Source organism: Paenibacillus sp. Soil724D2 (assembly GCF_001427935.1).
In the GTDB taxonomy this organism is placed as follows: domain Bacteria; phylum Bacillota; class Bacilli; order Paenibacillales; family NBRC-103111; genus Paenibacillus_E.
In genome coordinates, this window is sequence record NZ_LMRY01000045.1 from 634,387 (window position 1) to 692,057 (window position 57,671).

Here is a 57,671-nt window from a genome sequence, read left to right on the forward strand (position 1 = left end):
GTACTCGATACGCCATATTCCAAATATTCAATAATGACCTCGACCTCAATAAATTCACCAAAAAACAAGCGAGTCATCGCATCAGATTTGAACTCATTGGCTTGCATGGGACTATACATGTAGGCTTTGAAATGCTTTTGGCCTTCCTCCGTTATGGAGTAGACATTCTTATTCGGTCTTCCCTCTTGAATCACACTTTCTTTCGTGATGAGACCTTCCTTCTCCATCTTGCTAAGCGTAGGATAAATCGTGCCAAAACTTGCATTGTAAAAATATGAAAATACCGTCTCAAACATATGCTTGATGTCGTATCCCGATAGACTGCGCTTCATTAAAATACCTAAAATGACATCCTGACTAGTCATGCTGTTAGTCCTCCTTTTTTCTTGATTATGCTTCTTAATTAACAATTTACCAGATTACATATATCGAGTCAACATATATATAACCGATATATACTTTTCCGATATATGAACGAGTTCATCGTGGTTGATTATCCCTCATAAACAAGGACTGTATAAGGTGTGGGTTTCTTACCAACCATCAAGAAGCCTAGTGAAAGGGAACAACGATGCCTTATTTCCTCAAAAACTTCATATTTCTCGTTTTCGCGGAACGTGGATCCTCTATTTCCCAGTTTCGAGGTGCAAAAACCGCCAAAACCCCCAAATAGCGCACACACGTTCCACATACTGACCCACACTGACATATTAGCCGAAATAACGGATCCTCGTTCCCTCCAGCCATAGATTAGCAGCAAATTTTGCCGATTCCACTCCTGTACCTCCTTTTGATTCGTCCGTATTCGTTGGCAGTGCATAAATAGGATGCTCCAACCATTAGGCAAATAAAAAACGGATGCCCGCTTTCCAAGGGGGCATCCGTTTTTCTATTTCTTCTTCAAACCAATTTCCAATAGTTCTTTCACAGCCACACTCACCATGATCAGTCCTGCCACAGGCGGAACGAACGCATTACTCGCTGGCGGTTGTTTCGCTTTTCGAATTTCAGGTGCGTTCGCGGGAACGATTTGCTGCGTTACGTCCTCGCGGGGTTTCATCGGCTCTTCGGTCGAAAATACAACCTTCACGCCTTTTTTGATCCCTTCCTTACGCAGTTTTTGACGCACCACACGCGCAATAGGATCCATGCTCGTTTTGGAGATATCCGCTACTTTGAACTGTGACGGATCCATTTTGTTGGCTGCGCCCATGCTGGAAACGATGGGGATCTTCCGCTCCAGACACTGCTTGATCAGATGGATTTTATAGGAAATCGTATCACTTGCGTCCAACATATAATCGATTGGATAGGCGAATACTTCCTCATACGTTTCCTCTGTGTAAAACATCCGGAGAGCGATAACATCGCATTCTGGATTAATTAATTTGATTCGATCACGCATCAGATCTGCCTTTGGCTGACCAACCGTTGTCGTGAGCGCATGAATCTGACGGTTAATATTCGTGATGTCGACAACATCTTTGTCGATCAGAATAAGACGTCCAACCCCTGTGCGTGCTAGTGCTTCAGCAGCGATTGAACCTACACCGCCGATGCCTAGTACAGCAATCGTGCTATTCTTCATGATTTCAAGCCCCTCAGGGCCAATCGCTAGTTCAGTTCGTGAAAATTGGTGAAGCATAGAAACACTTCCTCTTCTATGTTCTTAGGCTTTAGCAGCAGGCTGCTTAAGCGCTAAGCGAATCGACAGTTGTTCAAGCTGTTTGTCGTCTACTGTACCCGGTGCATCGGTCAATAAGTCTGTTGCGCTTGCCGTTTTCGGGAATGCAATCGTTTCTCTGAGGTTCGTGCGGCCTGTGATCAGCATCACTAAACGGTCGAAACCAAAAGCGAATCCGCCATGCGGAGGTGTTCCATATTCAAAGGCTTCAAGAAGGAAGCCGAATTTCTCAGCTGCTTCTTCTTTGGAGAAGCCCAGTGCGCCGAACATTTTCTCCTGAACTTCACGTTGGTAAATACGCATCGAGCCGCCGCCTACTTCATATCCGTTCAAGACAAGATCGTATGCTTGTGCACGAATTTGACCTGGGTCTGTATCGAAGTAATGAACATCCTCTTCATTAGGACGCGTAAACGGATGATGTTCAGCCACATAACGTTTGGCTTCTTCATCGTACCCAAGAAGTGGGAAGTCCACAACCCAAGCATATTTGAACTTCGAGTCATCGATAAGACCAAGCTGACGGCCGATCTTCAGACGAAGGTTACCAAGTACATCAGCAACAACTTTTTTCTTATCAGCGGAGAATAGAAGCAAATCCCCTTCTTCTGCGCCTAAACGCTCTGTTAATGCAGCGATTTCAGCCTCATTGAAGAATTTCACGATAGGCCCTTTGAATTCGCCGTCTTTCACTTGAATCCAAGCTAAGCCTTTGGCGCCATAACGTGCTGCGAACGGTAAGAGGTCATCGATCTCTTTACGACTCCATGTACCGCAACCTTTAGCGTTCAAAGCTTTTACTTGACCGCCGCCTTTAACGACGTTTGCAAATACTTGAACACCTGAAGTTTCAACGATATCAGAAACATCTTCGAGTTCTAGACCAAAACGAAGATCCGGTTTATCCGAACCATATTTCGCCATGGCATCCGCATACGTAATACGTTGGAATGGACGCGGGATTTCAACTTGAGCTGTTTCTTGCATTAATTTGACTACGAGTTCTTCCAAGATTTCAAGCAGTTGATCCTGAGAAATGAAAGAAGTCTCAATGTCGACTTGTGTAAATTCAGGCTGACGGTCTGCACGAAGATCCTCATCGCGGAAACAGCGTGCGATTTGGTAGTAACGCTCCAAACCACTAACCATCAACAATTGTTTAAAGATTTGCGGGGACTGCGGAAGCGCAAAAAATTCGCCCGGATGCACGCGGCTTGGCACCAAGTAATCGCGAGCGCCTTCCGGTGTGCTTTTCGTCAAAATCGGTGTTTCAACTTCAACAAATCCTTGATCATCTAAGAAATTACGGAATACTTTGGACGCTTTGGAGCGAAGCATTAATGTTTTTTGCATTTCCGGACGACGCAGGTCCAAATAACGATATTTTAAACGAACGGCTTCATCCACATCTACACCGTCTTCGATGAAGAACGGAGGTGTTTTGGCTGCATTCATGATTTCGATTTCAGTCACCTGAATCTCGATTTCACCCGTTGTAATATTTTTGTTAACCGTTTCGGCATCACGTTCTACAACTTTCCCCTTAACAGCAAGCACGTACTCATTACGAGCGCGGTCAGCAATGGCAAGCGCATCCCCTGAGAAATCTGGGTTAAATACAGTCTGTACAAGCCCGCTGCGATCGCGCAGATCGATGAATAGAACGCCGCCCAAGTCACGTCTTCTTTGCACCCAACCGTTTAGTGTTACTGTCTGTCCTACCTGAGCTTTAGTAAGCTGCCCACAATGATGTGTTTTGAGCATCATGATTATTTTCCTCCTAATATAGGGATCTTTGAGCGTAGCTCAAAGTCTCTCCTTTGTTGGGATCTTTGAGTTTTAGCTCAAAGTCTCTCCTTTGTTGGGATCTTTGAGTTTAGCTCAAAGTCTCTCCTTTGTTGGGATCTTTGAGTTTAGCTCAAAGTCTCTCCTTTGTTGTCTATCTATTCGAAAAGTGTCTTTGCAGCGTTCGAGGCAAGATCGGCTAAACTCACAGTCAATTGACTGCCTGTATCCATCTTCTTCAAAGTAATTTCGCCACGCACCAATTCGTCATCTCCAAGAATCGCCACATAGGTGGCCTGAAAGCGGTCTGCTGATTTCATTTGAGCTTTCATTTTACGGCCTTGGTAATCCTTCTCCGCCTTCAGCCCTTGAACTCTAAGCTGGTGCAGCAGCTTCGTTACTTCTTTCTCCGCCGCGTCTCCTAGACCGATCAAATATACATCAAGCGGCTCTGGCTTCGGAATTTCGACACCTTGTGCCTGCAATACGAGCAGAATACGCTCAAGGCCAAGCCCCAAACCAACTCCCGGCTGATCGGTGCCACGGCCGCCAATCTGCTCAACTAGACCATTGTACCGTCCGCCTCCGCCAATCGTATCAATCGCGCCGATCCCGGCAGCTTTGTACTCGAATGCAGTATGCGTGTAGTAATCAAGACCGCGAACGAGGCGCGGATTAATCCGATACGGGATTTCCATCGCTGTTAAATGCTCTTGAACTAGAGCGAAATGCGATGTACACTCCTCATCCAAGTAATCTAAAATTTCTGGAGCGCCTTCGCCATACTTTTGATCCACTTTGCAATCAAGAATACGCATCGGATTACGATCAAATCGGGACTGACAATCCTTACAAAGCAAATGCTTCACAGGTTCGAAAAACTCCTGCAGTTTCTCACGGTAAACCGTTCTAACCGCTGGTGTACCAACGGAGTTAATTTCAACGGTTACTTCCTTAAGACCAATTTCTTTATAGAACGTATAACCAAGCGCAATCACTTCAGCATCAATGCTTGGATCAACGGACCCGAAAGCTTCAATACCGAATTGATGGAACTGGCGATATCTCCCAGCTTGCGGCTGCTCATAGCGGAACATGGGTCCTACGTAATAAAGCTTCGTTAAATCGGGAATCCCATAAAGCTTATTCTCTACATAAGCCCTAACAACACCGGCTGTGCCTTCGGGACGAAGCGTCATACTGCGGTCACCTTTGTCGAGAAAGGTGTACATTTCTTTACCCACGATATCTGTCGTTTCACCGACGCCTCTAATGAACAGATCGGTTTCCTCAAATATCGGCGTACGAATCTCTTTGTAATTAAACCTTTGGCACAAGTCTCTCGCTTTGCTCTCTAGGTACTGCCACTTCTCCACCTCACCGGGAAGAAGATCTTGTGTGCCTTTTGGCTTTTGTATGCTCATGCGCTCAACCTCCTATTATCTGTCGTTCCAGTCAAATAACAACAAAAAAATCTCTCACCCCCGACTGACGTCAGGGACGAGAGATTTGATTAACAAATTCACCCGTGGTACCACCCACATTTCAGAAATGCTGCTATCGTTTGCCAGTTGCAACGAAACAGAATTCTGCTCTTTACGGATAACGCCCGCTACGCGCACAGCTGCTACTAGGCAAGTTGACATCAGCCAATATGCATTTCCCAGCCGGTCCTCGGGGAGGTCTTTTCGTTCGCTCATCATAGGAAGCTTGCAGCCTAGACTTCCTTCTCTGCTTATGTGGGGGCGACTTACTTTGTCCCTTCAACGGATCACAAAAGTTCGAATTACATTATTGTTTATTGTAAACATTGGCAGATACAAAGTCAAGAGATAGAAGTACTAATCCTCCTATACCTCCACTATATTAGTTAATGTAAGTCCGCCCATTTTTGCAACTCATCCATAACAGGTTTAAGCCCTTTTCCTTTGGCGGTTAATTCATACTCAATCCGAACCGGTGTTTCTGGGTATACATGACGGATGATGATCTCTGCAGCCTCGAGCTCCTTGAATCTCTCCGAAAGCATGCGATCACTCATACTAGGGATGAGAACTGATATATCTTTAAAGCGCTTCGGTCCAGAAAGCAAGACATGAACAATAAGTCCTGTCCAACGCTTTCCTAGAAGTTCAAAAGCATTCTCGAATTTGGGACACAGTTGATAGTCTTCCATATAAATCATCTCCTTATAAACAATTTTAACATAGTCGCTTGACAAAAGTAAGTGCTTCGTAATAATATACTAACATAAAGTAAGTTATTAAACAAAATATATTAAAAGAGGAGTTGTTAGTAATGGCATTGGGTCTACTTATTATTCGTTTAGTGATCGGTTTATCATTCGCGGCGCACGGTTCACAAAAAGTATTTGGATGGTTCGGTGGCTATGGTCCCAAAGGTACGGGAGGTTTCTTCGATTCTATTGGAATCAAACCAGGTGTGCTCATGGCTGTTCTTGCAGGTTTAGCGGAAATTGTAGGTGGCCTGCTCTTCGCCGCAGGTCTTTGGACACCATTTGGTGCTGCTCTTATCGCACTGATTATGCTTGGTGCTATTATTAAAGTTCATGGCAAAAACGGTTACTGGGTAACTTCCAATGGTTATGAATACAATTTAACGCTGCTCGCAATCGCTGTTGGTGTTGCACTTATCGGAGCCGGTGAATATTCCTTAGATGCTTTGATGTAAAAATGATGTTAAGCCGTCCAGCCCAAGCTGAGACGGTTTTTTTGTGTAAAGAAAATAGCCTGCAGCACAAGGGCTGCAGGCCTCAAGTAAATATATTTTAAAGGGGGTCGACTATTATTATATCCGCTCTTGATTAAAGGGATATGAAAAACAAATTACAATTTCATTACAGCATTTTCTCCGTATTTTCAATCATTTTCATTTATTTTCACCGTATATTCAGACCATTTTCACATATACATGTACAACAAGGCAAATGGCCTTGAATTTATCATCAGGAGGCTGTAACAATGACAATACAAAACGAGTTTCAAGAGGAACGGCAAGATCTAGTGGTGCTCTTCTCTGAAGATTCCGAAACCGAAGCCGAAGTTGAAGATGAAGTAGCTGAAGAAACAGCCGAAGAAGAGGCCATTGAAGAGTCGGACGAAGCTGTCGAAGCGGAAGAAGAAGCATCTGATGAGGAAGAAATAGAAGCTGAGGATGTGTCCGAGGAGGATGCCGAAGCGGAAAGCGAAGAATCAGCCGAAGAAGATTCGGAAGATTCCGTGCAAGCTGAAGAGGATGCTGCAGACGCAGACTGATCCAAGCAAGAATGTAAGCGTAGTCACAAAAACTTCCTTAGCTTCGAAAAGTTAAGAGCCTTAATGCCACATCTACAAGCGGCGCTAAGGCTCTTATTTGTTGTTCTATGGCTTACCTGTAACGCCAACTTTTAAATCTTTAATAAGCAAATATGTGTCGGCATTCGTTAACTTTTGCTTGTCGGCAATAAGTTTAACGGTCGTTTCTGTGAGCAGCTTATTCTCCAACAATTTGGCTTGCGCTTCCGTAGAGGCAGCCTTCAACCCTAACGCTTGAGTGATTGTATAACTAGCCTGTTCTAGTGTCAGCGGTATTTTATCTGCGTTTTGCAGATTCGCAATAGCCTGATTGACATCCCCAGCCCAGGCATCAGGTTTCATCTTCTTCGCGCCGCCGACGAGATTAACCATCCGCTTTGGATTAGCCGCGTCATCCAAGTGAAAGTTATTGTCATAAGCCCCGGATGCCAGTCCCAGCATTAAAGCCGATTTGAGACCTTCATATGCTTTATGCTCCATAAACGGTTCCGGCTTCAGCTCAATCGGTTTAATCTCCATCCCTTGGGCATTCAACTGCTCCTGCAGCTTCCCAATCGCTTCTTTGGAGGCCGACATTTGACGGAACGTCAGCTTCTCTTGCTGGGCCAGCTTCACCGCTGTGCCTGCCGCCTGGCCTACCGCCATGCCGTTCGGGATCACACGCGCACTCCCATGAGGCAACGTATCATAGCTGGCTGCTTTGCTAGCGATCAGCAGACCATCCACTTTGAGCGGCACGATGCTGCGGAACGGAATTGCATACTGCTTCGGATCGCAGACGACGTTGCCGTTATCAGATGGCGATGTCCGCTGAATGTCTACTGGATACGAGCCAAAGCCGATGCGGTCCCACTGATCGCCATTTGTGCATACATCTACGATATTCAGCCGATATTCCCCTTGAATATGCCGCGTTTCGCGGACATACAATTCAGATGCTGTGCCTCCCAGCTCAATCCCAGCAAACTCGGGGAATGTTTGTTTCATGTAAGCGACTATATTCGGCAGCTCTTTATTCGCAATATCAAAAGCTTCCTGCACCGACTTAGGATCGAACGTATCCACATTAAAAATTTGCAATGAATTGACAAGTGCCGTGTTGTCGTTCTGTCTGCCCATATTCAAACCGCGCATCTTTGCACGTTCTTTGTTAACCGGCGGATAGCTGCTCATCTCTCCGTAACCCCAGACGCTGACTTCGTTTACTCCGGTTCCGTCGGAATTATCGTTGTTAAGGCGCTTCGCCATTTTGTCCCATACTTCAGGCGTAACATTCTTGAGTTTGAAAACCAAGGTCACCGCCATACGCGACTTGGGATCGCCCAGATCCTCGCGACCGAATGTGAAAGGAACGCCTGCAGCTGCGGCAAAATCCGCATCCTGTGTAGCGTCAATCACAGCACCAGCCTTCACGGTCTGTTTGCTGCCGTCAGCAAGTGTCAGAACAGCACCCTGCACGGGCACGTTTCCGTTTGCGGGTGGACCGAGTACAGGCTCAATCTTTTGCGTACGTAAAAGAACGTCTATATTTTTCTCGGCGCTGACTAACTGGTTGAACGCATTCGCTGCCGTGTTTACATCGAAGGAATCTCCTTCAATCCGCTTGTACCATTCGGAGAAAAATCCTCTGTTTAACACTTCCTCCTTGCCAAGCGGATTCGTCTTGAGAGCATAGTTCATGTCAATCGTATTCAGACCACCAAGTGTCATTAACCCACCTAACATCTCCCTATTGCGTCCGTCCACAAGCAGCGTGTTAAGCCCGTTGCGCGCCGCCGATACAGCTGCTGCTAGGCCTTCAGGATCTGTCCCTACTACGATGACATCGTATGCTTCCTTCGCTTTTTTGACGGATTTGACCTCTTCTAGCACCTGTTTCGTGGTGCTATGATTGCCTTTTGAAAGGTGTTTATATTGATAATACAGTGATGCCGCAGCTCCCAAAGCTGCAAGCAGAATCAATATCCCCATTAACCAAATCCAGCCTCGGGATGCGGAACGGTTTCGTTTCGAGTTTGCCATTAGTACAAAAGCACCCACCTTATCTCTGCTTTTTGAATACTCTTTTTACCATTTGATAGTTTACCACATTTTACGTATAGAGAGAAATTGTGCGCATAAGACAAAATAAAGCCGCGCAACGCTGAACAATCAGCAAGCACGGCTTTATCGCTACCGGTATGATTTCTTGGGAATACTCTTCATCGTTTCTTGGACGGATGTGAATTCCGAACTCATTTCCACGTCAGCAAGATTAGGCGTTTGACTCATGCGCTCAGCAAGAGTGGTATGGAGCAATTGCTGCTCCGGTGCCGTCATGGCTCTGTGTTTGATCGATTGACGCATCTGGGTGCTCCTAACCGCTAGTATATACACATTAAGTATTACCAGTCAGATAGCTTATTATCCTTCGGAGCAACTTATTTGCTGTCAATAACCAACGTAACAGGTCCCCAATTCGTCAAAGATACATCCATCATTTCTCCAAAAGCACCCGTTTCCACGTGTATGCCTTGAGACCTAAGCAGCTCATTAAACTTATCGTACAGTGGCTCTGCAAGCTCTGGTCTTGCCGCTGACATGAAATTGGGCCGCTTCCCTTTCCGGCAATCGCCATACAAAGTAAACTGCGAAACGGATAAAATTTGTCCTCCCGTATCTAGTACGGAAAGATTCATTTTGCCGGTTTCATCTTCAAATATACGCAGCCCAGCCACTTTATCCGCCAAATACTTCGCATCCTGCTCGGTATCGTCATGGGTAATCCCGACTAGAAGCATCAAGCCCTGTTCAATACGACCAATCGTTGTATCATTAACAGTTACTTCGGCACGTTTACAACGTTGAACAACTACTCTCATTGCCTTTGAATCTCCTTAACTTTATAACATCGCCTAACTTTGCATAATACGCTGAACGGAATAGACATCTTTGACACGTTTAATTTTCTCAACAACGGACTGCAGATGGTCTATATTTTTGATTAAAATGGTCATATGAATCGTAGCCATCTTGTTCTTATCTGATCGCCCAGATACGGCGGAAATCATCGTTTTGCTTTCTGAAACAGCTTGGAGTACTTCGTTTAAGAATCCGCGGCGGTCATGTCCAGTGATTTCAATCTCTACATTGAAATTGGATTCAACAGCTTCAGCCCAATCGACCTCAATGACCCGTTCCTCTTCGCCCATACTCGAAGGAATGTTCGTACAATCAGAACGATGCACGGACACGCCGCGTCCTCTCGTGATGTACCCAATGATCAGATCGCCAGGTACTGGATTACAGCAGCGAGCGAAGCGGACAAGCAGATTGTCAACACCTTTGACACGGACACCGTTGGTTGGACGGCTTTTGCGCTCGGATGAAGTCGGAGCTTTGACTTCCTTGACCTCACTAGTAAGCTTCAGCACTTGCGCTTCTTCAGCTTCCTTACGCAGCTTCTCCGTTAACTTCGTGCATATTTGTGCAGCTGTAATACCGCCAAAACCTACGGCTGACAGCATATCTTCAATATCGCTAAAATTAAACTTCTTCGCGGCTTCAAGCATTTTATCGTCGCTCATCAATGTCGGAGGATCGATCGCCAATCGTTTGAGCTCGCGCTCAATCATGTCTTTCCCTTTTTCGACGTTCTCTTCGCGCTTCTCTTTCTTGAACCACTGCTTAATTTTACTGCGAGCGTGAGAGGATTGTGCGATTTTAATCCAATCCTGACTAGGTCCATAAGAATGCTTTGAAGTCAGAATTTCAATAATATCCCCTGTTTTCAACTTGTGGTCCAAGGGCACGATCCGGGAATTTACTTTAGCACCAATTGTTCGATTACCGACTTCAGTATGAATCCGATAAGCAAAATCCAGAGGTACTGAACCAGCAGGAAGCTCGATAACCTCCCCTTTTGGCGTAAAGACGAAAACAAGGTCTGAGAAGAAATCCATCTTCATGGATTCCATAAATTCGGAGGCGTCATTGGTCTCGTGCTGCAGCTCCAAAATTTCACGGAACCAGCTCATTTTATCCTCGAAAGTGCCCGAAGGTACAACAGAACCGCCTTCTTTGTAGGCCCAATGCGCAGCGATACCAAACTCTGACGTCCTATGCATTTCCCATGTGCGAATCTGTACTTCTAACGGCTCTCCTTTAGGACCAATCACCGTCGTGTGCAAAGACTGATACATATTCGGCTTCGGCATCGCAATATAATCTTTGAAACGTCCGGGCATTGGTTTCCACAAGGTATGAATAATGCCTAAAGAAGCGTAGCAATCCTTGATCCCGTCGACAATAACACGAAGTGCCATGAGATCGTAAATCTCATTGAATTGCTTGCCGCGGGAGCTCATTTTTTTATAAATACTGTAAAGATGCTTAGGTCTTCCGGAAATATCTCCCTGAATGCCCATCTCTTCCAGCTTTTCTTTAATGCTGTGAATAACGTCCTCAATATATTGCTCACGCTCAGTACGCTTCTTCTGCATGAGGTTAACGATCCGGTAATACTGCTGCGGATTCAAATAACGGAGGGCAATATCCTCCATTTCCCACTTAATCGTGGAAATACCGAGTCGATGCGCAATCGGACAGAAGATCTCCAGCGTTTCCTCCGCAATACGGCGCTGGCTCTCTTCGGATTGGTACTTCAATGTCCGCATATTGTGCAAACGGTCCGCCAATTTAATGAGAATAACGCGAATATCCTGCGCCATAGCAACAAACATTTTGCGGTAGTTCTCGTTCTGCTGTTCTTCTTTGGATTTGAACTTGATCCGTTCCAGCTTCGTCAAGCCATCCACTAGCATCGCGCAAGTTTTCCCGAATTTATCTAGAACAGTTTCCAATGAAACTGTTGTATCTTCAACGACATCGTGCAGAAGCGCAGCAATGATGGATGTGACATCCATCTGCATGTTCACCAATATATCTGCAACAGCGAGTGGATGCAGAATATAGGGCTCGCCCGATTTGCGTACTTGGCCATGATGGGCTTCATCCGCGAATTCATAGGCCTCCCGAATCCTCTGCAAATCATTCTCTTTCAGATAGGTGGCGGCCTTCTCCATCAGCTGCTCTATACCCATGCATCTACCCATTCCCTTTAATCGATTTTTATTCATTATGCCTGCAAGGCAGGCCCCACGTCAACTGTTCGCACCATGCATTCGACAAAAAGCAGCATTTTCTCGCAAATCATTGAACGTATTCCTGAAATATTAGCTTCCATTGTATAAAAAAGAATCGAACACTAGCATTCGATTCTCAGCTTTAATTTTAATATTGAACTAAGGAAACCACGTCAATCCCATTAAACTTACTTCTACCGTCTAAGTAGGATAATTCGATTAAGAATGCAGCACCTACAACTTCCCCACCAAGCTGATTAATCAAGTCGATCGATGTTTGAATCGTTCCGCCTGTTGCAAGTAAATCATCCGCAATCAGTACCTTTTGACCTGGTTTAATAGCATCTTTATGCATGGCTAATTTATCCTTGCCATATTCAAGAGCGTAGTCAGCCTCTATCGTCTCGCCAGGCAATTTGCCACTTTTACGAATTGGAATAAAGCCTATTCCAAGTGAATAAGCGAGCGGAGCGCCAATTACAAAGCCACGAGCTTCAGGACCCGCAATTACATCGATTTGTTTCTCTTTAATTAATGCTTTCATCTGATCGATAGCTTCTCTATAAACCGGCCCATTTTGCAATAACGTTGTGATGTCTTTGAAACGAATGCCTGGTTGTGGAAAGTCCGGGATGACGCGAATGTGCTCTTTGAAATTCATATAATTTCCTCCAAAATGTGATTTTCTTTTTTTATTTGATCGGCAATCCATTCCTCCAGCTCTTTGGCTGAGGAGTACATGACAATGGATTCAACTTCCTGGCGATGCAATCTATGCTGATACAAGCGGGATGCTGTGAGATCTCTCTTTGCCGGTGACGCATGAAGTTTAACGAAGCCGCCTTGTATTTCAACAAAACCAAGCTCCTCAAAAACGGATAAAATAAATTGAATCATTGCCGGAGAAAGCCCCGATCGTTTACTAAACGAGGTCATTAATCGCACATCCTGGACATTCAGCGATCCTTCTTTTTGCAAAGTGCCATACAGCATTTTAAACATGTCTCGAGATGGCAGCGTGCTGCCGCTGTCAGGCCCTAGCTCTGCAAATACTGGATAACAGCGCATCATTCCACTGGCTTGATGAAGCACACTCTGCAGGCTAGCAACGCTGCGTGGGATCGTGTACAAGATAATATCCTGCATGTTAGCAAATTCCAATTGCCGGGCTGTTTCGTTACCAGGCCGTAATTGTTCGCTATCTTGAACAATCCAGTAGGGCACAGAGCCGCCTAACTGAAACGCTGTTGAAGTAAACAAGGCTGCATCTGATTCGTCAAACAGAACGATAGCTGGAGTTAGTGTGAGGTTACCATTCCCCGCAGCAATCGTGTTCTGAAGCACGCTAAGCTTAGAGCTTAATTGTCCCGCTCCCCGCCAATCAAACAGCTGCATATGCGTTATACGAAGATCCTGCATCATGATTTGCGGCTTCCGCACACCGTTCCATTCGTTGATCGAAAGCTCTCCTAGCACATCTACCTTTGCGGCAGGCGCGATCAGACCAGCCAAGCTTCCTTTGCCGAAACCGACGGCTTCCACTGAGCAGCTTACTTCTTCCTTCATTTCGGAGAGGGCTAGCTTGAGATGCTGTTTCTCCTTGCCCATCGTCCGGATATCGCCGAGCGATAAATCGGTAAACATGAACCTCGGCGCAGGATTGCCCATACCAAAGGGCGCGAGCTTCTCTAACTGCTCAATACTTGCAATCGGAACATCTGACAAGCTGCACGCCGCATCGGCTTTCAGAAGAGGAATGAAATCCTGTTCCGTAAGTGCTGCTGCTGCTAGTTCGTTCAACTTCTGAGTGAATGCCTCCACATGGCTGCTGTTCAGACTCATACCCGCAGCCGCTTGATGGCCGCCGTAGTGGTCGAGCATCTCATCACAAGCAGTTAGAGCTTTGTGTAAATCAAAGCCGGTAATCGAGCGCGCAGAACCTTTGGCCATACCTGTTTGTGGATCTATGCTTAGCACTAAGGTCGGTCGGTAAAATTTCTCTACGATCTTGGATGCAACAATACCGACAACACCGACGTTCCATTGTTCCTTAGCGACAACAATCACTTTATCTAAACCTTTGGCTTGCTGCTGTTCGGCTAGAACAAAAGCTTCTTGCACCATGTCTTCTACGATAAGTTGACGTTCTTTATTCAGCATATCCAGTTCAAAGGCAATTTGCTCCGCTTCTTTCTCATCCGATGTTGTGAGCAGCTTCACGGCAATATCTGCAGCTTCCAGTCGGCCGCTTGCGTTAATTCTGGGTGCTAACGAGAAGCCAATATGAGTTGCGGTCACTTCCTTGTTTTCAATACCGGATACACCAATGAGTGAACGAAATCCTGCGTAAGTAGAATCCTGCATACGCTGCAGACCCTGCTTAACGATTAAGCGATTCTCCCCCGTAAGAGGCATCAAGTCAGCAACCGTTCCGAGCGCAGCAAACTCCAATAGTTCTTCAGGCAATCGATCAAGTATGGCATGGGCTAACTTAAAAGCAACACCAACCCCTGCAAGATGTTTATAAGGATATGGGCAACCTGGCTTCTTCGGATTAATGACGGCTAAAGCTTGAGGCAGTATCTCAGGAGGCTCATGATGATCCGTTACGATAACATCTAGGCCTAATTCCTGACAATAGGCTACTTCTTGAACGGCACTAATGCCTGTATCAACGGTGATTAATAGCGTGACGCCTTGCGCTTTGGCTAATTCGATCGCCGAACGATTCAGCCCATAGCCTTCTCGAATGCGATGAGGGATATACGTATCGAAACGAGCTCCTAGCCCTTTCAACAAGTGAGCCATCAATGAGGTGCTGCTTACGCCATCTGCATCGTAATCACCATAGACACGTATTAATTCATCATTCTGAAGAGCCTTTCGGATGCGTTCTACAGCTGGGAGCATCCCGTCAAGCAGAAACGGGTCATTATAATAGTGGACTCCGCCATGCAAGAATTGTTCAGCATCTGGCACGGTGCCTATATCTCGAAGAACAAGCAACTTGGCAACGAGCGGGTCTATCTGCAGCTCGCGCGCAAATGTTTCAACGAGCATTTCATCCGCATTTCCTATGCTCCATCTTGCCTTCGGTGCTAGCACTCGGTGTGTCCTCCTTAGAGTTTTGCTGTGCAAAACTTTCTTCGTAAGCTTAGTTTTTAACGCTTATTTAGTGAATAACGGATGGAAACTCACTTAACTCGGTATCCGTATTATTTTTGTAAGGATATCCTGCATCGTAGGGGTTTACCTGAACAAAAACATCGGAAACATGATGGAATCGTTTCATCAACTGTTGTTTGATCTTTTTGGAGACTTCATGTCCTTCCCCTACAGAGACCCTTGGATTTACGCTAATTTTGATATCGACAACGACATAATGGCCATGTTCCCTTGCCTGCAAATCATCAACGGTTATTACACCTTTTATCATCTGTACGGCAGCAATCAGTTCAGCGGCATCTTCCTGCAGCAGGACGTAATCCATTTTCGTATGTAAGGTTTCCTTAAGTAACGAATACCCCATCTTCAACACCATTAGAGATATTAATAATCCCGCAAGTGAATCCAAATAATAAAGAAAAGATAGGTTTAGATAATTGCCCATTAAGGCTCCTAACACACCAATGAGAGCTACAATAGAAGAGTATATATCGGAACGGTGTCCCCAGCTATTAGCAATTAATTCCTGAGATCCTAAACGCTTCCCCATCCGGTATGTATATTGAAACATGATCTCTTTAATTAAGAGCGAAATTCCAATTGCAACAAGCGCATACACCTTAGGAGCATGCTCTACGTCAACCCATATGGATTTAAAGGTAGAGATACCTAATTCAACACCTAAGACTAGAATAACAATCGACAACAGAATGGATGTGATGGAAACCTTCTTATCTTGACGACTGGGGTAAGCATCTTGAGGCACCGCTTCTGCAGTTCTTAGTTTAATTAATGCATCAATAGAACTCACTGCCTCAGATACGGAATGTACCGCGTCAGCGAGAAGTGCTTTACTTTGCGACATAAACCCAACAATTACCTTAAGACAGGCAAGTGCAACATTCCCGGCAATAGCTACCCAGACAGTGACTTCTGTCTTTTGAAAACGCTCGTCATTCACGTGGACACTCCCCCTGAACGGATACAAAGGCCGCGCAACATTCACGCGGCCGGTTATTATGGTTATTACGCTGCAGCTTTCTTTTTAGAACTACGTAAAGTTTTTCTTTTCAATAAGTACCACAGTGAACATGCAATGAAAATAGACGAATAAGCTCCGCTTGTTAAACCGATTAACTTCGCAAGTGCGAAAAGTTTAATGGACTCACTACCGAAAATATACAAACATCCTGCGGCTAACAATACCACTAGTACAGTATTAATATTACGCGCCATCGTCTGCCAGATACTATCGTTGACCAATGCAACGAGATCCTCGTCCGTTTTGAGTTTAGCAAATCGCAGATTTTCACGAATACGGTCAAAAATAACAATTTTATCATTGATGGAATAACCGATTGTGGTCAAAACTGCCGCTAGAAACGGTAAGTTCACTTCAAAGCGGAAAATCGAAAACATAGCGATAACCATAAAAGCATCATGAAGTATGGCAATAATCGCTGCTACGGCAAAGCGCCACTCGAAACGAATACTTACATACAAACAAATCAACACGCTGGAAATGGCGACGGCATATACCGCCTTAAGCAACAATTCCTTCGCTAATTGTGGATCAACTGTGTTGATTTCTTTGGAAACCTCAGTGCCATATGCGGTTGCGAATGCTTTTTGGATCTTATTAACCGCATCATCATTCAACACATCATCGAATCGGATGGAGACACGATCACTGTTATTACCGCCGATTGTTGGATCCGCATAGTTCGATTTTATATCGCCATTCGTTGTAAGAGTATGCAAGATCTCTTCAACCTTGGCCTTGTCTAGTTGTTTGCCAACGACAAGATCAATATTCGTTCCTGCTTTGAAATCAACACCGAAATTCATGCCAGAAAACAGCATAACGGACAGACCAATAACAAGAAGAGCAATCGAAATAATGAAAAACTTATTACGATTTTTTACAAAATCATATTTTTTCTTAAAGCCCACGGATATCTGCCTCCTTCACACCGAAATAACTTGGCTTTTTCAGCAAGTTGCCCCGTATGATAAGATGCAGCAGCCATCTGGAGAACAATACGTTCGTTAAGATACTGATAATAATACTCATCATCGTAATAACCGCGAAACCGCGAATAGCGCCGTTTCCGACGTAGTACAGAACAATACCAGCAATCAAATTCGTAACGTTAGCATCCATAATTGTACGGAAAGAATGTTTGGAGCCTGATTTCAAAGATGAAAGAATGCTCTTGCCGGCACGTATTTCCTCACGGATTCTTTCATAAGTAATAATGTTCGCATCGACCGCCATACCTGCTCCTAAGACGAGGGCCGCAATACCTGGCAGTGTTAGTGTTGCATTCATAAAGTCGAATATAGCCAATAGCACCCATACATAAGTAATCAGTGTAAATGCAGCCACGAGACCTGGTGCACGGTAATACAGTACCATGAAGATGAAGATTAAGATCGAAGCAATTAAACCAGCTCTAGCCGTTTGGTGAAGCGACGCTGTACCTAAAGTGGCATCCACACGCTGAATATATTTCTCTGTTAATTTCAACGGCATCGCACCCAAGTTAATCATCTTAGCTACTTTCGTTGCTTCCGCTACACTCGTTTGTGTAATAATCGCTGAATCACTGTCAATGGGAAAATTAACAGATGCTGTCGACTTCACTTCATCATCCAAGTAAATGGACAAGGTGCTACCAACAAGCTTCGTCGTTACTTCTTTAAATTTCTCCCTGCTTTTCATCTTGATTTCGACAATCGGTTGCTTCGTATTCGGATCGTAGCTTAATTTAGCCGCATTTTCTACGAAATCTGTTCCGTTCATATAGACCGTTCCATCCGGACCTCTAAATGTAAGAACCGAAGGCTTAGACATTAAGCCTCTAACTTCTTCCTCATTTTTCACACCCGCAAGACGTACACGAATGCGATCTGATCCTTCCGGATAAACCTCAGGTTCGGCTACACCAAGGGAGTCAGCTCGTTTTGCAAGACTTTCTGCTGCTTGCGTAAGCGTTTCCTTCGTCAATGGTGCACCTGCTGCCAAAGGCTCTGCGGTGTATAAAATTTCAAACCCGCCCTTTAAATCCAATCCAAGCTTAATTCGTTCTACAAGACTAGGGCTTGTTACTCCGATCGCTCCGAGAACAATAACAACCGTTAGAAAAAAGAACGATATTCTTTTCCAATCCACCATCTCTTGCTTGTCTCCCTTCCATACTCAATATGCCTATTATACTCAGGTCTGAAAATCGAGTCAATTTAAGTCGTTTCATGAAAAATAAGCCCATTCTTAGAATTGGGCTCCTTTATACATACTAATCGTCATCCAGTTCATGAACGCCGTTGATTTGAGCGACAAAATGTCATTTACGATTTGATGAAGCGAAGGGACACCCGTTTTACGATATTTGTCGCTAACGCAATCCCAAATATCTTTACCACTCACATGTTCGTAGCCAAGCATAACAAATTCTTCAACTTTGCTTAAACATAAGCTTTCGATAAGCTCATTAAGTTCTATATCAGTAAGGGAAACCTCTTCTTCTTCCTCTGTATCTATGAATGCTGGTTCGCTAGCCTCTGCCTGTTCATTCTTATTGTCCTCAGGATGATGAGGTACTTGATCGTTATCTTCTCCGTTCATTGGGAGAACCTCCTAAGGTGTGATTTACCTTTACTCATTAGAATAATTCGCTGTTCATCCACCATTTTCCTGCCAAACTGTGACCTGTCCATAAAATGTTAGCATGAGCTTGGCCAGCCCTCGCATAGTCATAGGATATGACACGTATCGGAAGAGGGAATGGCAGTGACCAAGCAGTCGTTTATTAGAGGCACGATGATCCTGTTAGCCGCAGGCATTTTGAACCGTATTCTTGGCTTCATACCTAGAATTACTTTACCGCGTGTCATCGGTGCTGAAGGTATCGGTATTTATCATATGGGTTGGCCATTCTTGTCCGTCATCTTAACCATAATAACAGGCGGGATACCTGTCGCGATTGCCAAGTTGATTGCAGAAGCAGAGGCTGAACACAACGAAACGAGAATCCGCAGCATTCTAAAAATTTCGTTAGCCATTACTCTCTCTCTCAGTGTCGTATTTACGATCGCTTGTGTTCTAGGAGCTTCGTGGATCACATCTCATTTATTAACCGACTCACGAGTTTACTACACATTCCTGTGTATGAGTCCAATGATCCCGATCATCGGAATCTCCGCCGTGTATCGCGGCTATTTTCAGGGAAGACAGAATATGATCCCTACCGCTACTTCTCAAATTATGGAGACACTCATCCGTATTGTCATGGTTCTCGTTTGTTCGTATGTAATGATCCCCTATGGGATCGAATATGCAGCAGCCGGGGCAATGATGGGTGTCCTAGCAGGAGAAATTGGCGGCCTAGTCGTCTTAGCCATCCATTTCAAGTACGACAAGAAAGCATCTCCAAAAGCCCCTATTGCTCAAATTGGTACGAATAAAACGAATGGCAGACTTTCTAATTTTCGTAGGATTATGCGAATTGCGATCCCTATAACAGGCAGTAAATTGATTGGGGCAAGTTCCTACCTGTTCGAATCCATTCTGATTGCACAAAGTCTGGCGATAGCGGGCATTTCAACATCATTGGCTACAGCCCAATACGGCGCCTTACAAGGGATGATTATCCCCATCATACTTCTGCCTAGCGCTCTTACAATGTCATTATCGGTCTCACTCGTTCCCTCATTAAGCGAAGCCCTTGCCCGCAAAGATATCAAAACGATTCACATGCGACTGCATCAATCCTTGAAGCTGGCTTTAGTAACCGGCGCTCCATTCGCAGTCCTCATGTTCGTTCTTGCTGAACCGATCTGTACGTACATGTACAATCAACCCGATGTAGGGGTCATGCTGAAAATGATGGCTCCGATCGCTATATTTATTTATTTTCAAGCTCCGTTACAGTCCGCTTTACAAGCTTTAAACAAGCCAGGAGCCGCTTTAATCAACACCTTGATTGGCTCATCGGTTAAGCTTATTCTCATATATTGGCTGGCCAGCAAGCCGGAAATGGGTATTCACGGAGCTATTTTCGCCATCAATGTGAACATCGTCTTAGTAACGCTGCTGCATTGGAATAGTGTTGTACGCTTGTTGAAATTCCGCATGGAAGGTAGTGATTTCGGTAAAATTGGGGCGGCTATGGCGCTTTCCGGGCTTTGTAGTTACATCGTCATGTATACATCTTGGACTTCAACTGATTGGCTTCGTTTTGTAACCTCTTTTCTAATAGGGTTTATTGTGTACTTATTGTTTATCACTGTATTTCGTCTAATTAGCTTAAAGGACATAAGCCGGCTTATGAACATGGGCAAAAAAATCATACGCTGATGAGCAGCTTATCTTTTACGATCCAGAAACATTCGGCCTCTATGATCAATGGAGCAGTAAAACACTTCTTTAAAATCACGTGCTCCTTTAGCTTGGAGCTGATTTTTCAGCCAAAATCTAGTTTTTCCTATTTTATTCAAATTGTCATCCTGTACTTTACCATCCATAATGAGAGGCAGCGGAAGTCCTTCATAGCGAATCATCCCCTTTATTCCATCATTGACTTTAGCTGTCTCTGTCTCTGCCTCTTTCTCTGTCTCTTTCACTTTTCTCTCCACTACACTTAACTTCCCCGAAGGTTCTAACACTGCGAACTCCACATCTGCCACATTTATAATCTTATTCTGTCTTAGTTGCTGCATCAAATCATCTAAATTATATCGATGCTTCTTCATTTCTTCTCGATTAATCAATCCCTTGTTGATTAAGACGCTCGGCTTTCCGTCAAATAGAACTCGAACCGCTCTACTTTTTAACGTAATAAACGCAATCAAGATTTGGATGAGTACTAGCGTTGCCATCGGGACAAGCCCATCCATGAGTGGTTTGTCAGAATCCTCAATAACAAAAACCGCAATTTCTGCAATCATGATCGAGATTACAAGATCAAACAGCGAAAGTTTACCAATTTCACGTTTCCCCATAATCCTTAACATGAGAAAAACAACAAAGTAGATCAGCACGGTACGTAAAAAAATGGTCAGAATATCCATCGTTAGCCTCCCCTGATCTAAGCTCTTGCTTGCCGGAGTTCAATGGTATTCTGACCGCACATGCACTTCGTCATGCAGAATTTACGTATTCAATTGTTGGCAATTCCTACAGAAATAACTTGAAATAAATTGTAGCTGCTATGAATAAAAGCAGGGAAATCGGAGCGGCCACAATCATATATCCACGATGTGTTAGCCCTCCTCCCTCCTGATCAGAAAGAGCGGCCGCGTACATGCTAGTCATTGAACTCAGAAGAGTTACGCCGCTGCCAATGGCAGTTCCTACGATTAAGGACCACCATAATGAGGAAACTGTTGAGATTCCGGCTGCACTTTGCAGCGTACTGCCCATATGATCTACGACTGGAATCATAGCAGCTGTATAAGGAATGTAGTCCATCATGGCAGAGCCAAAGCCAGTAAGCCATAACAGAAGAATGGATAAGAAGGGGATGTTTCCTTGACTGATTTCTAAACCTCTCACAGCAATAAATCCGGTAATCCCGGCATACGTTAAGCCGCCGATCATGATGAATAATCCAAAGAAAAATAGCAATTGTGTTTCTTTCAAGCCTTGCCATATGGAAAGATAGTCTCTTCGTTTAACCAGTTGGACTAATTCTTTATAGTTTAATGCTAATAGAGCCACCGCCCCACACGCAGCAATATACGAAGCATTCCATCCAAGAACGCCTTGAAGCAATAAAGCTATCAGAGTAAGTAGAGTGATTAAACAACTCCCAGCAAAAAATCCTCGATCTGAAACCAAGTAGGAGGAGGGTTGTAACGTAAGCAGCTCTCTTTTATACGTTTCTGCGACAATCATCTTCTTCCCGTAAATCAGCCATATCACGAGATATACGAGAGCTAGCAGTATGATTACAAGTGGGCCGAGCTTTAGTAGCATCTCCCCAGCGGATATGTTCTCTGCAGCCCCAATCATTCGGTTAGGCATGTTCCCCATGAGCGTTGCAGCTCCACCAATATTCACGGATAAGAGAATACTAATCAGAAAAGGAACTGGAGATAATTTCATCAATTTCGTCGTCTTCAGCAGGATCGGCACCAGTACAGCTATTGCTAGCAAACCATCCAAAAGCGCTGATATTATCGCTGAAAGGACTGACAAACTAAGTAGAATCGTAATTGGCTGTATTCGAAACTTTCGAAGGATATAAGTTGCCGAATAGGCGATAATTCCTGTTTTCTGAAAAACGCCAGAAATAACAAATAAGCTAATGATAAGTAAAAGAACATGCCAGTTCGCGTAACTTGTAACTGCCTTGCTAAGCGGAACAATCCCCATAATGATCATAAGAAGGGCTCCACCTAATGCTGTATACATCCGATCCCATTTCTCAATCAAGATACAAACATAAGCCGCGGCAAAAATGATCAAGGCAGCGATAGCTTGCCATAAAGCAGGACCTTGAGAAAATTCTGTCATAATTATCCCCTTCCCTTTGAACAGTCTGTACTAATTCTATGTGCTTGGCCATACAATGATGTTAATGAAACGAACGAATATACGAAAGGATTGGTGGCCTGTGAACCCTATGAAAACGGTCAGTCAGGTTCGAATAACGTCTCCTTTATTTTCTGGACTTGTTTATTCATTAAGTATGATGACAATTGGAACAATAATGACGTCATTATTTCTTCTTTTAACCAGCACACAAGAAAGCTCTCTGCATATGTTAACTACGATTATTCATGCTGTTTCCCTATTTATTGGCGGCTGGGTTTCAGGCAAAAGAGCTGGAAACCGCGGCTGGTATCACGGGGGAATTGTAGGCTTTGTCTATTTTATCCTCATTTTTTTGGTTGGTTTTCTTGCTTTCGATGCAGGTTTGAATCTTCAATCCCTTCAATTACTTAGCATTCTATTCGTGTCAGGAGCATTGGGCGGAATACTTGGCGTTAACACGCAAAAATAAGACGTTTCCGTGAAGATATCACTTTCCCCCTTAGATTGTGGTATAATATCATAGTTATTGCCGCAAATAATTTCCAATATTAGGGGGAAAACACCATGAGCCCTTTTCATTCGATGACGCATGCAACGGTCTATATAGTTATCACTGTTTTAATTTTTCTGATCGCTGCGACACGTAAAAGTCCATTTAATATTGCCGGAAGCTTTGTTCAAGAAATATTTACTTCTCGTAAGTATCTCCTTCACTTTGCTGCACTGATTACCATCCTATTTTTTAATAAAGTTGAGATGTGGGTTGAAAAAGGGATCGATATCAGAACCGATTTCACCAAGTCGATCTATGGCATTGAAGGCAACTTTGTTTCATCCATTCAGCATTTTTTCCATAATGATACATTGACTTTAGTTAGCAGTTATTTTTATGTGGTCGTATTTCCTGCTGTAATGATAACATCGATTGCGCTTTATACGTACCAGAAAAATTATAGACTCTTTTACGCCATTTGCTACGCACTCATGTTCAACTATATGATCGCTATACCATTCTATTTGTTTTTCCCAGTGAACGAAGTTTGGTCGTTTCATCCTAATGTTAAGCTTCTGATACTGGATGTGTTCCCAACCTTTGAACAAGATTATCGGCCACTTTCCGGACTTGACAATTGTTTTCCAAGCTTACACACATCGATCTCAGTTTCGATGGCTGTAATTGCAGTGAAAAGCCGAAGTACGTTTTGGAAAATATTCGTACCTTGCTCTTCCGCTTTCATCATCTTCACGATTTTTTATCTGGGCATCCACTGGTTATCTGACATGTGTGCCGGTGTTGTGCTTGGTGTCGTAGCAGCCAGAGTGGGCTTACGTATATCCGATGGCCGTCTTGTTCTTGGCGAGCAAGCTTTGCTAAAACGCTTAAAGAATAATGAACTATAATAACTTTTATATCTTTTAGAAAACCAAATAAAAAGCGAGAACCTGATTGAAGGATCTCGCTTTTTTATTTTATTCTTTTGCTGTAGTTTGAGAAACAGCATTGATCGCAGAACGATCAAATGTCATTTTCGTCGCATCGTTGACACGAAGTACACAAATGTCATCTGTGATCTCCATAATTGTTCCGTGAAGCCCGCCAATCGTAACGACCTTATCCCCTTTTTTCAATCCTCCAAGCATTTGATTACGTGTTTTCTGTCTTTTCTGCTGTGGACGAATAAGTAAGAAGTAAAGAACGACAAACATGAGCACTAAAGGTCCGTATGTATACAAATACCCAACTGCACCTGTATTCGTAGTGTCTGCTGATAGTAACATAGGTATCCTCCTTTCTTAAAATCCTCTTTCATTATCATTCAGCCCATAAGCGGCAAAGAATTCATCACGGAAATCAAGTAACCGATCTTCCTGGATGGCTCCTCTTACATCACGCATGAGCTGTAGTAGAAAGTGAAGGTTATGAATCGTAGTCAATCTGATTCCGAAGGTCTCATCCGCTTTAATTAAATGACGAATATAAGCCCGGCTATAGTTTGTACAGGTATAACAGGTACATTTGGGATCCAGCGGACCAAAGTCGGTCGCATGCTTAGCATTACGAATAACAAGCCGGCCTTCGCTAGTCATACATGTCCCATTCCTGGCTATCCTCGTTGGCAGTACGCAATCGAACATATCGATACCGCGGATAGAGCCTTCAATTAGGGCATCAGGTGAACCTACGCCCATCAAATAGCGAGGCTTGTTCGCAGGCATAAGAGGTGTTGTGTAATCAAGTACTTCATACATCAAATGCTTAGGTTCTCCAACACTCAGTCCACCAATAGCATACCCCGGGAAATCCATGGAAGTCAACTGCTCGGCACTCAACCTCCGCAGATCTTCGTGCATGCCTCCTTGAATAATGGCGAACAATCCTTGATCATTTGGTCTGTTATGACTTTGCAAACAGCGCTCAGCCCAGCGCGTCGTACGCTCCAGTGATTTCTTCACATAATCGTACTCTGCCGGGAAAGGCGGACATTCGTCAAAAGCCATCATAATATCAGAACCAAGCGCATTCTGAATCTCCATTGCCTTCTCTGGGGAGAGAAACAGCTTGTCCCCATTCAAGTGGGATTTAAACTGTACGCCTTCTTCTGTAATCTTACGCATGTTACTTAGACTGAATACTTGAAACCCGCCGCTATCTGTCAAAATAGGTCGGTCCCAATTCATGAATTTGTGCAAACCGCCAGCGGCTTTCACTATATCATGACCCGGCCTGATGAAGAGATGATAAGTATTACTTAAAATAATATGAGCATCCATCGTTTTTAATTCTTCAGGGCTCATCGTCTTCACAGTCGCTTGTGTGCCAACTGGCATAAAGGCAGGCGTCTCAATGACACCGTGAGGGGTGTGAACGCGTCCAAGACGTGCTCCGGATTGTTTACATGTTTTGATTGGTTCGTAAGTAACTGCTGCTGCCAATACATCCACTTCCTATTCTAAGCGTCTTTCTGACTACTGATCTTAGTAAATTAACATAGCATCTCCAAAACTAAAAAAGCGATATTGCTCTCGAACAGCTTCTTCATAAGCTTGCAACACATTCGTCCGCCCAGCCATTGCGCTTATGAGCATAAGCAGGGTTGACTTAGGTAAGTGAAAATTAGTTAACAAGGAATCCACCACACCAAACGTATATCCCGGATAGATAAAAATTGAAGTCCAGCCCTGTGAAGGCTGAATAACTAATTTTTCGTTAGCGTCGTTACCTGCGTGCTTACGGCTCAAGCCCGCAGCCGTTTCTAACGTACGTGCAGATGTAGTCCCCACAGCAATCACACGCTTACCATTCATTTTGGTTTCGTTAATTAGTGCTGCCGTTTCAGCTGACAGCATGTAATACTCCTCGTGCATTTGGTGTTCTTCAATGGTGTCCACAGATACAGGACGGAAAGTCCCGAGCCCGACATGCAAGGTGATAAATGCAAGACGGACACCCTTAGCTTGCAGTTTATCCAAGTAGGCTTCGGTAAAGTGCAGTCCTGCCGTTGGTGCTGCAGCTGAGCCTTCATGCTTTGCATATACGGTTTGATAGCGTTCCCGCTCTGATAACTGCTCCTTAATATAAGGAGGAAGCGGCATCTCGCCCAATCGGTCTAGAATCTCATTGAAAATGCCTGTATAACTAAATTGGAGTACACGACCACCCATATCTCCAACTTCCACAACCTCCGCCGTCAACAAAGGTTGTTCACCACCGGTTGAGTTAGCATTCACGCCGAAAACCGCCACTGCACCTAATTGCATGCGTTTCCCGGGTTTTACCAAGGCCTCCCAACGATCCTCGCCCAGGGGCTTCAGGAGCAAAATCTCCACTTTGGCGCCGGTGTCTTTCTTCGCACCAAAAAGCCGTGCTGGAATGACTCGTGTGTCATTCATCACGAGTAAATCCCCGGCTTCTGCATAATCAATTAGCTGCTCAAAAGTCCGGTGATGTATCTCACCTGATTCTTTGTTCAGCGTAAGCAGTCTAGACGCCGTGCGATCAAGCAGCGGCGTCTGGGCAATCAATGATTCAGGTAGTTCAAAATCGAAAGCTTGTACATCCATGTTGTGTATTCATTCCTTAGTTATGTTGACTCCAGCATAATAAGACTGAAGTATTTTCTTATAATCGTAACCTAATTCGGCATAGCCTCTTGCACCCCATTGAGACATGCCAAGTCCGTGTCCAAAGCCTGTTCCACGGAAAATGAACTGATTGCCTTGACCTGATGTTTGTGGATTAGAAGGAGTCACAGGGGTTACTTGCGAAGACGTCGGTTTCGACTGTCCCGCTGTGCCTAGAGCAATTAAATCGGTTATCTTCAAGGCTGTAGGCTGTGATTGACCACCCGACAGCACATAGACCGAATCAGAGCCAGCGTTACTTGTCTCACTACTTCCTGCACCAGCAATCGCTAGGCCAATAGGATTTGGGGTATTACCAGTATAACTTCCTGCTTGTACAATTTCAAACCGGGTGCTGGGTAATCCTCCGAGTGCCGCACGTAATGCATCGGGATAAGGCACCTTCACCACAACTCCGTTCGCTTTAAGTTCGGTCACCCTCCCCGAAGGTCCTCGCTTCGATATTTCAAGTGATTGCAGATCTCCGCTTACAACTACATTGGCAGCCGCTAATTTACTTTTGATCTCATTACTTGTGTAAGGACCTCTAATCCAAGAATAGGCATTCGATTCTTTTTCTTGGCCCAACACTAACACTTTCTCTTTATTGGAAAGCTGAGCGATCGAAGGATTAGCTGTATTATCTACATAAGGTGCTGTCCGGACATTTACACCTTGTTCCGTGGCCTCGTAGTAGGAAGCGCCCTCTTTACCCTTCTGACCAGTGTCTTTGAGATACATGCTGTGTACGTAGCCCGTTCGACCATCGGTTAACTGAATGCGATACCAAATGGCCTTCCCTTTTTCAGCACCATCATCTGGACTTGGTACACTACGCAAATAAGCTAATGGATTCCCCCACACTTCAGAGGGATCCGCAGTCATCCCGCCTGAATTCGAAGAAAATACTGGTGAAATCAGTCCATTTTTATCTGATAATACTTCGTCTTTCGTCGCATCAACAGCTTGTATTCCCGCAGCAAATTCCTTTTGTATCCCAAAGTAAACCTGATCTAACGTTGTATCCGTAACTTGTGCTATCTCATACTTATTTCCCTGTTTGATTGCAAACGTACGGGCAGCTACAGCTTGTGCCTTCAACGCTTCAGTTGGCCAACCGGAACTAAGCTCAGAGCCTACGACAGCATATAAATATTGCTCCATCGGCACTTCATTCACCAAGGCTAACTTACCATGATATGTACTTATTTCCATGTCTCCGCGGTAACTGAGGTTAGCCCGCTCCTTGATTGAAATTCCCTGACTCTTTGGATGGATTACCGTCTTTTGATCACCAGCTGCCGCGGCATAATGAAGCACCGAAGCGGAGCCATTCGAGGAAGCCGTCACATCCGACCTGCGAAGTAAATAGGATGATTTCGTATTCGCGGGTTGTAAAGACAAGTTGGGAGCTGCGAGTAACGCCGCTTGTTTTACTGCTTCTAACTGTCCTATAGTAGCTTCATTACCTACCCATACGCTATAGGTTAGTTTTCCTGCTGCATCTTCTTGCAGCGCAATATCGGCCTCGAGTCCCGCTTGGTTAAACACAAGCAACTGCTGCAAAGCAGAAGCCTCATCAGCAAACGTACCCGCATTCCAATGCAGTGGACCTTTAAATACAGGAAGAGCCGATTTCGTTAACGCCGAAACAGTTGTATCTTTAAGCGCCTGCGCCGCAGCGCCCTCGGCTTCTTCCTTAGAAGGGAAGCTGCCGTAATAAACTTGGTACACCGTTCTACCTTGTTTCACTCTACTTAACACATAGCTATCTTCGGGCATCGCAGCTAATTTAGCATATAAGGCTTTGGCTGCTGTGTAGTCAACCGTTTCGAGCATAATTACGCTATACTGATCAATTGACAGTCGAATCGAAGCATCCGGAATCGAAGCCCACGGCTTAGCAGCAGTACCGGCTGAAGTACGTACAGCAATATCCAGTCCTCCAGATGCAGTAAGGGTAACTACAGGTTCTACTTTCTTATATTTGGTTGAATCTATCAAAAGTGCAACACGAATCTGATCCAAATGTTTGATCCCCTCAGCATTTGCATGGGGCACCAGCGCAGGGTATGTTCCAAAGGTCAAAGCGGCCGTCGTTATCAAAGCTATTCTCTTAGGGGGAAGCAGCTTATTTCTCCAATTCATTCGACACAATTTCCTTTCTTTCGCAGCATTCTACTAAATTAGACTCTAGAAATTGGAAGAAGTTTTGGTAGATAGAATATTTACATAGTCAAAAAAACATCATACATTCATTGCTGCATCACGTGTAACATTGCAAAATTAACAATAATTTCCCTAGTAAATTGTTTATTGATGCTGCTAAAGAGCCCATACCCCGATACACCAGTGCTCTAAAAAGTTGATCTTGAGTCAATTTCATAAACCAAACTATCTTATGTATTTAAACTCCTATGTGAAAAAATCCTTCATCTAAAGCCTTAAAGGACTTCGGTTGTTGCAGAAAGTACAACATTGCAATCGAATTTCCTCCACTCTCATCCTCATGTTGCAAAACATACAACAATTTCCACTGTAGAAAACTAAATGGGCAGGTGCGGCCTTAAACTGTTGTACTTAGGAGTCAATTTCATAATAAAAGTCCGATTTTTCCAAGTATGGTTTCGGAAGAAATGCAGTTGGATAAGAGCCTTTAGAGACTGCTATTTCTTCATTTTCGAGTCCCTAGAGACTCTTAACGTTTAAGTGAAGTGTAGATTCGGTAGTTACAGAATTCAGAAAGGGATTTATCCGTTTTAATGCCCTGATTTGTAATGCTTAAACGGAGAGAATAACATGATATCTTGGCACCTAATGGATGCCTCGGGTAGGTGACTGTTTTTGAATGCGCTATAAGTCCTTATGTAGCAAGGGGTTTGAATTATGTAATTGACTCCTTAGTACAACAATTGCTGAGTAACACCATGTAAAGCACCGAAATTGTTGCAGATTGTACAACATTGCTATACATTGTGCTAGGGCTTCAGAGATTCCCCTACACGCTTCAACTTTGTAGAAACAATCATGTCATCTATGACGGCACCCCCAAGAATGAAAATAATATGCTCCTCCGATGTAATGCATTTTATTTTCGTATAAAAGTGCAAAAAGCTTTCTTGTACAAGCAAAGCTCGACTAAAACAAAAAAACTTTTTGTACCGCTAAGCTCAACAGAAAAAAAATACTTTCTAGCACCGAACAACTTGACGGAAAACAAAAAAATCTTTTGCCCGCCTTCCAGCAGTGGCAAAAGATCACGAATTACCGTTGTTCCGGCACCGGTAAACCTAGATGATGATAGGCCTGAGGCGTTACCATCCGGCCTCTAGGGGTACGCTGCAAGAATCCAATTTGCAGCAAGTAAGGCTCGTAGACGTCTTCGATCGTCTGACTCTCTTCGCCGATAGTGGCGGCAATCGTTTCGAGCCCTACCGGGCCGCCCTGGAAGCTCTGAATGATGGCGCGCAGCATCTTATGATCAATCTCATCAAGCCCAAGGTCATCGACCTGTAGGAGCTTGAGTGCCTCTCTGGCGATGTCCAGCGTGATAATGCCATCGCCCTTCACTTGCGCGAAGTCGCGCACCCGCTTCAGCAAGCGGTTCGCGATTCGCGGTGTTCCCCGCGAGCGCATGCCGATCTCGCGCGCAGCTTCACCGACGATGCCGACCTGTAGGATGTCGGCCGTTCGGCTGACGATGTAGGTGAGCTCCTCCACCGTGTAAAACTCCAGCCGACTGACGACCCCGAAACGGTCGCGCAGCGGCGCAGAAAGCAATCCGACGCGTGTCGTCGCGCCGATCAAGGTAAACGCCGGCAAGTCTAGACGCACCGAGCGTGCGCTCGGCCCCTTGCCGATGATAATATCAAGGGCAAAGTCCTCCATCGCCGGATACAACACCTCTTCCACCGTACGGTGGAGGCGGTGAATTTCGTCGATGAAGAGCACATCGCCCTCCTGCAAATTCGTCAGGATGGCAGCTAAATCGCCCGGCCGCTCGATCGCAGGGCCGGAGGTCGTTCTTATATTCACGCCAAGTTCGTTGGCGATGATGTTGGACAGTGTCGTTTTGCCGAGCCCAGGCGGCCCATACAGCAGCACATGATCTAGCGCTTCCTTACGCATCTTGGCAGCTTCAATATAGATCTTGAGGTTTTCCTTCGCCTGCTTCTGGCCGATATATTCGGCCAAATAACGAGGACGTAGGCTGTACTCAATCGTGTTGTCCTCCATCATTAAATTAGCCGATATAATCCGGTCATTGTCCATGTTGATCCTCCTAAGAGTTTTGCTTTTGCAAAACTAACTTCGTAAGCATTCACTGAGTTTTGCTTTAGCAAAACTAACTTCATAAGCACTGGCTAAGTCATGCCCAATCCTCTTCAACTACATCGTATACAAAGCTTGCAGCGCAAGCTTCATCAGTACATCAACAGAATCCGACGGATTCGCTTTCGGCTTTACTTGCAACCATGCACGATCAGCTTCTGCTTCCGTGTAGCCAAGCGTCATCAACGCTTCCTTCGCTTCGCTCCAGGCATGACCGCCATCGGTCAGCTGCGCCGATCCGACCACGCTTAAAGCAACCGCAGCTTCCGGACTTGAGAAGCTTACCGAACCCAATTTGTCCTTCAGATCCAATATAATCCGCTGTGCTGTCTTCTTTCCGATGCCAGGGAGTTTTGTCAAGAACGCTAGATTCTCCTGGCTAATTGCTAGAATCACAGCTTCTGGTCTTCCGCCTGCAGCAAGAATGCCCAGTGCAACCTTTGGTCCAATACCCGTTACATCAAGCAATAAGCGGAACAAGGACTGCTCATCCCGTGACATAAAGCCGAATAGCAAATGAGCATCTTCACGCACATGATAATGAATGAACATCGTGACAGCTTCATCTTCCTTATGCGGCAGCGCATAGGGATTCGGACAAAATACACGATAACCTACCCCATTTACATCCAGCACCGCATAGTCGCTCTCGCGTGCAGCAACTTTCCCTCTTAAGAAATCTATCATCTTTTCCTGACCTCATTTATCCTAGATTGCAAAGCAGAAGAATGGGCATGGCAAATAGCAATAGCAAGCGCGTCGGCCACATCATCAGGCTTAGGCACTTGGGATAGTTTTAGTAATATTTTGACCATTTCCTGTACTTGGTGTTTCTCCGCTTTCCCGTAGCCAACAACGGATTGTTTGACTTGAAGCGGAGTATATTCAGCAATCGACAACCCAGCCTGAACACCCGCAAGAATCATAACACCCCGCGCTTGTCCTACAGTAAATGCCGTCGTTACATTCCGATTAAAGAACAATTTCTCTATCGACATCGCGTCCGGTTTATACTTCTCTATTAATTGCGTCGTAGCATCATAGACATCTTTCAGCCTGATCCCAGGGTCCGTATGTGCTTCGGTCTGAATTGAACCATACTGCACAGGAATGAGCTTACTCCCGATCTTATCAATAAAGCCAAAACCAACAATCGCGATCCCCGGATCAATACCCAGAATACGCACTGCAATTCTCTCCCATCTTTAAAAAAGCGAACATATGTAGTCATTTCATTATAGCAGATAACAAAAAAAAGAGATAGACTCAGGAATCTCCCGATCTACCTCTTCATCTTACTATCACCTATCTTAAGGTCTTGTCATTGCCCGTTCAGTCTCTTGGGGCGGCATGGCATAATCGCTGAAAGTTGATAATACGCTATTATACTCCTCCAAATCAGTGACTCGGATCCCTTCATGGAGCTGCTCCACCGTTTCGCGTGGAAGACTGCTTTCTAAATGCTTAATATTTAATTGAAAAAATGTTCGAATCACATTATCCTTGGCCGGCGTACCATTAAATAGGGACAGATTGCTGCTGCCGTCGATGCCGAATACCGCCTTTTCCTTGCATTCCGGCGATAAATCATCGATATTTTCGGTAAAAGTGACTTCTCCATTCGCACCTATGCCCAGCAACCAATTAGGGTGCTTCATTTGCAATTCCAATAATTCTTGAGGGCTTTGCAGGCCCAACTGACTTCGCTCTTCGCCACAAACATATTTCTTAAGCAAATAGCCCTCTCTGCTATCCGTTATTCTTTTCAGCATTGTCGTTGCTTCTTGAAGACGTTGATCGTCAACCGGTGTAAGACCAGCAAAGGTCGATCTAACCGCTCCAGGGCTATCACCAGCACTTAGACGGCTCCCAGTTGCATATAATATATAGCTAACCATAACCACGGTAAAGAACATTCCTAAAGTCAACCAACTTCTTTTCCAACGCAGCTTCCTTTTCAAATGCCTCAAAAGTTGCAGTACATTCACCGATATCCCCTTCTATTCTCGTTTTTCCGTATTGTTTCCATTTGCATGAGGCACTATACATCATTTACCATAGAGGGAGAGTATGAAACCAATCAAGACGGATGGTGAAGCCCAATCATGAACGGTAGGAAACGAATCAAACGTACAACACTCCTGATTATAGGAGTTGTCCTGTTATGGGGGGCAGTCGCCATTTGGAATGAAGTACAAAAAATTGAATCTGGTGTAACCTCACCGCGTTCAACCTCAGCCTCATATCCATCTCCATCTCAGAAAAGTCACCAAACATCCATGAATTCGGTAACAAATGGATATAAAATGAGCTCTCCCTAGCTTTATAATTTGACTGTAGCCACAGAAATGATATAGTCAGAAGTAGATGAAATATTCTCATACTTATCCAGGGAAACCGATATATATTTCAAAAGGCAAATGCTAAACTTACGATACAAGTTTTCTTACGAAAACTATAAACGGAGAGACTTTGAGCAAGCTCAAAGATCCCAGAGCAGAGAGACTTTGAGCTACGCTCAAAGATCCCAAAGCAGAGAGACTTTGAGCTACGCTCAAAGATCCCTATATTAGGAGGGGAACAGCATGAATGTGGCAGAACTTCAATTAATTCAATTATCCAGACGGGGCGACCGCAACGCTTTCGTGGAGCTAGTCGAGTTATACCGAAACAAAATACAGAAACTTGCATTTCGTATGCTGCATAACAGGCCTGATTCTGAGGACATTGTTCAGGAAACATTTATCCGTGTTTATTTGAACTTAAACCACTTTGATGAAAGTCAGAACTTCTCTACTTGGATTTATCGAATTGGTAAAAATGTCGCCATTGACTTGCTGCGTAAAAAAAGACCTGTTCAATCCTTAGATGCCGAGCTGAACGATTATGACGATGATTACAGCTATTACAGTAAGCTTGCAAGCCAAGATCAGTCGCCTGAGCACGTTGTTCTCCAAACAGAAGTTCAAGAGCATATGCATACATCCATTAATAAATTAGCTGACAAATATAGAAGTATCATTACGCTATATTATCTGGAAGAGCTCTCTCTTCAGGAAATAAGTGATAAACTGAACCTACCGATTACAACAGTGAAAACTCGGTTACACCGCGGTCGTGAATTGCTTCGCAAAAAATGGGGCATGAATTTCGTTGTCGGTTTAATGACTTTTTTCACATTGGGTATGATCGCCTAATCCATAATAGCATAACGAAACTAAGAAGCCTCCTATTCCACTAATCCTGTGGTTTAGGAGGCTTCTTGTTCATTCTCAGAAGTTAATCCAAGGTGCGTTTTGCTTAGCGTCCTGCTTTTCAGAAGCTCTTTGTTGACGTTTCAAGAAAGCATTAAGTGCTGCTGTACCTGACAATTTCACTCTTTTTGAAGAATTGCTGCTTGACCTATTTGCCTTCTTATCATTACGGATGTCAATTTCAACAATTTCTTCTGTATCGGTTTCTTTCGCTAGCTCATGCGTGTGGACCTGTGGCATAATAGGCGACTCATAAGGAGCCTGATAATGAGCCCCAGCATAAGGAATCCCATAAGGAGCTTGCTGGTAATCATATGGATTATGTCCAGTGTGCTGCATGCCATAAGGAGCCTGCTGGTAGTCAAACGGATTATGTGCTGTTTGTAGCATATCATAGGGTGAAGCTGGAGGATATAAACCAGGAACTGTTGGAAAGCCATGCTGATAACCATCCCATGGACTTTCTACTGTTCCGATTGGGTAACCCGCCGGGAATGTCGTCCAAGGCTGTTCGATCATCGATTGGCCTCCGCAGCCACAGCCATCTTGACTCATTGGATAGGAGGTTGGCTCTGCATGATACGGAAATTGCTCATATGGCGACTGCTGATACGGTGAAAACTCCGGATATGTTGGCACCTCTTGCTGCTCGGAACCTGGATAGGCAAATACCTCAGTCGCTTTAATGTGAAACTGCTGGAAGGGATGGACCGCTTGCTGCTCGTAGGGTGCATGGAGACCTATAACCCCAGGCTCAGGCGCAGGAATGACTGGCTCAGCGGGCATCGGCGAAGGTACAAACGGTTGCTCAGCTAACGGCATCGATTCTACATACGGCGCAGGCGGCGCTTGGCTTATCGGCTCTTCTGCAATCGGCATAAATGGTTGCTGATACGATTCTGCAACATCCCATGGCTGAGCTGATGGGACTTGCGCAAATGGTTCTGTCGATGGTTTAGACGTCGATAACGGCTTAATTCCTACGTGCTCATGATGCATCTTGGGCACATAAACAATTTCACCTGTCATAAGTACATTGGGATTCTTCAGATGAGGATTTGCTTTAATCATATCTTGAAGGGGTACATCCCAAGCCTTACCAAGCTTCCATAAGCTATCACCCTGCTCCACAACGTGTTTATAAACGTAATCTGAAGCAGGCGGATCAACTGGCTTCGGCTTGGAAGGTATTTTCACCTTCATCCCGATGTCAAGATGATCCGGTTGTTCAATTTGCGGATTAAGTGCGATGACTTCGTCCAATGTGGTTTGATATTTTTTTGCAAGCTCGTACAGGGTATCGCCCTTTTTGACAATGTGGATTTTCAACACCATACCTCCTTAGAGTTTTCGTTAGAAAACTTGCTTCGTAAGCATTAACTCGAGTTTCGTTAAAAAAACTACTTGGTAAGCATAATCTCGAGTTCTCGCAAGAAAACTTGCTTCGTAAGCATTCGCTTAGTCACAATGATATTACAGTTTATGCAGGTTCCTAGGCTTTTGCCCCTTTTGGACAAAAAAAATCCCTCGCGTAATGAACGCAAGGGAAGAACGGTATTAACTCGTGTATGAATAACTCGGATAACAACCCAAAATTCGAACCTGACAACCAATCGCTTCAATTTCTTGAATGGCAGATGGCAGGAGAACGGAATCCAGGGAACCAGCAATATCGATATAGAAATAATAAGTACCGAGTTTCTTCTTCGTGGGCTTGGATTCAATCTTCGAAAGATTAATTCTGCGCCAAGCAAAAGCAGAGAGCACCTGATGCAGGGCACCTGGGTAATCTTCAGGCAGTGTGACAAGAATAGTTGTTTTCATGTCTTCCGAGGACTTTAGTTCTGACGCTTCGGTACCAACCAGCAAAAACCGGGTCATATTGTCTTTATGGTCCTGTATTTCTCTTTGCAGCATAGGAACACCATAGTTTGTAGATGCAATAGCCGTTCCGATAGCAGCCACGGTATGGTCCTGCAGCGTTGATACTATTCGTACTCCCTCTGCCGTGGAGCTTACTTGCTCAAACTCTGCCTCGCTCAAATACTGTTTCATAAATCTACTGCACTGTGCAGGAACGACGTGATGAGATAATACCTTACGAATATGTCCATATGGATTCGAAGCTTCCACTTGTCCGTCAGGATTCGGAAACCCTATGAGATTCATATCAATGGGAAAAACCCACTCCGCCCGAATGGGCAGATCAACCTCGTGAACGAGCCAGTCGACATGTAAATGAACGGATCCTTCAAGTGTGTTTTCAATGGGAATGACCCCTAAATCCGTTTCCCCTGACGCTGTCGCATTGAACACTTCAGAAATTAGCTTGTATGAAACATAAGTAAAGTCTTCACCTAAAAAATGACGGGTGGCTTCTTCCGAAAAGGTACTTGGTCCTAAGATGGCAACCCGCTTCATGCAAGAACCTCCCCTTCAACGAAGGATAACAGATCCCCGTCACCTTCTTGCAGCAGAACTGCCGCCACACCTTCTCCGCTCGGCTTTAGCCATAGCGTCTGCGCTTCAATTCCTTCCTTAGCAAGCGTGTCCTTCAGGAATGCCTCGAGCTCCTCTTTCTGGCCGCTTCGTGCATCCACTAACGCAAGCATCGTCGGTCCAGCTCCGCTAAGTGCAACCCCTAGCGCACCATGGTTCTCCGCTTGCTCAAGCAGCGTCTTCATGCCCGGAATGAGCTCTGCACGGTAAGGCTGATGCAGCGCGTCCTTCATGGCATGACGGATCATCCCCAGGTTGCAGGTAGCTAGCGCGGCAACAAGCAAAGAGGAATGGCTGAGGTTGAACACCGCATCCTTCATGGTCACTTGCTTCGGCATTACGCTTCTTGCCTTCTCTGTAGAAAGCTGGAACGCTGGTATCGCCACCAGCACCTCCAAATTAGCGTCCGGCTCTATTCGAATAGATTCGGCTTTCTCGCCGTCCCAGAACGCAACCACGATCCCGCCGAACAAGCTTGCCCCGACATTGTCCGGGTGCTTCTCCAGGCGGCTCGCGATTTGGAACAGCTCATATTGCGTGAGCTTGTTCCCGATTAGGGCATTGGCGCCGGCAAGCGCACCAACTATAGCTGACGCGCTGCTGCCTAGACCGCGTGTGAGTGGAATATCGCTATACATGGAAATATCCAGTTCAGGGTGAGAAACGTTCGCCTGTTCAAATACCATTTGCGCGACTTTATAAATTAAATTGGACTTGTCCGTTGGAATTCCGTTCATCTGATCGCCGATCAAGCGAATCGTCGTTTCTTTCGAGATCGCCATGTCAATCCAGGCATATAAGTTCAAGGCCATCCCCAGTGAGTCAAAGCCAGGACCTAAGTTTGCCGTGCTTGCCGGCACTTTCACTCTTACCTTTTGCACTGCCTTATAACTCATTTCGAAATTGCGCCTCTTTTCAATAATTTAGCCTTCTACGCGATAAACGCTTTTGATGGCGTGAATAACATCCATGGATTCGAATTGTCTCAGCACATTCTTCATACTGGCTTGGTTCGCATCATGCGTGATAATAATAATTTCAGCCTTCGGATTGGATTGGTTCGGGTGTTGGAACACAGACTCCAAACTAACTTCGTGCTGAGCGAAAATTTGCGTAATTTGTGCAAGTACACCCGCTTTATCCTCAACGTGCAGAAGAATAAAGTTTTTGGAGGCAATCTGTTCGTCCGTCTTCAGCTTCATTTCTTTGTAAGGCGCCAGCACCGTACGTCCATTCACACCCAGCCTCAAGTTGCGTACAACAGCAACCAAATCTGCTACGACAGATGTTGCCGTCGGCAGCTCGCCTGCTCCAGCACCGTAGAACATCGTTTCACCTACTGCTTCGCCTGTTACATACACAGCATTGAACACACCATTTACGGAAGCAAGCGGATGCGAGTTTTTCACCATAGTAGGTTGTACACTCACAGAGATATGACCATCATGATTTTCTGCAATTCCAAGCAGCTTCACTTCGTAGCCTAATTTTTTGCCGTATTGAATATCTTCTTTGGATACCTTCGAAATGCCTTTTACTTCAACATCGCTAAGAGCAACATTGGCATGGAAGCCAAGTGTCGATAAAATGGTCATTTTACGAGCGGCATCCAGCCCCTCAACATCAGATGTTGGATCTGCTTCTGCGTAGCCAAGATCCTGTGCTTCTTTCAAGACATCGGCATATGCAGCGCCTTCTTGACTCATTTTAGTCAAAATGTAATTGGTTGTACCGTTCACGATGCCCATAATCTTCGTAATACGGTCAGACGAGAAGCCCTCTACGAGTGCACGAATGATCGGAATACCGCCGGCAACACTAGCTTCATAAAATACATCGCAGCCGTGTTCAGCTGCTTTTGCCAAGATTTCAGCGCCATGCATGGCCATAAGATCCTTATTCGCTGTCACGATGTGCTTGCCATTGCCTAGCGCAGTTAAAATATGCTCTTTGGTTGCTGCAACTCCGCCCATAACTTCAACGACAACATCAATCTCACTATCACTAATAACGTCCCATACTTGTTCCGTCAGTTTATTTGCATCCACGGAAATGTTGCGAAGCTTTGATTTATCTTGTACTAAAATTTTTGAGATTTCAATGGACGAGCCTGTTTGACGCTGCAAATCCTCTTGATGTCCTTCGATAATGCGGACTACACCTGTTCCTACTGTACCTAATCCGAGCAAACCAACCTTGATGGGTTTCATGTATGTTACCTCCTGAATATTTTTTCTATCTTAACTGCCTTGACCGATGACCATGGCACGCTTGACCCCTTCTTGCGCTTGAAGTCGATTAAGCATTTGACGAATCTCTTCCCCCATCGAGGAAGTCTCTACCGAAATGACGACATTCGCCATACCTTGCAGAGGAATTGTTTGATGTATCGTTAATACATTCCCATCCAAATTAGCAATGAGAGCCAGTACACGAGACAGAATCCCGGACCGATGCTCTAAATCCATAGATATTGTGATGATGCGCTCTCGTTCCAGTTTGCTGAGAGGGTGAATACCATCCTTATACTTATAGAAAGCGCTGCGGCTGAGTCCGACTTGTTCAACGGCATCGTGGATCGTTTTCACTTCACCCCGTGCAAGCAGCTCCTTAGCCTGAGCTGTCTTGAGTACTCCTTCTGGCAAAATATCTTCCCGGACTAAGTAGTACCTCTCAGGACCGGTGTGCTTGATCGTTTGTAAAAAATCTTTGCTTTCCGGCACTTCACCATCGTCCTCTCTGGAAAGACCAATGTTCCTCTATAGAGGACATTATATCGAATCATACGGATTGAAGCAATAGGCAATTCACATCTTAATTTTTCATCTTTTGCAGCACCTTACTTCACTATGATAAGCTGATAGTACTAGATTAGAAAGGGATTGCCTCCATGATTACATTACGCATGATGTCTACGGCTCTCCTCTGGAACAGCCAGAACGAATTACTAATGATGAAACGCTCCTTAACGCGTTCGCTGTCGCCAGGTTTATGGGCTGCTATTGGCGGTCACCTGGAGCCGAGTGAATTGAATAATCCGCGGGCAGCCTGCTTGCGCGAAGTGTGGGAGGAGACTGGCATTGAGCATGATGAAATCCAAGGGCTGCGCATGCAGTATGTTTTACTTCGATTGAATGGACAAGAAGTTCGCCAGCAATTTTTCTATATCGGAACGACTGATGTGAACCCGCGGATCGTCACACCCGAAGGGGATCTACATTGGATTCCTAAAGAACAGGTGCTGGAGCGCCCAATCCCTTTTATTTTTCGTTGCTTGCTTGAACATTATTTCAGCGTAGGCCTTACTGAGCACCCATGGGTAGGCTCAGCAGGAATTCAACTGGACACAGGTGAACCTACTATTCACTGGAACCCATTAGTAGATCCCCTGCAGACTTAATATGAATAGCAAAAAGGCAGACATCGATTGCTCGAGTTCTGCCTTTTTGAACTGCTAATTATAACGCGCTGCCTCCGAATAAGAAACGATACTCCCAGTGGCGATTTTCGATTGAATCAATCCGAACACCACCGCTGTCATTGGAGTATGTCGACAAAATTTGTCCATTTCCTAAGTAAATAGCCACGTGCGTAATGGTCTGAGTAGACTTATTAATACCGCTGTAATTCGATTTGCTTGTCCCTTTGTAAGACATGAAGAACATGAGATCGCCAGCTTTCAGATCGTGCCAATTTGTTTTGGCATGCCCGAGAGATTTCACATAACTCCCCTGGCCTCTAGAGTCGCTTGGCAGCTTCTTTCCAATTCCATCCAAGAAAGCTTGACGGACAAAGTCAGAGCAATCAAACGTTCTTGTATTATCACGACTTGATCCATATTCATAGGGAGTACCTAGATACTTCTTACCAGCAGCTATAATTTTTTGAACATTCGCACTTGTTGAACCGCTAGAACCACTGCCGGAACCACCATTCGTGTTGGAATCTCCAGGCGATGTAACACCCGATGCTTTTATGTATTTGGCGCTTGTGCTTATGTAACCCTCACGGCCATCAGAAGCTCTCACTTTGTACCACCAACTGTTCACTTTGGACAGGATGGTAACCTTCTCGCCTTCCTTCAAATACCGGATACGCGTAGAATTCTCATTCGCACTTTGGCGAAGACTGACACTGTTAATAATTTGACCTGTTGATGCAGCCGAAGCTTCTTTAGGTAAAGGAATTGTCACAGCGCCAAAGATAAGGGCTGGAGCAAGTACGAGGGTCAGTAGTTGTTTTTTCATGATGTTGGCCTCCTAGCATTTTATGTTGCAGAACGAGCATCATTCGCCTCTTCTTCCGTGTCGCCAGACTACCTGGCTTCGAAAGTAGTTGTCCTTCATATTTATTCGTAATATGGCCTCCTTTTTGGGGGGGTAAGATCACAATTAATTGGAAACATACCTCTAATTCCTCTGGTAGATGGAAACAAAAAAAGCCTTCCTTAGCTGATACATTACAGCATTTAGGAAGACCTTTATCCAATTTTGGCGGAGGAATCATGGATTTTCGGATCATCTTGAAGCATAAAGTGATGACTCTGGTCCACCCAACGCTGCATAACTTTGTGGGCTTCTTTCCTTTGCAGCAGCGATTCCGCCAGTTGAAAACCTTCTTCATAACTCCCCACTTTATCAAACCACGTCAACCGAAGTCCCGCATTAAAAATGACATGATCACGTTCCCGCTTCAATTCCTCTGAATCTTCTCCAGCAATAATGCGCCGCACCATGGCAACCTGATCATCTTTACTTAAAGGCAGCAGGGGCTCACTCAGAAAGCCGAATTTCTGCGGTTCAACCACTCGCGACTCATCTCCCCAAGGGGTCACGATCCTTATTGTACTGTTCTGGTAGATCGGCAAATCCTCGGATCCTTCTATCCCATTGATAATATATACATTTTGAAAGCCAGATCGGATAGATATGGGAATCAGAGATTCCATTGCTTTTCGCTGATTGACTCCTATAATCATATTCATTGAACGTACGGGATTTATAACTCTCTCAACGGTATTCATCACAGTTCGCAATCCTAACTGCTCGCGAACCTGTTTCAGCTTCCCAAGCGGCGGACAAAGCTGTTCGGTATGAAGAAATCCAATATGCAGGTGAAACAACATCGTTTCCCATGCTTTCACTGATAAATCTATCGCAACGCCGAAGCTTTCTAATAGTTCTTTCATTGCGGTTCCCTGTCTCGGCGGAAGTGAATCACCTCCATGCAGTACCTGGGAGAAACCCACTGAAGCAAGCAGGAGGCTAACTGGCAGTGTAATGGGAAAATATTGCCGGCCTTCCGTTGGTCCCGCACAATTGAGTGAATCCGCAAAAGTATGGTAATTCAAAGAATAGCTGCGGAAAACATCAATGAATGCCATCAACTCTTCGTCAGCTTCCCCTTTCATACACAGTGCCATTAGGAAAGCTGCGCATTGAGCCTCTGTCGAATCTCCTCTGGCCATCTCATGTGCGGCTTCTACAGCTTCATCATAAGATAAATCACGTGATCCTTGCATACCAGTTCCCATCGCTTGAATCCATCTTTTCATCAAAATTCCTCCTTCCTCATATCGATACACTCCATAGATACACTTTATAGATACACTTCATATACACTTCATAGATACACTTCATGGATACACTTCATGAAATGTTATATTTTTTAACATTAAATTATGTTAATTAATAAAATCGTAATCTTTTTCTTTGTTCGTGTCAAGTTTCATGACATTAATCCGCGTTTTAACGTTAAAAGAACGGTTTGCGCCGTCCTCGAGTGATAGTATTTATAAAAGTTGATGCAAAGTAAGCTACAACGCGTGAGACGTATATGCTTTAGCATTAACTTGCTAATACAGGTGTCGTTGTACTTTGTACAACATTGAGCAGGATAATCCGCGTTAGCCCCAGAGGTATGAATAATTAATCGCTTTCTCATCCGTGTAATGTTGTACTGCGGAGACTGTCAATTCATGCATTATGCCAGCTAACCACTGATAGGCATGACTCCAAAATTTGATTCTAAAGTCTTTTTTGCAGCTTAGTGAGGGAAGATTCGGCTATTGTAGATGCCAATGTTGTATTATCGAGACCGTCGATTTATTCATCTAATCTTGCTCTGCATGGAGGTGTCTTAGTTCGTGTTCAATCGTCAACTAGGCTCAATTGAGGTTGCTAGATGAATGAATTCATGTTCGCGGTTGAATGATGTTGTACAAACTGCAACAATTACTACCTAAATCTCACCTTTTTCCATTAGTTGTTGCATCATGTACAACAATTTGGTCCTATACAGGCCATTTCTCAAACAAATGAGCTAAAATGTTGTACAAACTGCAACTTCAAGTTGCAAAATAGCCTTTGGGCTTGTAAATTGTTGTAGATATTACAACACTGCTAATCACAATAGCCCAGCTCCCCTCATAAAAGCTAATGACTCTAAAATCAGATTTTGGAGTTTTGAATACCAGTTGTGAGAGACATAATGAATCAATCGAAAGCCTTGTACAACATGCAACATCCTGGGCTTTTCAAGAAGAAACCGCGGAAATTGTTGTACACTGTTCAACTCGAGTATCTAATCTCCAACTTCTTAAACGCAAAAAAACACTCATCCTTAGGATAAGTGTTTCTATCGTTCTAATGCTTCTCATCAAATTCGAAGTCAAAATCACCAATTTGGATCGTCTGCCCATGGACGGCTCCACGTTTACGCAATTCGTCATCGATCCCGATATTACGCAAAATACGAGCAAAACGAGCGACGCCGTCCTGTGTACTGAAGTTCGTTCGTTTGATCAATTTCTCAATCGACGGACTTTCAACAATGAATACATCGTTCTCACGACGAATCGTGTAATCATTCTCCTCGCGTTTCTCGAAGCGATACACTTTACGCTCTTCTTTATCAGCTACACCCTCTACTTCAGGAGCATTCGGGATACTTTCTACAATGTCTGAGATCTTGTAGAGAAGCTCCTGCACACCGCCTCGTGTCAAAGCAGAGATCGGGTAAACCTCAAACTCTTTGCCATCAGCGGCCATCTGCTCCTTGAATAAAGCCAGATTGTCCTCTGATTCTGGCATGTCCATCTTATTGGCAACAACAATTTGCGGACGCTGTTCCAACTTAGCATTATAGAGCTTAATTTCCTCATTAATCTTGAGGAAATCTTCATAAGGATCGCGGCCGTCTGCAGCAGACATGTCCACGACATGCACAATCACTCGCGTCCGTTCTACGTGGCGCAAGAACTCATGACCGAGTCCCACACCCTCGTGTGCCCCTTCAATAAGACCGGGAAGGTCCGCCATGACGAAGCTGCGTCCATCACCAACATCCACAACCCCGAGGTTCGGGGTAAGGGTTGTAAAGTGATACGCCGCAATTTTCGGCTTCGCGGCAGAGACAACCGACAATAGCGTGGATTTCCCAACGCTTGGGAAGCCTACTAAGCCGACGTCGGCCATGACCTTCATCTCCAGCACAACCCAACGCTCCACGCCCTCCTCGCCGTTCTCAGCAATTTCTGGTGCTGTTACGCGTGCTGTTGCGAAGCGTGTGTTGCCTCGGCCTCCTCGACCGCCTTTGGCCACAACCACCTCTTGTCCATGACGCGTCAAGTCGGCGATAACCTCCCCAGTGTCATCATCGATGATGGTTGTCCCCGGCGGGATGCGTACAACCATATCCTCTGCGTTAGCACCATGCATCGACTTGTTGCGGCCCTTCTCGCCGCGCTCCGCTTTAAAGTGCTTCTGATAGCGGAAATCCATCAATGTCCGCAGACCTTCGTCTACACGGAATATAACGTCGCCGCCATTTCCTCCGTCGCCACCTGCAGGTCCGCCCTCTGGTACATATTTCTCACGGCGGAAAGCAACTAAACCGTCGCCACCGTCGCCACCTTTAACAAATATCTTCGCTTTATCAACAAACATTTCTACACCTCAACTAAGGAGAGACTCTGGTCTTGGACCAAAGATCCCTTTATTATGTAAGAAACGGTAACCGCAATGTGATGACCGCTTCTTCCTCTTGCCATTCACTCTGCTCCAGCGAAAAAGAATTCACTTTCGAAAGCAGGGTTTCCTTCACAGCTTTTTCAAGTTGCTCCCGGTTATAGGGGCCTTGATATACAAAATCAAGCAGTAAGCCATCTTCTTGAACATCAAATTCCAAGCTGAGTGTACCGCTTTCACCGTCACTTGCCGCAGCATGCTCCTGAACGCATTCCACGGTTTGACGTACCAATCTTTCGATAAGTCCGTCATGCAGAGGAAGTTGTCCAAGATTGATTTCTTGATCTAATTCAACTTCCAGCTCTAATGACTTTGACTGGACGCGAAAAAGCAGCAAGAAAGCAATTAACGATGGAACACCTAACTTGGAGAGATTACTTTCCTGCTGCATAGTCATTTTTATTTTTTCCATATAAGGCTGTAAATTATCAAACTTCTTTAACTGAATATAACCAAACAAAATTTGGGTATCGTTCATCCAATCGTGACGTAAGCGATTTATGACCTGAATTAACTTCTGTTGAGACTGTTGTTCCTGTTGGCGGAGCTCTTGGCTCCTCTTTTCTTCCAATCTACTCGCTTCCAACTTGAAGGCGGTATAACCGCTAAAGACTATGATCAGTAGTAAAGCACCCCTGACAATCCAAGGTTCCACAAACATCATTCCCGTCAAACCTATAAGCACAAGTGCCAATAAATAAACTTGCGTGCTGCCTGCTTGCTTCATTTCCCGTTCGCTCCGTTCTCCCTGCTTTGTAGCCGTTCATCCAGTATATCATGATTTACTAGCAAACTTCACCAAACAAATGAGAAAACCTCTGCCCTCGGCCATTCAAGATGAGTGACCGCGTTCTTAGATGAGAGACTTTGGTCTTCGACCAAAGATCCCTATATTGTTTCGTAGTAGAAAAAAATCCCTGGGCGGGCTTATCGCTCGCCAGGGATTCATATTACGCTTCTAAAGCTGCAGCCACAGGAGCTACATCAACTGGGTATACGCTCACTTTTTTGCGATCGCGGCCCCAACGTTCGAACTTCACTACGCCTTGTACCAAAGCGAAAAGTGTATCATCCGAACCGATGCCTACGTTCGTTCCTGGGTGAATTTTCGTACCGCGTTGGCGGTAGAGAATGCTTCCAGCAGTAACGGTTTGACCGTCAGCACGTTTAGCGCCAAGGCGCTTAGAGTGTGAGTCACGTCCGTTCTTTGTGGAACCCACCCCTTTTTTGGAAGCGAAAAACTGGAGATCCAATTTCAACATGGTGTTATCCTCCTTTGTGATAGATTGTTTCAATCGTTATATAGTCACCGTAATTATCTGCAATGGTTTGTAGCATGACGACCATCGATTCTAGAATCAATTGGACCTTATTCCATGTCTCCGGAACAGATCGTGTACTTTCTGGAATTGTAACATCCATCAAGCCTCGTTCCATCTCGTGAATGGGAATCACGCCTGTCAGCGATTCAATCGAATTATAAGTACCAAACGTTACCGCTGATACTGCAGCGCAGACTAGGTCTTTGCCAGGTACGTCATATTCAGCATGGCCTTCCACTACAAAAGATGAGATCTGAGGTGAATCCGGTGCAAGACGCTCTATGGTCACATAGATCATAAGGCTGCCTCTTACGCTTGGATTTTCTCAACTACTACTCTTGTGTACGGTTGACGATGACCTTGCTTTTTGTGATAGTTCTTTTTCGGCTTGTACTTATAAACGATGACTTTAGCGCCTTTGCCGTGTTTCTCCACTTTCGCGGAAACTGAAGCACCTGCAACCAATGGAGCACCTACTACTAAGCCACTCTCTTTGGAAACCAAGAACACACGATCAAAAGAAACAACTTCACCTTCAGCTGCGTTCAATTTTTCGATGTAAAGAACATCGCCTTCTTGAACTTTGTACTGTTTACCACCTGTTTCAATAATTGCGTACATTTTCATTACCTCCTCATGTCTCAGACTCGCCTTGTCCAGGTGACGGTTAGGATAAAATCCAAATCCGTGCTTAGACCCGATTCGTGCGGTTACAGCATGCCTAAACAACACACTCCGAGTATTATATCACAGAAACATTTTGTAATGCAATTATTATTTCCGCTTACGCGTCATCTCAAGCAGGCCTAGCTTGGTCCAACCGACAATAATCGTTTTGGAACGATCCTTACGAACGGCTTGTGTGATGTTCTCCATCACGGCTGCTCGATTCACTTCCGAACTCATGTCTATAAAATCAACAATAATAATGCCTCTTATATTACGAAGACGCAGAAGCCTTGGAATTTCACTTGCCGCTTCTCGATTAATATCGGTAACTGTCTGTTCTAAATCAATGGATCCGGTATACCTACCTGTATTCACATCAATCACAGTAAGTGCTTCGGTTTGATCAAATATCAAATACCCGCCGCTAGGCAGCCAAATTTTACGCCTAAAGCTCTGATTCAGCTCTTCTGTAACACCAAATTGATCAAATAACGGTATCTTGCGGTCATAATAAGCTACACGTCCCCGCCAACTCGGCTGCTGCTTACGCAGTAACTGTTTCATCTCTTCGTATACTTTGGCATCATTTAGCCAAATTTCATGAACGTCATCCGTTATGACATCTCGGGCTAATCTAGGCAGGAGATCAAGATCTTGATATAGCTGCGCGGGCGCGTGTGCCTCTTCCATTTTGGATACAATGGCACTCCATAATTCTCGTAAATTTTGCAAATCATCACGAATCGCTTCTTCGCTTTGACCAATAGCACCCGTTCGTATAATAACACCTTCACCAGGAAGCAAGCTGCCTTCGGCAAGCTGTTTGAGGCGCTGTCTTTCTGCATCCAAATCAATTTTACGGGATATAGCAATATAATCAGCGTCTGGCATGTAAACAATCCAGCGGCCAGGAATGGAAATATGCGTTGTTACTCTTGCACCTTTAGTACCTTGCGGATCTTTCGTCACCTGCACCATCAACGTCTGACCGACTTCGGCGAGCTCCGTTATTGAGGGTTTAATCTTAGGCTGCTTGTCCAAGTGGACGGGTAGGAGGTCGTCTATATATAGAAAGGCATTCTTCGCAAGGCCGATATCGACGAATGCCGCCTGCATGCCGGGAAGGACGTTGACGATGCGACCCATGTAGATGCTGCCTGCTCTTTGAGAATCAAGCGGATACTGCGTATCATACTCAACAAGGCGACTTTCTTCAAGCAATGCCGCTTGTGTAAGATCAGGTGCGCAGTGAATTATAAGTTGCTTCATACACGTTCACCTCAACAGTTATTTTACATGAAAAGATCGGAAACTGCACTCCCCGGTTTTTTCCCATCCAAATAACCGCTCACTAATTGCTGTTCCGGCAATACGGCTTGTATGCGCCCTGTTTCTCCTACGATATAGATTAAATGATATTTTTCCCGCATAAAAAGTTTCAGTGTTTCCGCCATTGTGCGATGTCTCGTAATAACAATCGGCTGTGCTAACGTCCCGCGGCTCAATAGCCTGCTCATTCGGTTCCCGCGACCAATAAGAAAGCGAAAAAAGTGATAGGGCAGCTGTCGATAGGCATACCAATTGGATACAAGCAAGAAAATACCGATGACTAATATATTGAGCGGGAGTTGTCCGTTGATCAGTTGGAAAATGGCTATGACTATAATAACCAGACTTAAGATCATACTGATCCATGCTGTATATAAAATCGTGTTATGGTAAGACAATAAATACCCTAATAATGACTGCATCACTTTGCCACCATCGAGCGGCATGACTGGAATAAGATTAAATAAGCCAATCATCAAATTAGCTTCAATGAAATAATCCCACCAGCTGCTTGCGCCCACATCCACCCATTTCATCAGCAACGCAACGAGGATCATCCATACGTGCTGCAGCGGCCCGGCTAGAGAGACAATCAGCTCTTCACGCGTCGGAGCCGTTCCAAGCTCATCTACGATCAAAACTCCCCCAAAAGGCAGAAGCTGCACTTCCCGCACCCTCCAGCCAAAGCCGTTGGCAGCAGCCAAATGACCAAGCTCGTGAACCAGTACGATGCCAAATAGCGTAATAGCCTCCAGGAAGTAGCCTGTAATGGCAGAACCGATCATAATGAGTGTAAATAAGGGATGGAATCGATACGTAGTTCCGGCCCATTTAATCAAAGCTGATCACATCCGATGGATTGACGGGATGCCCGTCCTTCGTAACGGCAAAGTACAGCGTCCCCTTCGCAGGATCCTTCTTGGAAGCCTTACCGATGGGTTCGCCAACTTTCATCCAGTCACCTACCTCAACATCGGCCTCACTCAATCCGCCATACAAAGATTGAAGTCCTCCTGGATGGCGTATCACAATTGTTAGGCCCGTTTCTACAGCTACTCCCGAGAAAATGACCTGACCTGTATCCAACGTATACACCGGTGCAAATTCAATGGTATTCAAATTAACTCCCATGTGGGAAGTTCCGTCATAACGTGTAACAATGCTTCCCTTTGCAGGGGAAAAAAAGGTGCGCTTAGAGGCATTCACTCTTATGGCCTCATTCCCTTCTCGATTAAAGCTAGGAATGAATGAAGGTGAGCCGCCGAACTGATCACTATACCAAGCTGATAGTGCATTGAAATCGTACGACTGCGTAAGTGAAGCGGTCACGAATTGCTTCCCTTTATTAGCCCAAGGCTGATTAAGCTGGAACATCCCGTAAAGTGCTGCAAACAAAACACAACTAATGAACAGCTTGACTGCAATCTTACGAGGCGATGGCGGCGCGAACAAGCCTCTTTCACCATCCCTCAGATAATCACGCCCGACTAATGCTGTGTCCATTAATAATTTTTGCTGCCATGCATACTCAGGATCCTCCATTCGCCGTTTCCATTCGGAGTCCACATAGAGCGGTACTTCGGTATGATGTTGTACTGGCAACGAATTCCCCCTAAATCCAGAGGGTCTCACCGGACTTCCACTCCCGTTAGAAGCATCTGACGTTTCGCGCAAATTGCGAAGTCGTTCCATCCTTCGCTGTTTCACTTTATCTTTGACTTCCATGGAAGCCCCTCCCCATCGTTTGCCTTTGTACAGCCTATGAGAAGAGGGACAAGATTATGTGGACAAAAAAAGCCCCTGACCAAAGGTCAAGGGCACTGCATTCATATACTTTTAGAAAAATTCAGGTTCACGTTCCTGATGCAGCTTTACGCTCATCACGAGGCCTAATGAAAGCATGTTAATCAGTAGAGAAGTTCCCCCATAACTGACGAATGGAAGAGTGATTCCCGTTAACGGCATGATACCTATCATCATCCCAACATTTTCAAAAATTTGAAAGACGAACATGGAAACCACACCCACCACAATATAAGCTCCGCTAAGCTGACTACTCTGGATCGAGATGAGGATCATGCGGTAAATGAGTAAAAAATAGATCAACAATAGAACCGCTGATCCGCGGAAACCGAATTCCTCACCAACGACGACGAAAATCGAATCGGAATACGCGAATGGAATGAAATTACTATGAACAGAGGTGCCTTTTAGAAAACCTTCGCCTTCCAAACCTCCTGAACCGATCGCTCTTACCGCATTACGGACTTGATAATTATCATCAGCAGACACATCTTGCGGATAAAGGAACGTATCGATACGATCCATCCAGTGACTAAAACCATAAACCTTAAGCATATCAAACAAGGATTGATGGAAATACTTATATAACGTCAAGAGCAAGAATCCAGCGCCTATGAGTACGACTGTGCTAAGTAAGACATGCGAGTATTTAATATTACCAATCCAAATCATACCCAAAAGAATGATTACAAAAATGATCGCATTCCCTAGATCAGGTTGAATGAGTACCAAGATAAACGGGACCAGCACAGCCACACCGACTGGAATAATATCATTCTTGATTTGCAGTAAATCACCTTTGCGCCTTGCCAACAGAGCAGTAACAGCCACGATTAGAATTAACTTCACTAACTCAGCTGGTTGGAAGGTCAAGCCTCCAGGGAGCTCAAACCAGCCACGCGCCCCATGAATTTTCGTGCCAAAAAAGTAGACCGTGATCAAAGAAAAGATGCCGATACCATAAAGATAGGGAGCAATTCTGATTAGTACTCGATAATCAAATAAACTGCTTGCAACGAACGCTGCGAGACCAACGCCATATAAGACGAGTATTTTCGTGATACTAACGTTAATTTTAGGATGATCGATAGATGCACTGTATACCAGCATCGTACTAATGACCATAAAAGCAATCAAAATGACAACAATAGGAATATCTATGTTTTTAAGTTTGGCAAGCATTGGACGATCAACCTATTCCGATAAACTTTTTCATACGTTTGACCCAGCCGCTTTTGTCCTCCAACTGCATAAGAGGCACCGTGTCGCCTAATATGCGACGAGCGATATTGCGGTAAGCAATAGCAGCGCGCGACGACGGATTCATCACGGTGGGTTCCCCTAAATTAGCTGCTTTGATCACATGCTCGTCATCTGGAACTATCCCTAACAAATCAATGGCGAGTACCGAGCATATTTCATCAATATCCAGCATCTCGCCTTTCTTCATCATCAATGGACGAATGCGGTTAATGACTAACTTAGGTGAGGAAATTTTCTCATTCTCCAGTAAACCGATAATGCGGTCAGCATCACGTACAGCCGCGTTTTCCGGTGTGGTAACAACGATCGCTTTGTCTGCTCCGGCTACGGCATTTTTGAAGCCTTGTTCGATCCCAGCTGGACAGTCGATAATGACAAATTCAAAGTCTTTTTTGAGCTCCAAAATAATATCTCTTACTTGCTCTGGCGATACGGCATGCTTATCCTTTGTTTGAGCAGCTGGCAAAAGATAAAGCTCATCAAAGCGCTTATCCTTAATTAATGCTTGCGGTAAACGGCAACGGCCTTCTGCAACATCCACAAGATCATAAATAATACGGTTTTCCAGACCCATGACCACATCCAGATTCCGCAGTCCAATGTCGGTATCTACCATGCAAACTTTTTTCCCTAAAAGCGCTAGTGCCGTTCCAAGATTCGCAGATGTCGTTGTTTTACCAACGCCACCTTTTCCTGAAGTGACGACGATTGCCTCTCCCATATTTTCTCACCCCACACGCTATTTTCACATATACAACAATTATCTTACATTGATTCCGGCCAAATACGATGAAGCTGGTGCAGCTTGTCGATTTCCATTTTACCTTCTTTTACATAAGCAAATTCCATGAAAGCCTCGTCGATACCCCATTCATCCGGTGGACGGCTAATGATTCCGGCAATCCTAAGTTGCGTGGGACGCATATGAGAAGCAGCGATAATCGCTTTCTCATCGCCATCCACCCCCGCATGCGCCATGCCGCGAAGAGACCCCATTATATAAATGTTCCCTGTAGAGGTAATCGTTCCGCCAGGATTAACATCGCCTAAATATAATAAATCACCCTCGTTGTGTAGGGTTTGTCCTGATCGAATCATTCCTTTGAGCGTTGTCATAGAAACCGCAGACTCCTCCGCAGGTTCCTCTTTAGGCGACTCACTTTCGATCGATTGGATAAGCAGGTTGCCTTTTTGCCTGATGACGGACCGAATTTCTTCCTTCTGTTCTTCGGTCGCTTCTCGGCTGCCTAATTTAACGTGCACATGAATAATCGGTCCAGTCAATATTTGTTGATGCGTTTTCTCAAGCTTATGCTGCAGCTCTTGCAGCAAGATTTGCCATTCGCATGCGTCGTTAAGCAAAAAAACAAGGCCATCCTTGACCCCTTTTATCATCACATGGTGCTTTGTTACAGACATAATTGCGCTACGACCTCCCAACCTATACATTTCGGTTCATGTCCTTAATTCTCCTGCCTAGAGCCTGGAAAATTAATCTTCGTTTCCGGACGGCACAATCCGCTTTCCTTCAAGCAGCTTGCGGATGGGAACGTAGCAAATCAAGGCGATTAGCAGATTAAATAGAACACTCGGAAGCATGTAATGGGTGAGAGCAAACTTCAAATCAATATCGATGAGCTTGAACAACCGATTGATACCAAAATTAATAAACTCAAACAACAGCAAACCAACGCCTGTTATGAGTAAGTTATAAAAAATCAAATTAGGCTGCCTTCGCTGCGCAAGTCCGGCCAAATAGCCAGTTAGCCCCATGCCGAAGGAATATACGCCTAGCATCGATCCATAATAGTTAAAGTCGTGTAATAGTCCGAACAAAAGTCCATAAATTAATGCGGTATGACGATGATGAAAAAGTCCGATAAACAAAATGAATACAAGTGTTAAATGGGGCGTCACATTAACGCTAGATTGCCAGGATGAAGGGATTAGCCAAACAAGCAAGGTTCCTTGCAGGATAAACAAACCGAGTAGAATGAGCCACAACAAATGTCTAATCACTTAATGGCTCACCTCATTTCACTTCCGGAACTTCGACAACAAACACTTCGCGAATATGGTTGAACGAAGCTTTGGGCTTCACCATAACCTTGTAGGTAATGCCGAATTCCCCTGGACCGATGGAAGAGATTGTCCCTACCTCAATGCCCTTAGGAAATACTTGCCCTAAACCTGATGTAATGATGGTATCCCCGATTTTCATATCGTCCGCATGTTCGACCTTGTTCATCACAAGCTCACCAGTGTTAGCGTAAGACTCAATCATCCCGAAGGGTTGACTCTCATTTCCCTTAACTGTAACCGCAATTGCCTTAGAATTATTATCGGTATCATTGATTTCATTGAGTAGCTGAACATTAGAGTGGAAACCAAACACCTTGCTCACCCTGCCGACCAACCCATCTACGGTCATGACGGCCATATTCTCTTTAATGCCATCTTTATCGCCTAGATTAATCGTGACCGTTTTGTTGTACGGGTCTGGATCAATCGTTACGACCTCAGCAATGCGATACGTATACACGTTAGCCTGACGCTGTCTTTCTGTGAAGCCAAGAGCTTCCATTAACCGCTTGTTTTGTGATTCTAGCTCATTCAAACGCTGTGTATCTCGTGCATACTGCGTAAGAGTCAGTTTCAACGTCTTATTTTCCTCGTAGATAACTCTTAGCTGACGGATGTCTTCAAAGAAACCCGCTACCTGCGCAGCGGGCTTGTAGAAGAGTCCTTGCGTCCATGATACCGAGTCTTTAACAAATTTTTCCGGCCACGTCATGGGTGCCCGGTTCCCGAGTGTCAGTCCCATCAATATAAAGAAGCAGACTAGACCGAACATCAGAAAAATCAACCTCTTGTTGCCCATAAATTTAAACAAATTAGCACCTTCTAACGAATATTAACGCTTATATCTCGAACTGGATCCTGATCTGTTCTTGAACAAATGGATATTTTCCAAAGCGCGCCCCGTTCCAATCGCCACACAATCTAGCGGATTCTCAGCGACGAGTACTGGCATTCCGGTTTCTCTGGCAAGCAGACGGTCAAGATTACGAAGTAAGCCGCCGCCGCCGGTCAGTACAATTCCCCGATCCATGATATCCGCTGATAATTCAGGCGGACACTTCTCGAGAGTAACCTTCACAGCTTCAACGATCGCATTCACCGTGTCCGTCAACGATTCCGTAATTTCATCGGAAGAAACGCTTAACGTTTTCGGTAATCCGGAAACTAGGTCACGTCCTCTTATTTCGAGGGACTCAGGCTTGTCCATAGGAAGTGCCGACCCGATTTCCAGCTTAAGCGTCTCGGATGTACGTTCACCGATCATCAAATTATACGTACGTTTAATGTATTGAGTGATGGCTTCGTCCATTTCATCGCCTGCAATTCGGATGGAACGGCTCGTTACAATCCCTCCAAGTGAGATGACTGCAACCTCCGTTGTTCCCCCTCCAATGTCAACAACCATGCTACCAGTTGGTTCCCAGACGGGAAGATCAGCACCGATCGCTGCTGCGAAAGGTTCTTCAATCGTGTAAGCTTCGCGTGCTCCAGCCTGCTTCGTCGCATCTTCAACAGCACGCTTCTCAACAGCTGTGATGCCTGAAGGCACACAAACCATCACATTCGGGTGACGCGGGAACAACCAACGCTGCTTCTGTGCTTGTCTTAAGAAGTAGCGAATCATCGTCGCGGTCGTCTCAAAATCAGCAATAACCCCATCCTTCATTGGACGAATTGCGCGAATGTTGCCTGGTGTACGGCCGATCATTTTTTTAGCGGCATCTCCGACAGCCTCGATTGTTTTTGTATCAGTACGTAGAGCAACCACGGACGGCTCCCTAACGACAATTCCTCTGCCTTTTACATATACCAATGTATTCGCTGTACCTAAATCAATTCCTAAATCTTTCGTAAAACCACCGAACATGGTAGTTGCTCCTTTCCTATTGCGTTATCTATTATATTACATAAAGCCTTGTTCCTTCAAACTTATGAATCTCTGATCACCAATGATAACATGATCAAGCACTTCAATACCAATTATTGTTCCTGCCTCCATAAGACGATGCGTGAGCTGAATATCCTCCGGACTTGGAGTTGGATCACCGCTAGGATGATTATGTACACAGATGATTGAAGCACTGCTGCGCTTAATTGCCGCGCGAAAAACTTCACGAGGATGAACAATGGACGCGTTCAGGCTGCCCATCGATAATGTTTCCTGCGCAAGCAAGTGGTTCTTGGTATTGAGAAACAGGCAAACGAAATGTTCTTTCTGCAAATAGCGAAGATCTTCACTCACTAAATCTGCAATATCCTTGGGGGAACGAATCGTAACTCGCTCCGCAAATGTACTCTTGGCTAATCTGCGTCCGAGCTCAATTCCGGCTTGAATTTGCAGCGCCTTCGCATTGCCGATTCCCTTGATTTGGGTTAGCTGGTCTTTACTCATGTCAACAAGGCTGCGCAGCCCGCCGCTTTCACTTAATATACGACCTGCTAGACGCAGCGCTGATTCCGACACTGTCCCTGTTCGAAGTAAAATGGCCAGGAGTTCTGCATGACTTAATGCACCTGCTCCGTATTGGAGCATGCGCTCTCTGGGTCTTTCCTCCTGTGGTACTTCTCGTAACATCAAACTTGTGACTTCCATGAATTCCCCTCTTTCATTATGTAGGTTGTGTTACTTAAACGCATCCCATTCATACGGATAAGTGCTCATAAAAACAAAATAAAGCCCGCGGATTTATAAGATCCGAGGGCTTCTAGGACAATTGCTCTTTATTCGATTGTGGGCATTCGAACGCTCTGATTTGTTCCAGCATACTGCCGATGGTATGTCCATCAAAGTATATTTCCATTTGCTTTTCTGCGTCAATGAAAACTTTCCCCATCAATAGATCCATTTTGGATGAAATGACGCAGGTCTTATTCTCATCACCAGAGCACCAGCTCGGTTTCAAGGAACCTTGACAAGTTAATCGGTAAATTTCGCCGAGTGTTACCTCGTTCGGGTTGCAGCTAAGTATGAATCCGCCACCGATTCCTTCTTTGGTCGAAACGTAACCTGCTTTTCGTAGAAAGCCCATAACTTTACGTATACGAGCAGAATGGGTAGATACATTCACAGCAATTTCTTCGCTGGTTGCCATATGATCCGGTAAATGAGCCAGAAATACGAGACTGTGGACGGCTATTGTAAATTCGCTGTTCATGGCAAATACCTCCCTGAAGAATGCGAAGTCATGTCGCTTACTGTCATTGTAACCGTTACAGATTACACAGTCAATGTATGCGTCCTATATTGGACATATATTCCAGCCTAGATCGGATGATTATAGAACTTGAATCTCAAAGCTTAGCAGTAAGTCACTGAGCAGAGAAAGCGGCAATCCAACAACGGTAAAGTGATCACCTTCAATAGATTCCACGATCGTTGCCCCGATCCCTTGAATCGCATAAGAACCAGCTTTATCCTTAGGTTCTCCTGTGGCAATATAACGTAGAATTTGTGCGTCCGACATAGACTTCATCTTCACATGAGTCACACGATGAGAGACTACCTGCTTACCTGTAGCCGCGTCCACACAAGCAACTCCGCTGTAAACCTGATGCGTACTGCCTTGCAGTGCTTTAAGCATCCGGAAAGAATCCTGCTCATTCACCGGTTTACCTAGAACCTCATCTTGATAGACAACAACGGTGTCAGAACCGATGATGATTCCTTCTTTTTCACTGGCTTCAAGCATTTCCAAAACAGTTCCAGCTTTACGCAAAGAGAGCACTTCTACGAGCTCAGCAGGCGATATTTTTTCTTCGACGGTCTCATCTGCGTCACTCACTCGAATGATATAGGGTAAACCAAGTGATTGAATAAGTTCCTGCCTCCGCGGCGAAGACGAAGCAAGAATAAGTCTTTGTTTAGGGGAATGACTCAAAAGAAACAACTCCTAGCTGATTGTAATATTTAATATGGCCTTCCAAATACAATCCAGTTACACCTTACGATACAGGAGGTAAGCCCCCACTAGTCCAAGAATACTGCACAGGTTTAGTTTCACCAAAAGATGGAACTCATATTTCACGACTTGTAAATCGGCTTTGGGCTCCCATGATATTTGCGCCGATTTGGTCAAAAATGCGAGAGCAGGCACTGCAGCCAGCAGCTGGCCTATGATAATCCCGGTAATTAAACCGACGATTAAAAATACGATCAATGTGAAGGTACCTTTTTTCATTCCTGTCATCCTCTCTTTATGTACAAGCCCTATTATACGGGTAGACTCTTCTTTTTTCCAAGTAAAAATAGGATAGGGTGGTGATTCTTACCAGCTTACAATGTAAGCCTATCCTAGTAAGATAGTTAGCGGAGGTATTTCAACTTATGACTCTACTTAAAAGACTTATCCTTTTATCCT

Annotated in this window: 58 protein-coding genes and 1 other annotated feature (2 of these 59 only partly in view); of the genes, 8 read left to right on the plus strand and 50 right to left on the minus strand. The window is 44.8% G+C overall.

The annotated features are described in order from the left end of the window. The 5 genes from ASG85_RS29510 to ASG85_RS29535 form a co-directional block, all read right to left on the minus strand. A protein-coding gene (locus ASG85_RS29510; RefSeq protein WP_057306112.1) for a PadR family transcriptional regulator crosses the window boundary here: on the minus strand, positions 1-365 show its 5' portion. It extends 190 nt beyond the left edge of the window; 365 of the gene's 555 nt are visible here — the first part of the coding sequence; its start codon is at positions 363-365; its stop codon lies beyond the left edge, outside the window. 524 nt (positions 366-889) lie between these two features. Further along, entirely contained in the window at positions 890-1,645 is a 756-nt protein-coding gene (locus tag ASG85_RS29520; RefSeq protein ID WP_060648561.1) for a ThiF family adenylyltransferase, read from the minus strand. 24 nt (positions 1,646-1,669) lie between these two features. Further along, positions 1,670-3,451 carry an aspartate--tRNA ligase gene (gene aspS, locus ASG85_RS29525; protein ID WP_057306115.1) on the minus strand — a complete coding sequence of 594 codons (1,782 nt, stop codon included), beginning with the start codon at positions 3,449-3,451 and terminating at the stop codon, positions 1,670-1,672. 176 nt (positions 3,452-3,627) lie between these two features. Further along, positions 3,628-4,893 carry a histidine--tRNA ligase gene (gene hisS, locus ASG85_RS29530; protein ID WP_060648562.1) on the minus strand — a complete coding sequence of 422 codons (1,266 nt, stop codon included), beginning with the start codon at positions 4,891-4,893 and terminating at the stop codon, positions 3,628-3,630. A 446-nt stretch (positions 4,894-5,339) separates the two neighbouring features. Beyond that, positions 5,340-5,645, minus strand: a complete 306-nt coding sequence (locus ASG85_RS29535) for a winged helix-turn-helix transcriptional regulator (RefSeq protein ID WP_056836252.1) — start codon at positions 5,643-5,645, stop codon at positions 5,340-5,342. 122 nt (positions 5,646-5,767) lie between these two features. Between ASG85_RS29535 and ASG85_RS29540 the strand changes: the two genes are divergently transcribed. Both ASG85_RS29540 and ASG85_RS29545 read left to right on the plus strand, forming a co-directional pair. Beyond that, a complete protein-coding gene (locus ASG85_RS29540; protein WP_057306117.1) occupies positions 5,768-6,160 on the plus strand; it encodes a DoxX family protein in 393 nt (130 codons plus the stop codon). A 290-nt stretch (positions 6,161-6,450) separates the two neighbouring features. Then, entirely contained in the window at positions 6,451-6,744 is a 294-nt protein-coding gene (locus tag ASG85_RS29545) for a hypothetical protein (protein WP_057306118.1), read from the plus strand. 105 nt (positions 6,745-6,849) lie between these two features. On the opposite strand, the gene ASG85_RS29550 is transcribed toward ASG85_RS29545, so the two are convergent. The 10 genes from ASG85_RS29550 to ASG85_RS29590 form a co-directional block, all read right to left on the minus strand. Then, positions 6,850-8,805 (minus strand): FAD-dependent oxidoreductase, encoded by a 1,956-nt coding sequence (locus ASG85_RS29550; RefSeq protein WP_060648563.1) that lies wholly within the window; start codon positions 8,803-8,805, stop codon positions 6,850-6,852. Between the two features lie 150 nt (positions 8,806-8,955). After that, a complete protein-coding gene (locus ASG85_RS38310; RefSeq protein WP_156390194.1) occupies positions 8,956-9,129 on the minus strand; it encodes a hypothetical protein in 174 nt (57 codons plus the stop codon). 74 nt (positions 9,130-9,203) lie between these two features. Next, positions 9,204-9,644 (minus strand): D-aminoacyl-tRNA deacylase, encoded by a 441-nt coding sequence (dtd, locus tag ASG85_RS29555; protein WP_057306120.1) that lies wholly within the window; start codon positions 9,642-9,644, stop codon positions 9,204-9,206. 33 nt (positions 9,645-9,677) lie between these two features. Then, positions 9,678-11,864 (minus strand): RelA/SpoT family protein, encoded by a 2,187-nt coding sequence (locus tag ASG85_RS29560; protein ID WP_060648564.1) that lies wholly within the window; start codon positions 11,862-11,864, stop codon positions 9,678-9,680. A 190-nt stretch (positions 11,865-12,054) separates the two neighbouring features. Then, positions 12,055-12,567: an adenine phosphoribosyltransferase gene (locus tag ASG85_RS29565; protein WP_057306122.1), complete on the minus strand. Its 513-nt coding sequence runs from the start codon at positions 12,565-12,567 to the stop codon at positions 12,055-12,057. Continuing rightward, positions 12,564-15,011 (minus strand): single-stranded-DNA-specific exonuclease RecJ, encoded by a 2,448-nt coding sequence (recJ, locus tag ASG85_RS29570; RefSeq protein WP_060648565.1) that lies wholly within the window; start codon positions 15,009-15,011, stop codon positions 12,564-12,566. The genes ASG85_RS29565 and recJ overlap by 4 nt, the downstream gene beginning before the upstream one ends. Before the next feature lie 67 nt (positions 15,012-15,078). After that, positions 15,079-16,032, minus strand: coding sequence for a cation diffusion facilitator family transporter (locus ASG85_RS29575; protein WP_060648566.1), 954 nt, complete (start codon positions 16,030-16,032; stop codon positions 15,079-15,081). Positions 16,033-16,097: 65 nt separating this feature from the next. After that, on the minus strand, positions 16,098-17,024 hold the full coding sequence (gene secF / locus ASG85_RS37360) for a protein translocase subunit SecF (RefSeq protein ID WP_060648567.1): 927 nt from the start codon (positions 17,022-17,024) through the stop codon (positions 16,098-16,100). Next, positions 17,014-18,249, minus strand: a complete 1,236-nt coding sequence (gene secD / locus ASG85_RS37365; RefSeq protein WP_060648568.1) for a protein translocase subunit SecD — start codon at positions 18,247-18,249, stop codon at positions 17,014-17,016. Before secD ends, secF begins: the two co-directional genes overlap by 11 nt. Before the next feature lie 96 nt (positions 18,250-18,345). After that, positions 18,346-18,699: a post-transcriptional regulator gene (locus ASG85_RS29590; protein ID WP_082562462.1), complete on the minus strand. Its 354-nt coding sequence runs from the start codon at positions 18,697-18,699 to the stop codon at positions 18,346-18,348. Positions 18,700-18,864: 165 nt separating this feature from the next. Here ASG85_RS29590 and spoVB point away from each other — a divergent pair, with 165 nt between their 5' ends. After that, complete coding sequence (spoVB, locus tag ASG85_RS29595; protein WP_060648569.1) at positions 18,865-20,430, plus strand: stage V sporulation protein B; 1,566 nt, start codon at positions 18,865-18,867, stop codon at positions 20,428-20,430. A gap of 8 nt (positions 20,431-20,438) precedes the next feature. Here spoVB and ASG85_RS29600 read toward each other — a convergent pair whose 3' ends face one another. Together ASG85_RS29600 and ASG85_RS29605 are read right to left on the minus strand one after the other, a co-directional pair. Next, positions 20,439-21,143, minus strand: a complete 705-nt coding sequence (locus ASG85_RS29600) for a DUF421 domain-containing protein (protein WP_060648570.1) — start codon at positions 21,141-21,143, stop codon at positions 20,439-20,441. A 106-nt stretch (positions 21,144-21,249) separates the two neighbouring features. Then, complete coding sequence (locus tag ASG85_RS29605) at positions 21,250-22,590, minus strand: SLC13 family permease (RefSeq protein ID WP_060648571.1); 1,341 nt, start codon at positions 22,588-22,590, stop codon at positions 21,250-21,252. Positions 22,591-22,699: 109 nt separating this feature from the next. Between ASG85_RS29605 and ASG85_RS29610 the strand changes: the two genes are divergently transcribed. Together ASG85_RS29610 and ASG85_RS29615 are read left to right on the plus strand one after the other, a co-directional pair. Next, complete coding sequence (locus tag ASG85_RS29610) at positions 22,700-23,080, plus strand: TIGR04086 family membrane protein (RefSeq protein ID WP_235550252.1); 381 nt, start codon at positions 22,700-22,702, stop codon at positions 23,078-23,080. Positions 23,081-23,175: 95 nt separating this feature from the next. Further along, on the plus strand, positions 23,176-24,012 hold the full coding sequence (locus ASG85_RS29615; RefSeq protein ID WP_057306131.1) for a phosphatase PAP2 family protein: 837 nt from the start codon (positions 23,176-23,178) through the stop codon (positions 24,010-24,012). 69 nt (positions 24,013-24,081) lie between these two features. On the opposite strand, the gene yajC is transcribed toward ASG85_RS29615, so the two are convergent. The 8 genes from yajC to ASG85_RS29655 all read right to left on the minus strand — a co-directional run bounded on the left by yajC (position 24,082) and on the right by ASG85_RS29655 (position 33,053). Beyond that, on the minus strand, positions 24,082-24,390 hold the full coding sequence (yajC, locus tag ASG85_RS29620; RefSeq protein WP_060648573.1) for a preprotein translocase subunit YajC: 309 nt from the start codon (positions 24,388-24,390) through the stop codon (positions 24,082-24,084). A gap of 15 nt (positions 24,391-24,405) precedes the next feature. Beyond that, a complete protein-coding gene (tgt, locus tag ASG85_RS29625) occupies positions 24,406-25,545 on the minus strand; it encodes a tRNA guanosine(34) transglycosylase Tgt (RefSeq protein WP_060648574.1) in 1,140 nt (379 codons plus the stop codon). Between the two features lie 42 nt (positions 25,546-25,587). Continuing rightward, positions 25,588-26,673 (minus strand): tRNA preQ1(34) S-adenosylmethionine ribosyltransferase-isomerase QueA, encoded by a 1,086-nt coding sequence (gene queA, locus ASG85_RS29630; protein ID WP_060648575.1) that lies wholly within the window; start codon positions 26,671-26,673, stop codon positions 25,588-25,590. 9 nt (positions 26,674-26,682) lie between these two features. Beyond that, positions 26,683-28,881: a SpoIID/LytB domain-containing protein gene (locus tag ASG85_RS29635; protein ID WP_060648576.1), complete on the minus strand. Its 2,199-nt coding sequence runs from the start codon at positions 28,879-28,881 to the stop codon at positions 26,683-26,685. A gap of 1,116 nt (positions 28,882-29,997) precedes the next feature. Next, positions 29,998-31,005 (minus strand): Holliday junction branch migration DNA helicase RuvB, encoded by a 1,008-nt coding sequence (gene ruvB / locus ASG85_RS29640; RefSeq protein WP_060648577.1) that lies wholly within the window; start codon positions 31,003-31,005, stop codon positions 29,998-30,000. 117 nt (positions 31,006-31,122) lie between these two features. After that, on the minus strand, positions 31,123-31,752 hold the full coding sequence (gene ruvA, locus ASG85_RS29645) for a Holliday junction branch migration protein RuvA (protein ID WP_057306136.1): 630 nt from the start codon (positions 31,750-31,752) through the stop codon (positions 31,123-31,125). Next, the gene (gene ruvC / locus ASG85_RS29650) at positions 31,749-32,252 is read right to left on the minus strand and encodes a crossover junction endodeoxyribonuclease RuvC (protein ID WP_057306137.1); all 504 of its coding nucleotides are present in this window, start codon (positions 32,250-32,252) and stop codon (positions 31,749-31,751) included. The genes ruvA and ruvC overlap by 4 nt, the downstream gene beginning before the upstream one ends. A gap of 123 nt (positions 32,253-32,375) precedes the next feature. Then, entirely contained in the window at positions 32,376-33,053 is a 678-nt protein-coding gene (locus ASG85_RS29655; protein ID WP_060648578.1) for a BofC C-terminal domain-containing protein, read from the minus strand. 597 nt (positions 33,054-33,650) lie between these two features. Here ASG85_RS29655 and sigW point away from each other — a divergent pair. Then, complete coding sequence (gene sigW, locus ASG85_RS29660) at positions 33,651-34,262, plus strand: RNA polymerase sigma factor SigW (protein ID WP_060648579.1); 612 nt, start codon at positions 33,651-33,653, stop codon at positions 34,260-34,262. Positions 34,263-34,337: 75 nt separating this feature from the next. Here sigW and ASG85_RS29665 read toward each other — a convergent pair whose 3' ends face one another. From ASG85_RS29665 to ASG85_RS29685, 5 genes are all read right to left on the minus strand, one after another. After that, positions 34,338-35,648, minus strand: a complete 1,311-nt coding sequence (locus tag ASG85_RS29665) for a LysM peptidoglycan-binding domain-containing protein (protein WP_060648580.1) — start codon at positions 35,646-35,648, stop codon at positions 34,338-34,340. A 228-nt stretch (positions 35,649-35,876) separates the two neighbouring features. Continuing rightward, on the minus strand, positions 35,877-36,740 hold the full coding sequence (pheA, locus tag ASG85_RS29670; RefSeq protein ID WP_060648581.1) for a prephenate dehydratase: 864 nt from the start codon (positions 36,738-36,740) through the stop codon (positions 35,877-35,879). Then, a complete protein-coding gene (gene thrB, locus ASG85_RS29675) occupies positions 36,737-37,714 on the minus strand; it encodes a homoserine kinase (protein WP_060648582.1) in 978 nt (325 codons plus the stop codon). The genes pheA and thrB overlap by 4 nt, the downstream gene beginning before the upstream one ends. Before the next feature lie 27 nt (positions 37,715-37,741). Continuing rightward, complete coding sequence (locus ASG85_RS29680; protein ID WP_057306143.1) at positions 37,742-39,028, minus strand: homoserine dehydrogenase; 1,287 nt, start codon at positions 39,026-39,028, stop codon at positions 37,742-37,744. 30 nt (positions 39,029-39,058) lie between these two features. Continuing rightward, positions 39,059-39,541, minus strand: a complete 483-nt coding sequence (locus ASG85_RS29685) for an ACT domain-containing protein (RefSeq protein ID WP_082562464.1) — start codon at positions 39,539-39,541, stop codon at positions 39,059-39,061. Between the two features lie 167 nt (positions 39,542-39,708). Here ASG85_RS29685 and ASG85_RS29690 point away from each other — a divergent pair, with 167 nt between their 5' ends. Continuing rightward, the gene (locus tag ASG85_RS29690; RefSeq protein ID WP_057306144.1) at positions 39,709-40,218 is read left to right on the plus strand and encodes an NUDIX domain-containing protein; all 510 of its coding nucleotides are present in this window, start codon (positions 39,709-39,711) and stop codon (positions 40,216-40,218) included. Positions 40,219-40,276: 58 nt separating this feature from the next. Here the strand turns inward: ASG85_RS29690 and ASG85_RS29695 are convergent, their stop codons facing one another. The 20 genes from ASG85_RS29695 to ASG85_RS29790 all read right to left on the minus strand — a co-directional run bounded on the left by ASG85_RS29695 (position 40,277) and on the right by ASG85_RS29790 (position 57,491). After that, complete coding sequence (locus ASG85_RS29695; protein WP_060648583.1) at positions 40,277-41,065, minus strand: C40 family peptidase; 789 nt, start codon at positions 41,063-41,065, stop codon at positions 40,277-40,279. Positions 41,066-41,298: 233 nt separating this feature from the next. Continuing rightward, positions 41,299-42,372, minus strand: a complete 1,074-nt coding sequence (locus ASG85_RS29700; RefSeq protein WP_060648584.1) for an anthranilate phosphoribosyltransferase — start codon at positions 42,370-42,372, stop codon at positions 41,299-41,301. Between the two features lie 1,090 nt (positions 42,373-43,462). Then, entirely contained in the window at positions 43,463-44,764 is a 1,302-nt protein-coding gene (obgE, locus tag ASG85_RS29705) for a GTPase ObgE (RefSeq protein WP_057306147.1), read from the minus strand. Between the two features lie 52 nt (positions 44,765-44,816). After that, positions 44,817-45,572, minus strand: coding sequence for a Spo0B domain-containing protein (locus tag ASG85_RS29710; RefSeq protein WP_057306148.1), 756 nt, complete (start codon positions 45,570-45,572; stop codon positions 44,817-44,819). A gap of 223 nt (positions 45,573-45,795) precedes the next feature. Beyond that, positions 45,796-46,107 (minus strand): 50S ribosomal protein L27, encoded by a 312-nt coding sequence (gene rpmA, locus ASG85_RS29715; protein ID WP_029194675.1) that lies wholly within the window; start codon positions 46,105-46,107, stop codon positions 45,796-45,798. Between the two features lie 4 nt (positions 46,108-46,111). Continuing rightward, entirely contained in the window at positions 46,112-46,465 is a 354-nt protein-coding gene (locus tag ASG85_RS29720; RefSeq protein WP_029194674.1) for a ribosomal-processing cysteine protease Prp, read from the minus strand. Between the two features lie 11 nt (positions 46,466-46,476). Beyond that, on the minus strand, positions 46,477-46,788 hold the full coding sequence (gene rplU / locus ASG85_RS29725) for a 50S ribosomal protein L21 (protein WP_029194673.1): 312 nt from the start codon (positions 46,786-46,788) through the stop codon (positions 46,477-46,479). A 12-nt stretch (positions 46,789-46,800) separates the two neighbouring features. After that, positions 46,801-46,889, minus strand: a sequence feature (ribosomal protein L21 leader region). A 52-nt stretch (positions 46,890-46,941) separates the two neighbouring features. Next, entirely contained in the window at positions 46,942-48,105 is a 1,164-nt protein-coding gene (locus ASG85_RS29730) for an Rne/Rng family ribonuclease (RefSeq protein ID WP_057306149.1), read from the minus strand. A 23-nt stretch (positions 48,106-48,128) separates the two neighbouring features. Further along, positions 48,129-49,004, minus strand: a complete 876-nt coding sequence (locus ASG85_RS29735; RefSeq protein ID WP_060648585.1) for a M50 family metallopeptidase — start codon at positions 49,002-49,004, stop codon at positions 48,129-48,131. Next, the gene (locus ASG85_RS29740) at positions 48,997-49,890 is read right to left on the minus strand and encodes a M23 family metallopeptidase (RefSeq protein WP_060648586.1); all 894 of its coding nucleotides are present in this window, start codon (positions 49,888-49,890) and stop codon (positions 48,997-48,999) included. The genes ASG85_RS29735 and ASG85_RS29740 overlap by 8 nt, the downstream gene beginning before the upstream one ends. Before the next feature lie 111 nt (positions 49,891-50,001). After that, the gene (locus ASG85_RS29745) at positions 50,002-51,150 is read right to left on the minus strand and encodes an FtsW/RodA/SpoVE family cell cycle protein (RefSeq protein WP_057306152.1); all 1,149 of its coding nucleotides are present in this window, start codon (positions 51,148-51,150) and stop codon (positions 50,002-50,004) included. A 7-nt stretch (positions 51,151-51,157) separates the two neighbouring features. Continuing rightward, on the minus strand, positions 51,158-51,952 hold the full coding sequence (minD, locus tag ASG85_RS29750) for a septum site-determining protein MinD (protein WP_057306153.1): 795 nt from the start codon (positions 51,950-51,952) through the stop codon (positions 51,158-51,160). 44 nt (positions 51,953-51,996) lie between these two features. Then, positions 51,997-52,650, minus strand: coding sequence for a septum site-determining protein MinC (minC, locus tag ASG85_RS29755; RefSeq protein WP_057306154.1), 654 nt, complete (start codon positions 52,648-52,650; stop codon positions 51,997-51,999). A gap of 72 nt (positions 52,651-52,722) precedes the next feature. Continuing rightward, positions 52,723-53,250, minus strand: coding sequence for a rod shape-determining protein MreD (gene mreD, locus ASG85_RS29760; RefSeq protein WP_057306155.1), 528 nt, complete (start codon positions 53,248-53,250; stop codon positions 52,723-52,725). Positions 53,251-53,263: 13 nt separating this feature from the next. Continuing rightward, the gene (gene mreC, locus ASG85_RS29765) at positions 53,264-54,124 is read right to left on the minus strand and encodes a rod shape-determining protein MreC (protein ID WP_235549391.1); all 861 of its coding nucleotides are present in this window, start codon (positions 54,122-54,124) and stop codon (positions 53,264-53,266) included. Between the two features lie 21 nt (positions 54,125-54,145). Continuing rightward, positions 54,146-55,180, minus strand: coding sequence for a rod shape-determining protein (locus tag ASG85_RS29770; protein WP_056836326.1), 1,035 nt, complete (start codon positions 55,178-55,180; stop codon positions 54,146-54,148). A 36-nt stretch (positions 55,181-55,216) separates the two neighbouring features. Further along, positions 55,217-55,906 carry a RadC family protein gene (gene radC, locus ASG85_RS29775; RefSeq protein WP_060648587.1) on the minus strand — a complete coding sequence of 230 codons (690 nt, stop codon included), beginning with the start codon at positions 55,904-55,906 and terminating at the stop codon, positions 55,217-55,219. Between the two features lie 112 nt (positions 55,907-56,018). Continuing rightward, positions 56,019-56,468: an RrF2 family transcriptional regulator gene (locus ASG85_RS29780; protein ID WP_057306156.1), complete on the minus strand. Its 450-nt coding sequence runs from the start codon at positions 56,466-56,468 to the stop codon at positions 56,019-56,021. A 120-nt stretch (positions 56,469-56,588) separates the two neighbouring features. Beyond that, positions 56,589-57,191, minus strand: a complete 603-nt coding sequence (locus ASG85_RS29785) for a Maf family protein (RefSeq protein WP_060648588.1) — start codon at positions 57,189-57,191, stop codon at positions 56,589-56,591. 57 nt (positions 57,192-57,248) lie between these two features. Beyond that, entirely contained in the window at positions 57,249-57,491 is a 243-nt protein-coding gene (locus ASG85_RS29790) for a DUF4321 domain-containing protein (RefSeq protein WP_047675969.1), read from the minus strand. 146 nt (positions 57,492-57,637) lie between these two features. Between ASG85_RS29790 and ASG85_RS29795 the strand changes: the two genes are divergently transcribed. Further along, a protein-coding gene (locus tag ASG85_RS29795; RefSeq protein WP_060648589.1) for an N-acetylmuramoyl-L-alanine amidase crosses the window boundary here: on the plus strand, positions 57,638-57,671 show its 5' portion. 1,214 nt of this gene lie beyond the right edge of the window; the window shows 34 of its 1,248 coding nt (coding positions 1-34); the start codon lies at positions 57,638-57,640; its stop codon lies off the right edge, out of view.

Coding starts and splice junctions, on each gene's coding strand:
- ASG85_RS29790 (WP_047675969.1), bottom strand. CDS start 57,491: ATGAAAAAAGGTACCTTCACATTGATCGTATTTTTAATCGTCGGTTTA.
- ASG85_RS29590 (WP_082562462.1), bottom strand. CDS start 18,699: ATGAACGGAGAAGATAACGATCAAGTACCTCATCATCCTGAGGACAAT.
- ASG85_RS29600 (WP_060648570.1), bottom strand. CDS start 21,143: ATGGATATTCTGACCATTTTTTTACGTACCGTGCTGATCTACTTTGTT.
- minD (WP_057306153.1), bottom strand. CDS start 51,952: ATGGGAGAGGCAATCGTCGTCACTTCAGGAAAAGGTGGCGTTGGTAAA.
- ASG85_RS29615 (WP_057306131.1), top strand. CDS start 23,176: ATGAGCCCTTTTCATTCGATGACGCATGCAACGGTCTATATAGTTATC.
- ASG85_RS29545 (WP_057306118.1), top strand. CDS start 6,451: ATGACAATACAAAACGAGTTTCAAGAGGAACGGCAAGATCTAGTGGTG.
- minC (WP_057306154.1), bottom strand. CDS start 52,650: ATGTCTGTAACAAAGCACCATGTGATGATAAAAGGGGTCAAGGATGGC.
- ASG85_RS29565 (WP_057306122.1), bottom strand. CDS start 12,567: ATGAATTTCAAAGAGCACATTCGCGTCATCCCGGACTTTCCACAACCA.
- ASG85_RS29700 (WP_060648584.1), bottom strand. CDS start 42,372: ATGAAAAGATGGATTCAAGCGATGGGAACTGGTATGCAAGGATCACGT.
- secD (WP_060648568.1), bottom strand. CDS start 18,249: ATGGTGGATTGGAAAAGAATATCGTTCTTTTTTCTAACGGTTGTTATT.
- ASG85_RS29540 (WP_057306117.1), top strand. CDS start 5,768: ATGGCATTGGGTCTACTTATTATTCGTTTAGTGATCGGTTTATCATTC.
- ASG85_RS29745 (WP_057306152.1), bottom strand. CDS start 51,150: ATGCTTGCCAAACTTAAAAACATAGATATTCCTATTGTTGTCATTTTG.
- rplU (WP_029194673.1), bottom strand. CDS start 46,788: ATGTACGCAATTATTGAAACAGGTGGTAAACAGTACAAAGTTCAAGAA.
- hisS (WP_060648562.1), bottom strand. CDS start 4,893: ATGAGCATACAAAAGCCAAAAGGCACACAAGATCTTCTTCCCGGTGAG.
- pheA (WP_060648581.1), bottom strand. CDS start 36,740: ATGAAGCGGGTTGCCATCTTAGGACCAAGTACCTTTTCGGAAGAAGCC.
- obgE (WP_057306147.1), bottom strand. CDS start 44,764: ATGTTTGTTGATAAAGCGAAGATATTTGTTAAAGGTGGCGACGGTGGC.
- ASG85_RS29550 (WP_060648563.1), bottom strand. CDS start 8,805: ATGGCAAACTCGAAACGAAACCGTTCCGCATCCCGAGGCTGGATTTGG.
- yajC (WP_060648573.1), bottom strand. CDS start 24,390: ATGTTACTATCAGCAGACACTACGAATACAGGTGCAGTTGGGTATTTG.
- ASG85_RS29535 (WP_056836252.1), bottom strand. CDS start 5,645: ATGGAAGACTATCAACTGTGTCCCAAATTCGAGAATGCTTTTGAACTT.
- thrB (WP_060648582.1), bottom strand. CDS start 37,714: ATGAGTTATAAGGCAGTGCAAAAGGTAAGAGTGAAAGTGCCGGCAAGC.
- ruvB (WP_060648577.1), bottom strand. CDS start 31,005: ATGGACAATGACCGGATTATATCGGCTAATTTAATGATGGAGGACAAC.
- ASG85_RS29560 (WP_060648564.1), bottom strand. CDS start 11,864: ATGGGTATAGAGCAGCTGATGGAGAAGGCCGCCACCTATCTGAAAGAG.
- ruvA (WP_057306136.1), bottom strand. CDS start 31,752: ATGATAGATTTCTTAAGAGGGAAAGTTGCTGCACGCGAGAGCGACTAT.
- ASG85_RS29695 (WP_060648583.1), bottom strand. CDS start 41,065: ATGAAAAAACAACTACTGACCCTCGTACTTGCTCCAGCCCTTATCTTT.
- ASG85_RS29720 (WP_029194674.1), bottom strand. CDS start 46,465: ATGATCTATGTGACCATAGAGCGTCTTGCACCGGATTCACCTCAGATC.
- radC (WP_060648587.1), bottom strand. CDS start 55,906: ATGGAAGTCACAAGTTTGATGTTACGAGAAGTACCACAGGAGGAAAGA.
- ASG85_RS29520 (WP_060648561.1), bottom strand. CDS start 1,645: ATGCTTCACCAATTTTCACGAACTGAACTAGCGATTGGCCCTGAGGGG.
- ASG85_RS29710 (WP_057306148.1), bottom strand. CDS start 45,572: ATGAAGCAAGCAGGCAGCACGCAAGTTTATTTATTGGCACTTGTGCTT.
- aspS (WP_057306115.1), bottom strand. CDS start 3,451: ATGATGCTCAAAACACATCATTGTGGGCAGCTTACTAAAGCTCAGGTA.
- ASG85_RS29605 (WP_060648571.1), bottom strand. CDS start 22,590: ATGACAGAATTTTCTCAAGGTCCTGCTTTATGGCAAGCTATCGCTGCC.
- sigW (WP_060648579.1), top strand. CDS start 33,651: ATGAATGTGGCAGAACTTCAATTAATTCAATTATCCAGACGGGGCGAC.
- ASG85_RS29780 (WP_057306156.1), bottom strand. CDS start 56,468: ATGAACAGCGAATTTACAATAGCCGTCCACAGTCTCGTATTTCTGGCT.
- ASG85_RS29610 (WP_235550252.1), top strand. CDS start 22,700: ATGAAAACGGTCAGTCAGGTTCGAATAACGTCTCCTTTATTTTCTGGA.
- ASG85_RS38310 (WP_156390194.1), bottom strand. CDS start 9,129: ATGCGTCAATCGATCAAACACAGAGCCATGACGGCACCGGAGCAGCAA.
- ASG85_RS29730 (WP_057306149.1), bottom strand. CDS start 48,105: ATGAAGCAACTTATAATTCACTGCGCACCTGATCTTACACAAGCGGCA.
- ASG85_RS29740 (WP_060648586.1), bottom strand. CDS start 49,890: ATGGAAGTCAAAGATAAAGTGAAACAGCGAAGGATGGAACGACTTCGC.
- ASG85_RS29690 (WP_057306144.1), top strand. CDS start 39,709: ATGATTACATTACGCATGATGTCTACGGCTCTCCTCTGGAACAGCCAG.
- ASG85_RS29770 (WP_056836326.1), bottom strand. CDS start 55,180: ATGTTCGGTGGTTTTACGAAAGATTTAGGAATTGATTTAGGTACAGCG.
- ASG85_RS29635 (WP_060648576.1), bottom strand. CDS start 28,881: ATGAATTGGAGAAATAAGCTGCTTCCCCCTAAGAGAATAGCTTTGATA.
- ASG85_RS29680 (WP_057306143.1), bottom strand. CDS start 39,028: ATGAAACCCATCAAGGTTGGTTTGCTCGGATTAGGTACAGTAGGAACA.
- queA (WP_060648575.1), bottom strand. CDS start 26,673: ATGGATGTACAAGCTTTCGATTTTGAACTACCTGAATCATTGATTGCC.
- dtd (WP_057306120.1), bottom strand. CDS start 9,644: ATGAGAGTAGTTGTTCAACGTTGTAAACGTGCCGAAGTAACTGTTAAT.
- rpmA (WP_029194675.1), bottom strand. CDS start 46,107: ATGTTGAAATTGGATCTCCAGTTTTTCGCTTCCAAAAAAGGGGTGGGT.